Origin of the sequence: Streptomyces sp. NPDC093568 (assembly GCF_044764945.1) — a bacterium.
Lineage (GTDB): Bacteria > Actinomycetota > Actinomycetes > Streptomycetales > Streptomycetaceae > Streptomyces.
In genome coordinates this window covers 1-54513 of record NZ_JBIWJD010000013.1, presented here as the reverse complement: position 1 = coordinate 54513, position 54513 = coordinate 1, and the positions used below count along the sequence as shown (strand labels likewise).

Here is a 54513-nt window from a genome sequence, read left to right as displayed (position 1 = left end):
CACGAGTGCGCCGCCACCGAGCAGCGCCCCGGTCACCAGCAGCGCGCCGCCGCCCGTCACCACCGTGCCCGCCACGACCCCACCGGCGACCGGCACATCGCCCGCCGACGGGCCCGCCGCGAGCACGTCCGCCTAGGACCACGCACCCAGCGCACCCGCAGAGACCCGGGAGTCACCGGATGCCTTCAGGATCACCGACGTCGGGAGTGGGCCGGGTCATCGCCGGCCGTTACCTGCTGCTGAACCGCCTCGGCAGCGGCGGTATGGGCCATGTCTGGCTCGCCCACGACCGCAGACTCGCCTGCGAGGTCGCGCTGAAGGAGATCGTGTTCCGGGATCCGGCCGAGGCGGACGAGCGGGAGGCCCGGGTGGCCCGGGCCCGCGCCGAGGCCCGGCACGCGGCGGGGCTGCGCGGGCATCCGCATGTGGTGACCGTGCACGACGTGCTGGAGCACGACGGGCTGCCGTGGATCGTCATGGAGTACGTGGAGGGCGCCGTCAACCTGCGTGACCTGGTCGATCAGCACGGCCCGCCGTCCCCCGCCGAATGCGCCCGCATCGGGCTCGCCGTGCTCGACGCGCTGACTGGCGGGCACCGGCGGGGCGTCATGCACCGGGACGTGAAGCCGGCGAACATCCTGCTGGCGCCGGACCGCACGGGGGCGCCGTACGGGCGGGTGCTGCTCACCGACTACGGCATCTCGGTGCAGCCGGACGGCGGTGAGACGCGCTACACGCTGGCGTCGGTGCTGGTCGGTACGGCGGGCTATCTGGCGCCCGAGCGGGTCACGGGCGGGGCGCCCACGCCCGCCGCGGACCTCTTCTCACTGGGCTGCACGCTGTACTACGCCGTCGAGGGCCGGGGGCCCTTCGACCGGGAGTCCCATCTGGCGGAGCTCACCGCCGTGGTCATGGAGGAGCCGACGCCCGCCGGGCGGGCCGGGGCGCTGGGGCCCGTCCTGCGGGCTCTGCTGGAGAAGGATCCGGCGCTCCGGATGACGGCCGCGGAGGCGGAGGCGGCGCTCTCGCGGATCGTCACTCCGCAGGTCGACGCGTACGCGCGGACGCAGACCGACCTCGGTTCGCAGCCGCACTGGGGCGGCGCGCCTCCGGGGCCGGTGCCCGACGCGGGCGGGTTCGGCTCCCTGCCCGCGTACGGGCGGCCGGGCGGCACACCCGGCTTCGGTCCGCCGCCCCCGGACCCGTTCGGCACATCGGGCGCGGGCCCGGCGGGCGGCCGGCCCGGCGGTCTGCTCCCGGAGCCGCCCCTCGGGCCGCGGGACGGTGGGCGGCGCCCGGACCGTCCCCGCGTCCGCCACGCGGTCCTCGCCGGACTGCTCGGGCTGGCGCTGGCGGGGGCCGGTGTCTGGTACGCCGTGTCCCAGGAGAGGACGCGGGGCGGCGGGACGGAGCTGCCGTACGGCGAGGCCGTCGGGCTCGCCGCTCCGCTGAAGGGCGGCGACTGTGTGCTCGCCGACTGGCCCGGCGGGACCGCCTTCCAGGGCGTGCCCCGGCTGAGTCTGGATCCCAGTTGCGGGGAGAAGGCGCCCGACGGTCAGGTGATGGCGTTCGTCGCGGCCGCGTCCGTCGCGGAGGCGCAGGAGAAGGGGCCCGAGGCGTGCGAGGAGCGTACGGCGGGGCTCCGGGAGGGGCTGGCGGACGTGCGCGGCTTCGCCGTCGTGCCGAGCGAGGCGGGGTTCGAGGCGGCCGGGCGGCGCACCGCGTGTCTGGTGCTGGGCGCGCACGGGCCGGTGTACGGGCCGCTGGGCGGGCATCGCGAGACGGGGACACCCTTCGCGGACACGGCGACCATGCAGCGGCGGGACTGTCTGGACGTCCGCTCGCGCCGGGACGCCCGGCTCGTGTCCTGCTCGGGGCCGCACGACGAGCAGGTGCTCGGGTTCGCGCGGCTGGGCGCCGATGTCACGCTGAGTGAGGCGCGTACCGAGTCGGACACGGCGTGTGCCCGCGAGGTGCCGCCGCGCGACTACGGATTCGATCCTTCCGTCTACACGGCGGGCTCCTGGACGAGCGAAGGGGCCTGGAAGAGCGGCACTCATTTCGTCGTGTGCACCGTGCGGAAGCAGAACGGGGGCACCATGGAGGGAGACGAACCTTAGGAGGGTGTTGCGATGCCCGGATCCACGGACGGTTCTACGAAGGCGATGGGGGTGCTCACCGTTGGCGGCCTCGTCGTGGTGACGGCCTACACGGTGGCGCTCGGGAGCAATGGCTGGCTGTGGTTCGGGTGGGTGGTGCTGGGCCTGATCACGCTGGGGATGGTCGTCAGCCGCCCCACGTGAGTCTCACTCGCGGGTGAGCCGCCCGGCGGAGTGCACGCCCGGCTGGTACTTCGGCAGCCGGGCGGTCACCTTCATGCCCGCGCCCAGGGCGGTCTCGATGACGAGGCCGTAGTCGTCGCCGTACACCTGCCGCAGCCGGTCGTCGACGTTCGACAGTCCGATGCCTCCCGACGGGCTGACCTCGCCGGCGAGGATGCGGCGCAGCAGGACGGGGTCCATTCCGGCGCCGTCGTCCTCGATCACGACGAGGGCCTCGGCGCCGGCGTCCTGTGCGGTGATCTGGATACGGCAGGTGGCGGCCGCGCCCTCCAGGCCGTGCTTGACGGCGTTCTCGACGAGCGGCTGCAGGCACAGGAAGGGCAGGGCGACCGGCAGGACCTCCGGGGCGATCTGGAGGGTGACGGAGAGGCGGTCGCCGAAGCGTGCCCGCACCAGCGCCAGGTAGTGGTCGATGGCGTGGAGTTCGTCGGCGAGGGTGGTGAAGTCGCCGTGCCTGCGGAAGGAGTAGCGGGTGAAGTCGGCGAACTCCAGGAGCAGTTCGCGGGCACGCTCGGGGTCGGTGCGCACGAAGCTGGCGATCACCGCGAGCGAGTTGAAGATGAAGTGCGGGGATATCTGGGCCCTCAGCGCCTTGATCTCGGCCTCGATCAGGCGGGTGCGGGACTGGTCGAGGTCGGCCAGCTCCAGCTGTACGGAGACCCAGCGGGCGACCTCGCCTGCCGCGCGCACGAGCACCGCCGACTCGCGGGGCGCGCAGGCGACGAGGGCGCCGTGGACCCGGTCGTCGACGGTGAGCGGGGCGACCACCGCCCAGCGCACCGGGCAGTCGGGGGTGTCGCAGGTGAGCGGGAAGGCCTCGCCGCGGCCCGACTCCAGAGGGCCGGCGAGGAGTTCCATGATCTGCGTACGGTGATGGCCGCCGACCCCGTCCCACACCAGGACGTCCTTCTGGTCGGTCAGGCAGAGCGCGTCGGTGCCGAGGAGTGAACGGAGCCTGCGGGCCGACTTGCGGGCGGTCTCCTCGGTGAGGCCGGCGCGCAGCGGGGGCGCGGCGAGGGACGCCGTGTGCAGGGTCTCGAAGGTGGCGTGCTCGACGGGGGTGCCGAGGCCGCCCAGGTTCTCGGGGCGGGCGGTGCGCCGGCCGAGCCAGAAGCCCGCGGCGAGCAGCGGGAGGATCGCCACGCACAGCCCCGCGAGGAATCCGCTCATGCCTTCGCCTCCGTCCGCAGCTCCTCCGGCAGATGGAACCGTGCCAGGATCGCCGCCGTCCCGGGCGGCACCCGGCCCGGGGTGGCCAGGGACACCACGATCATGGTGAGGAAGGCCAGCGGCACCGACCAGAGCGCCGGCCAGGCGAGCAGCGCGTGCAGCGCGCCCGAGCCCGGGAAGCCCGCCATGGTCGCGGCGACGGCGAGCAGCGCGGAGCCGCCGCCCACCAGCATCCCGGCCGCCGCGCCGGGCGGGGTGAGCCGACGCCACCAGATGCCGAGCACGAGCAGCGGGCAGAACGACGACGCCGAGACGGCGAAGGCGAGGCCCACCGCGTCGGCCACCGGCAGCCCGCCGACCAGGACGCTCGCGGCGAGCGGTACGGCCATGGCGAGGACGGTGCCGAGCCGGAAGTGCCGTACGCCGCGGGCCGGGAGGACGTCCTGGGTGAGCACGCCGGCGACGGCCATGGTCAGGCCCGACGCCGTGGACAGGAACGCGGCGAACGCGCCGCCCGCGACGAGCGCGCCGAGCAGGTCGCCGCCGAGGCCGCCGATCATGCGGTCGGGCAGGAGGAGGGCGGCCGCGTCCGCGTCGCCGGTGAGGGTGAGTTCGGGGGCGTAGATGCGGCCGAGGGCGCCGTAGACCGGGGGCAGCAGGTAGAAGGCGCCGATCAGGCCGAGGACGGCGACGGTGGTGCGCCGGGCGGCGACACCGTGCGGGCTGGTGTAGAAGCGCACGACGACGTGCGGCAGGCCCATGGTGCCGAGGAAGGTGGCGAGGATCAGTCCGTACGTGGCGTACAGCGGGCGTTCGCCGCGGCTCTCGGCCTGCGACGGGGACAGGCCGCCGCCGGCGCTGCGGTCGCGTTCGGGGACCTCGGCGCCCTTGGCGAAGGTCAGGCTGGTGCCGGCCTCGATGCGGTGGGTGCCGGCGGGGAGCTCGAGCTTCTGCTCCTCGTGGTCGCGGCCGTCGATCGTGCCGCTGACGGTGACGGCGAGCGGGCGGTCGAGCTTCAGCTTGATGCTGTCGTCGACGCGGACGACGCTCTGTTCGCGAAAGGTCGCTGGTTCGTCGAAGGCGTGCCGGGGGGCGCCGTCGCCCTGCCAGGCGAGGATCAGGAAGAGGGCGGGGACGAGCAGCGCGGTCAGTTTCAGCCAGTACTGGAAGGCCTGCACGAAGGTGATGCTGCGCATGCCGCCGGCGGCGACGATGGCGACCACGACGACGGCGACGATCAGCCCGCCGAGCGAGTCGGGGGCACCCGTCAGCACGGTCAGTGTCAGTCCGGCGCCCTGGAGTTGGGGCAGCAGATACAGCCAGCCGGTGCCGACCACGAAGGCGCCCGCGAGCCGGCGTACGGCCTGGGAGGACAGCCGGGCCTCGGCGAAGTCGGGCAGGGTGTAGGCGCCCGAGCGGCGCAGCGGGGCGGCGACGAACAGCAGCAGGACCAGGTACCCGGCGGTGTAGCCGACCGGGTACCAGAGCATGTCGGGACCCTGGACGAGCAGGAGGCCCGCGATCCCGAGGAAGGAGGCGGCGGAGAGGTACTCGCCGCTGATCGCGGCCGCGTTGAGGCGGGGGCCGACGGTCCGGGAGGCGACGTAGAAGTCGGAGGTGGTGCGGGATATGCGCAGCCCGAAGGCGCCGACGAGGATCGTCGCGAGGACGACGAGGGCGACGGCGGGGACGGCGTAGCCGGAGTTCACGGCCGCACCTCGGGCTCAGCGGTCGGGCAGTCCGAGCACGTCGGGCAAGTTCGCGGCGGTCGGGCAGCGCCCGGAAGGGCGCGGGGCCGTGTTGACATGCGGCTCCGCCGCGTGGGTGGGACCAGCCACGACGGCGCGGCAGACGATCGGCGGGACATCGCGGCACCTCCGGCGGAGCGCTCAGCGGTCTTCGACGAGGCGCACGAAGTCGCGTTCGTTGCGTTCGGCGCGACGGACGTACCAGCGGGCGAGGAGGACCATGGGGGCGTACAGGCAGAAGCCGAGGACCAGCCACTCCGGGCCGCGGGCGTCCGGCATGGCCGCGAAGAGCAGCGGCAGGGGGCCGATGAGCAGGCCGAGGACCGCGAACACGGCGAGGCCCGCGCGCAGTTGGGTGCGCATCAGGGAGCGGACGTAGGTGTGGCCGAGGGTGGTCTGCTCGTCGATCTCGGTGCGGGGCCGGTAGTAGCCGGAGACCCGGCGGACCCGGCGGGGCGGGCCGGTGACGACCACGCGGCGTTCGGTGGGGCTCTGCGGCATCGTCACGGCCTCCTCATGAGCAGGTCACGCAGCTCGCGCGCGTGCCGGCGGCTGACCTGGAGTTCCTCGGCGCCGACCATGACGCTGACGGTGCCCGCGTCCAGGCGGAGTTCGCCGATGTGGCGCAGGGCGACGAGGTGGCGGCGGTGGATGCGGACGAAGCCGCGTGAGTGCCAGCGCTCCTCCAGTGTGGACAGGGGAATGCGTACGAGGTGGCTGCCCTTGTCGGTGTGCAGGCGGGCGTAGTCGCCCTGGGCCTCGACGTGGGTGATGTCCTCGACGGCGACGAAGCGGGTGACCCCGCCCAGCTCGACCGGGATGTGGTCGGGGTCGGGTTCGCTCACGGGTATTCGGGGGGCGGCGTCGCGGAGCTCGGCGGCGCGGCGGACGGCCTCCGCGAGGCGCTCCTTGCGCACCGGCTTGAGCACGTAGTCGACGGCCTTGAGGTCGAAGGCCTGGACGGCGAAGTCCTCGTGGGCGGTGACGAACACGACCAGGGGCGGCTTGGCGAGGCCGGTGAGCAGCCGGGCGAGGTCCAGGCCGTCGAGGCCGGGCATGTTGATGTCGAGGAAGACGACGTCGATCGCCTCGGGGCCGTGGGGTCCCGACTCCAGGGCGCGGTTGATCCGCCGCAGCGCCTCGGTCGCGTCGCCCGCGCCCTCCGCGCTGCCGACGCGCGGGTCCGCGTTCAGGAGGTAGAGCAGCTCCTCCAGCGAGGGGCGTTCGTCGTCGACAGCCAGGGCGCGCAGCATGAACGGGAGTGTAAGAGCAATGAGCGCCCCTGGACATGTGGTCCGCGTGGACGTCTGCGCTGGGTGTCGTGCCGCTTACAGTGCCCTCATGAACAGCGGCGCGACCCCTTTCGACGAACTCGACCGGAAGATCATCACGGCTCTGATGGCGAACGCGCGGACCAGTTTCGCCGAGATCGGCACGAGCGTCGGGCTGTCGGCGACGGCGGTGAAGCGGCGGGTGGACCGGCTGCGGGAGACAGGCGTGATCACCGGGTTCACCGCCACGGTCAAGCCGTCGGCGCTGGGCTGGCGCACGGAGGCGTACGTCGAGGTGTACTGCGAGGGCGCGGCCCCGCCGCGGCGGCTGGCGGAGGTGGTCCGCAACCACCCGGAGATCACCGCGGCGATGACGGTGACCGGGGGCGCGGACGCGCTGCTGCATGTGCGGGCGCGGGACGTGGAGCACTTCGAGGAGGTGCTGGAGCGCATTCGCGTCGAGCCGTTCATCAGGAAGACGATCAGCGTCATGGTGCTGTCCCATCTCATCCCGGAGAGTCCCGAGGCGGGCGCCAGCCAGCCCGCGCCGAGCGACGCAGCAGACGTGCGCTGAGCCGCCGAAAGACGCAGCATTCCTGCGTGGACACGCACTTCTCGTTGCTTGTCGCGCGTCGGCGTCCGTTTCTACCTTGGTGTCAATCCTCATCGACACCGCAGGAAGCGGAGGGACCCCTCTGTGCCCGAGACCCGTGTGCCGAGCCGGCGGCGCTTTCTCGTCTGCGAACCCAGACACTTCGCCGTGCAGTACGCGATCAACCCCTGGATGCAACCCGACGTCCGGGTCGACGTCGATCTGGCCCATGAGCAGTGGCGGTCGCTGATCAGCGCCTACCGCTCCCACGGCCACGCGGTCGACACGCTGGAGCCGGTCGCCGGGCTCCCCGACATGGTCTTCGCCGCGAACTCCGCGGTCGTGGTCGGCGGCCGTGTCTTCGGCTCGCTGTTCCACGCCCCCGAGCGGCGCCCCGAGTCCACGCACTACGACACGTGGTTCAAGACGGCGGGCTTCGACGTGTACCGGCCCGAGTCCGTGTGCGAGGGCGAGGGCGACCTGGTGTGGACGGGCCGCTATGTGCTGGCCGGCACCGGGTTCCGCACCACCCGTGAGGCCCACCGGGAGGTGCAGGAGTTCTTCGGCCACCCGGTGATCAGCCTGACGCTGGTGGACCCGTACTTCTACCACCTGGACACGGCGCTGTTCGTGCTCGACGACGACAACATCGCCTACTACCCGGAGGCCTTCTCGGCGGGCAGCCGCGAGGTGCTGGCCCGGCTGTACCCGGACGCGGTGCTCGCGACCCGCGACGACGCGGACGCCTTCGGCCTGAACTCCGTGTCCGACGGCCGCAATGTCTTCATCGCGCCGCAGGCCGAGACGCTCGCCGCCCGGCTGGACGAGCGCGGCTATGTCCCCGTCCCCGTCGACCTGTCGGAGTTCCGCAAGGCCGGCGGCGGCATCAAGTGCTGCACCCAGGAGATCCGCTCATGACCGCGCCCGCGCAGACCCGTTCGTCCGCCGATCTGATCCGCGCCGAGGAACCGGTTCTGGCGCACAACTACCATCCGCTGCCGGTGGTCGTCTCCCGTGCCGAGGGCACCTGGGTGGAGGACGTGGAGGGCCGCCGCTACCTCGACCTGCTGGCGGGCTACTCGGCGCTGAACTTCGGCCATCGCCATCCGGCGCTGATCGAGGCGGCGCACAGCCAGCTGGACCGTCTGACCCTGACGTCCCGGGCGTTCCACAACGACCGGCTCGCCGAGTTCGCCGAGCGGCTGGCGGCGCTGACCGGCCTGGACATGGTGCTGCCGATGAACACGGGCGCCGAGGCCGTGGAGAGCGGCATCAAGGTGGCCCGCAAGTGGGCGTACGAGGTGAAGGGCGTCCCGGCCGATCAGGCGACGATCGTGGTGGCGGCCGACAACTTCCACGGCCGTACGACGACGATCGTGTCGTTCTCCACGGACGAGACCGCGCGGCAGGGCTTCGGCCCGTTCACGCCGGGCTTCCGGATCGTGCCGTACAACGACCTGCCGGCGCTGGAGGCGGCGGTCGACGAGACGACGGCGGCGGTGCTGCTTGAGCCCATCCAGGGCGAGGCGGGCGTGCTCATCCCGGACCAGGGCTATCTGGCCGGCGTGCGCGAGCTGACCAGCCGCAAGGGGTGCCTCTTCATCGCGGACGAGATCCAGTCGGGCCTCGGCCGCACGGGCCGTACGCTCGCCGTCGAGCACGAGTCGGTCGTGCCGGACGTGCTGCTGCTCGGCAAGGCGCTGGGCGGCGGCATCGTGCCGGTGTCGGCGGTGGTGGCCCGCCGTGAGGTGCTCGGCGTGCTGCGGCCGGGCGAGCACGGCTCGACGTTCGGCGGCAACCCGCTGGCCGCCGCGGTCGGCACGGCGGTGGTCGAGCTGCTGGAGTCGGGCGACTTCCAGCGCCGGGCCGCCGAGCTGGGCGTGGTCCTGCGGGGCGGCCTGGCGGCCCTGCTCGGCAAGGGCGTGGTGAACTTCCGGGCGCGGGGCCTGTGGGCGGGCGTCGACATCGACCCGGCGTTCGGCACGGGCCGCGAGATCGGCGAACGCCTGCTGCGCGAGGGAGTCCTGGTCAAGGACACCCACGGCTCCACGATCCGCCTGGCCCCACCGCTGACGATCACCGCGGAGGAACTGACACAGGCGCTCGGGGCCCTGGAGAAGGTCCTGACATAGCCGAGCGCGGGTCGGCCTGACCGACAGCCCGGTTCCCGACGTAGGGGGCCGGGCTGTCGGCTCCGGCCGTCGCCGTCAGCCCCAGGACTCATGACGTGCCGCACACGCCTGGCCCTCGCCAGGGGGCAGTGGCGTGTCGACATCGCCCCGCCCTTCCGCACGACCCACGAGATCGACCATCCACCCCCCTCCTCGTTGGCCCCCGAAGCCCCGACAACCCGCACACGCCCGGCCCCCGCAAAGAGGCAGTGGTGAGCGGAAGGGTGAAGATGGGGACAAGAGGTGGTAGACCGCTCTCAGCGACAGAGAGGTCGGCCGTGGGCACATACGAGGAGCAGCAGGAGGGCGTCGCCCGCCAGTGGTTCGACGTGGCGGACGCCGCGGCTGTGCTGCTCGACGCGCGGGGGCGGGTCACGGGCTGGACCAGGGAGGCGCGGCGGCTGCTGGCGTACTCGCCGGAGGAGGTCGTCGGCGAGCCGGTGGGCACGCTGCTGACCGCCGAGGACGCCCTGCGGGTGCCCGACATCGGCCGCCGGTGCCGTAGGGACGGCGGCTGGTCGGGGCTGCTGACCGCGGTACGCAGGGGCGGGCGGCCGGTGAAGGTGATGGTGCGGGTCACCTCGGCCGAGGAGCCGCCCGGCCCGTCGTGCTGGCTGGCGCTGCTGTCGGACCTGGCGGGCGCCCCCGGCTGGGACATGAGCCGGCCCGTGCTGGAGCAGATGGTCGCCGGGTCCCCGGTCGGGATCGCGATCGTGGACAGCGACCTGCGGTACGTGTGGTCGAACGCGGCTCTGCAACAGTTCGGCGGCGGCCCGGCGCACAACCGGCTCGGACTGCGGCTCGCCGACATCCAGCCGGGTCTGGACGCGGAGGCGATCGAGGCGCAGATGCGGCACGTGCTGGAGACCGGCGAGCCGGTGGTGGGGTACGAGCACGTGGGTCTGCTGCGGTCCGCACCGCACCGGGAGACGGCACACATGATGTCGTTCACCCGGCTCGACGACGAGCAGGGCAACCCGATGGGCGTGTACTACACGGTCGTCGACATCAGCGAGCGGCACCGCGCCCGTCAGCGCCTCGCGCTGCTCGACCGGGCCGGCGAGCACATCGGCCGCAGCCTGGACATCATGCAGACCGCGCAGGAGCTGGCCGACGTGGCGGTTCCGGCGTTCGCCGACTTCGTCGCCGTGGACCTGCTGGAACCGGTCCTCGCGGGCGCCGAGCTCACCCCCGGGCCGGACGCCACGCCGGACGTGCCGCTGCGCCGCGCCGGGCACCAGTCGGTGAACCGGGACGTCCCGGAGGCCGTCGTCGCCCCGGGTGACGTGAGCACCTATCTCGCCGGTTCCCCGCCGATCCGTGTGCTGACGACGGGCCTGCCCTGGCGCCAGGACCGGCTCGACCCGCTCGCGCGGGAGTGGACCACGGACATACCCGGCGGCCGGGAGGCGACCTTCCTGGAGCTGGGTCTGCACAGCGTGATGATCGTGCCGATCCGCGCGCGGGGCGTCACCCTCGGCCTGACCACGTTCTTCCGGCGCCGCCGCCAGGAGCCCTTCGACGAGGACGACCTGGCCCTGGCCGAGGACCTCGTGTCCCGCGCGGCCGTCTGTGTGGACAACGCCCGCCGCTACACCCGCGAGCGCGACGCCGCGCTGGTCCTCCAGCGCAGTCTGCTCCCGCACCGGCTGCCCGACCAGGACGCCGTGGAGGTCGCCGCCTGCTACCGGCCGGCCGACGAGCTGACCGGCCTGGGCGGTGACTGGTACGACCTGATCACGCTGTCCGGCGGCCGGGTCGCCCTGGTGGTGGGCGAGGTGCCCGGCCACGGCATCGACGCCGCCGCGGCGATGGGGCGGCTGCGGGCGGCCGTACGGACCCTCGCGGCGTTGGATCTGCCGCCCGAGGAGGTGCTGGCGCACCTCGACGACCTGGTCGCGCGGTCGGCCCGCGAGGAGGGCCTGGAGGCCGGGACGGACGAGGCCGCCGCCGCCCAGTCCGTGGGCGCGGGGTGCCTGTACGTCGTCTACGACCCGGTCGACGGCCAGTGCACGATGGCCGCCGCGGGCCATCCGGCGCCAGCCGTGGTCCTGCCCGACGGCGAGGTCACCTTCGTCGACCTGCCGCAGGGAGCGTCGCTGGGCGTGGGCGGTCCCCCGTACGAGTCGGTGGAGCTGGCCCTGGCCGCGGGCAGCACGATCGCCCTGCACACCGACGGACTGCTGGCCCGCGAGGACGGCGTCTGGTGCGTGGACACCGACCGGGAGCGGCTGCGGCGGGCCCTGGAGGAGCGCGCGGGTTCGCTGGACGCCTGCTGCCGGACGGTGGTCGACGCGCTGGTTCCGGCCCGCCCGCACGACGATGTGGCCCTGCTGATGGCACGCACCCGGCTGCTGGGCGCCGAGCAGGTCGCCGACTGGGACCTGCCCGCCGACCCGGCGGCGGTCGCCGACGCCCGCAAGACGGCCTCCCGGCTGCTGGCGGAGTGGGGCCTTCAGGAGCTGTCCTTCACCACGGAGCTGGTGGTCAGCGAGCTGGTCACCAACGCGATCCGGTACGCCGAGGGCCCCATCCGGCTGCGCCTGATCAGGGATCGCGCGCTGGTCTGCGAGGTGTTCGACGGCGGCGCCACCGCCCCGCATCTACGGCATCCGCGGACCACGGACGAGGGGGGCCGCGGGCTGCTGCTGGTCTCCCAGTTCACCCAGCGCTGGGGCACGCGTTTCGTCCCCGAGGGGAAGATCATCTGGGCTGAGCAGCCGCTGACGGATCCCTCTCCCTGACCTGACGAATCGGAGTGGATGTAGTACATCGGTACATACAGCGCATGACATGGAAAACTGGTCAGATCCCGGTGGTGAGGCGGGAGCCATGAACGACAAGGCGATCGACTACGAGGCGGTCTTCCAGGCCCTGCCCGGCATGGTCGCGCTGCTGACCCCGGATCTGGTCTACGCCGACGCCAACGAGGACTTCCAGCACCTGTCCGGACGCAGCCGGGAAGAGTTGGTGGGCCGGTACATCTTCGACGTCTTCCCCGAGAACCCCAACGATCCGACGGCGACCGGCATGCGCGATGTCCGGGCGTCGATGCTGCGCGTGGCAGCGACCGGCGAGCGCGACACGATGGCGCTGCAACGCTACGACGTCGAGGACGCGAACCGCCCCGGTCACTGGGAGGAGCGCTACTGGAGCCCGATCAACGCGCCCGTCCCCGGCCCCGACGGACAGGTGGCCTTCGTCCTGCACCGGGTGGAGGAGGTCACCGAACTCATTCACCTGCGCGGCGGCGCGGGCAGTGACAGCCGGACCCGGGTCCTGGAGGCCGAGCTGTACACCCGGGCCCGCGAGCTCCAGGAGCTCAACGAGCGGCTGCGGCAGGCCCACGCCCGTGATCGCGAGGTGGCTCTCGCCCTGCAGGAGGCGATGCTGCCCGCCCGGCGGCAGGTGGGCAACCACCGGACCGCGGTGCGATACCGGCCCGCGGTCGGCGCGCTGAACGTGTGCGGCGACTGGTACGACCTGATCGACCTGGTGGGCGGCAACCGTATCGGCGTGTCCGTGGGCGACGTGGTCGGCCACGGCCTCGTGGCGGCCGGCGTCATGGGCCAGCTGCGCAGCGCGCTGAGCGCCACGTCCCGTGTGGCCGAGGGCCCGGCCCAGGCGCTCGACGTCCTGGGCCGCTACGCCCATGTCGTCGACGGCGCCGAATCGGCCACCGCGGTCACGACGTTCATCGACTTCGAGGCCCGCACCATCACCTACAGCAGCGCGGGCCATCCGCCGCCGGTGCTGGTCCACGCCGACGGCCGCGTGGAGTTCCTCGACCAGGCCACCGATCCGCCGCTGGACGCCCGGCCAGACCCGATGCCCAGACCGCAGGCCGTCGCCACGTACGCGGACGGCGCCACGCTCGCGCTGTACACCGACGGCCTGATCGAGCGCCGCCGCGAGGACATCGACACCGGGCTGGCCCGTCTCGCGGACGCCCTGGTGCGCCATCGCACGGCCGACCCCGAGCCCCTCGCCGACGCCGTCCTGCTGGAGCTGCTGCCGCAGGGCGGCGCGACGGACGACACGGCGCTGATCATCGTGCGGCTGTGATGGACGAGCAGCCGCTCCGGCTCCCCGCAAGGGCGGGCCGGCCGCCACCCGGCGATCACGATCACGCCAAACCGCGCCACCGGGTTGCCGCGCACCGGAGCCAAGGACCAGGCTGGTCCGGCGGTCCTCCCCACCCGCGAACGACGCCCGCCCACCCCTTTCCTGACACCCGGTCAGGCAAATCCGGATGGGTCGGTATCCGTCCGTCCCGACCCGGTTCCGGCCGCAGACCCCTGCGCCTACACTGGCAGCCCCACGGCACGCTGGTTGACCTGCCAGAACATGGCGGCCCGAGCTGATCCCCCCGAGTGAGGAGCGCCCCCCTTGTTCTACTACGTCCTGAAATACGTGTTGTTGGGACCTCTGCTGAGACTGGTGTTCCGCCCTCGAATAGAGGGCCTTGAGCACGTACCGGCCACGGGCGCGGCCATCGTCGCCGGCAACCACCTGTCGTTCTCGGACCACTTCCTGATGCCGGCGATCCTCAAGCGGCGGATCACCTTCCTCGCGAAGAAGGAGTACTTCACCGGCCCCGGCATCAAGGGCCGCCTGACCGCGGCGTTCTTCCGCAGCGCCGGTCAGATCCCGGTCGACCGCACCGGCAAGGAGGCGGGCCAGGCCGCGATCCGCGAGGGCCTGGGGGTGCTGAGGAAGGACGAGCTCCTCGGCATCTACCCCGAGGGCACCCGCTCGCACGACGGCCGCCTCTACAAGGGCAAGGTCGGCGTCGCCGTGATGGCCCTGAAGGCGCAGGTCCCGGTCATCCCGTGCGCGATGATCGGCACCTTCGAGGCGCAGCCGCCGGGCAAGGTCATCCCCAACATCCACCCCGTGAAGATCCGCTTCGGCGAGCCCCTCGACTTCTCCCGCTACGCCGGCATGGAGAACGAGAAGGCCATCCTGCGCGCCATCACCGACGAGATCATGTACGCGATCCTGTCCCTGTCCGAGCAGGAGTACGTCGACCAGTACGCGGCCGTCGTCAAGGCCGAGGAGGCCGCCGCCAAGGCCGAGGCGGACAAGGAGCGCAGGTTCCTGCGGCTGCCCATCCGCTGACGCGGGTGCCGTCGGCCGGGTCGGGCGGCGGCACTCAGCCCAAGGCCGCGAGGGCCTCGTCCAGCAGTCCGCGCAGCCGCAGCGCGTCGGACGCGACGGCGCTCACCAGGACGGCGGGCCCGGCGAGCGGCATGACGGCGGCCCCCTCCCCCACCACCCCGGCCGCCACCGGAGTGTGCGCGAACTCCGGTCGTACGACGACGAGTTGACCGACCGCACGGCATCCCCCGAGCCCGGCGGGACCGTCCCAGCCGCCCGGCGCGCCGGGCCCGCAGGCCAGCTCCTGGTCGAGGACCACCCGTCCGGCGACACTCACCCGGATCCGGCTGCCGAGTCGCCCGGGCTCCTCCCCCGCCCGGCCCAGCACCTGCTCCTCACGCAGGACGAGCCGCCCCGCCGCGCCGACGTCGGCCCGGGTGGTGACGTGCAGGTCACTGCCCCGGGCGGAGATCAACTGCTCGGGCAGCCAGTGCAGTTCGCCCCCGTCGGCCACGGACAGCCGTACGTCGTAGCGGGCCTCGTCCTTGCCCTGGCCCGGCAGTGCGATGGTGGCCGCCGCCGAGCCGACGCGCAGCCGGGCGCCCGCCTCCGCCTCGGCCTCGACGGTGAGGTGGTCTCCGCCGAGCGGCCCGCTCATCGCGCCGACGAGCACGACCCGCGCCTCGGCGCCGCTCCCCCGGGTCCGTCTGAGCGCCAGCGGCCCTTCGCCGTCGAGCACGGGCAGGGAGGTGCCGCCCCGCCCGTCGTCGCGGGCGACGATCCGCGCGAGCGCCCGTACGCCGCCGGCCACGGTTCTCATGCCGTCCACGCCAGGAGCTGCGCGCGCACCCACCCGGCGACCTCGCTCACGCCGGGCTCGCCGCGCAACGACTGGAAGACGACCGGCAGTTCGGCGCGCTGCGCCTTGGCGTCCGCCGCCATCCGCGCCAGGTCGGAGCCGACGTGCGGCGCGAGGTCGGTCTTGTTGACGACGAGCAGATCGGCCGTGGTGACGCCGGGCCCGCCCTTGCGCGGGATGTCGTCCCCGCCGGCCACGTCGATCACGAAGATCTGCGCGTCGACCAGGCCCTTGGAGAAGGTGGCGGTGAGGTTGTCCCCACCGGACTCGACGAGGATGAGATCGAGCGGGCCGACCTCGTCCTCCAGGTCCTCGACGGCTTCGAGGTTGGCGGAGATGTCGTCCCGGATCGCGGTGTGCGGGCAGGCGCCGGTCTCCACGGCCGTGATCCGCTCCGGCGGCAGCACCGCCTCCCGCAGCAGGAACTCGGCGTCCTCGCGCGTGTAGATGTCGTTGGTGACGACGGCCAGGGACAGCTCTTCGCGCAGCGCACGGCACAGGGCGGCGACCGTGGCGGTCTTGCCGGACCCGACGGGCCCCCCGAGACCGATGCGCAGGGCGCGGCGGGATCCGTCGGGGCGGTGGGCGTCGGCGCTGACGGCGGAGGTGCCGTCGTGGGAGTGGTCGAGGTGCATGGGCGGCTCCTTCGGTGGGGGGATGGTCGGGTGGTGGGCTAGGAGGCGAACAGCCGGACGGGCCAGGCGGCGTGGGCCTGCGCGCCGATCTCCAGCAACGGGGCGGAGGCGGCGGGGAGTTCGTCGAGGCCGGCGCCGGCCGCACGCCGTCCCGCGTCGACCGCCCGGTCGACGACCTGGTCCGTCTCCGGCGCCAGCCGGGCCAGCACGGCGGTCGCGTCGAACGGGTCGAGGCTCAGCAACCGCACGGTCGCGGTCGCCGGCCCGCTCACACTCTCGTAGGCGGCGCAGTACGCCGCCTCGACGGCCCCCAGCCCCGCCGCCCGAGCGGCGAGTCCGAGCACGACCGGCTGGTGGGCGCCCTTGGGAAACCGCCGGGCCAGCTCGTCGAGTTCGGCCGAAGGCCAGGTCCACCGGACGGCACGCATCAGCTGGCGGCCGAGCCTCCGCGCGGCCGTGCGCAGCGCGGGCGAGGGCGTACGGGCGTCGGCCGCCGCGTCCAGGGCCACCGCGTCGGCACCGAGGGCAGCCGCCGCGGCGAGGGATGCGGCGACCAGGCCCGCCGTGTGCAGCCGCCCCCGGCAGAAGTCCTCCAGGCTCGCGGCATCGGTGACGCGTCCCGCCTTGACGGCCTCCTCCGCCCCGCCGGAGTGGGCGTGCCCTCCGGCGGGGAAGCGGCCGTCGGCCAGGACAAGAAGTGCTGCTCGTGTCATCTCGGGCCGGCCGTCAGAACAGGAAGTAACGCTGGGCCATGGGCAGTTCGGCGGCGGGCGTGGCCTCCACCAGCTCCCCGTCGATGTGCACGGCGAAGCTGTCGGGGTCGATCCGCACGTCGGGGCGCGCGTCGTTCTCCCGCATGTCGGCCTTGGTGACCCCGCGCGTCGACTCGATGGCCACGAACCGCTTCCCGAGCTGGAGCCGCTCCGGCAGCCCGTCCTCGATGGCGAGCGGGGCCACGAAGTTGACCGAGTTCGAGGCCGGGGCCCGCCCGATCGCGCCGAACATCGGCCGGGGCAGGATCGGCTGCGGGGTGGGGATGGACGCGTTGGCGTCGCCCATCTGCGCGTAGGCGATCTGCCCGCCCTTGATGACGAGCTGCGGCTTGACGCCGAAGAACGCCGGTTCCCACAGCACCAGGTCGGCGAGCTTGCCGGTCTCCACGGAGCCGATCTCACGGGCGAGGCCCTGCGCGAGCGCGGGGTTGATCGTGTACTTGGCCACGTACCGCCGCACCCGGTGGTTGTCGGCCCGTCCGTCCCCGGGCAGCGCACCGCGCCGTCCCTTCATCACATGGGCGGTCTGCCAGGTCCGCATGACGACCTCGCCCACACGTCCCATGGCCTGCGAGTCCGAGGAGATGATCGAGATCGCGCCGAGGTCGTGCAGTATGTCCTCCGCCCCGATGGTCGAGGGCCGGATCCGGGACTCGGCGAAGGCGAGGTCCTCGGGCACGGCCGCGTTCAGGTGGTGGCACACCATCAGCATGTCGAGGTGTTCCTCGGCGGTGTTGACGGTGAACGGCCGGGTCGGGTTGGTGGAGCTGGGCAGCACGTGCGGCTCGGAGACGACGCTCATGATGTCCGGTGCGTGCCCGCCGCCCGCGCCCTCGGTGTGGTACGCGTGGATGCCCCGGCCGGCGATGGCGGCGAGCGTGTCGCCGACGAAGCCGGCCTCGTTCAGGGTGTCCGTGTGGATGGCGACCTGGATGCCGGTCTGGTCGGCGACGGTCAGCGAGGCGTCGATGACGGCCGGGGTGGAGCCCCAGTCCTCGTGCAGCTTGAGGCCGAGCGCGCCGCCGCGGATCTGGGACAGCATCGCCTCGTGCGAGACGGTGTTGCCCTTGCCCAGCAGGCCGAAGTTGACGGGGTGTTGCTCCATCGCCTCCAGCATCCGGGCCAGATGCCAGGGACCGGGCGTGACCGTGGTCGCCTTGGAGCCCTCGGCGGGTCCGGTGCCGCCGCCGACGAGCGTGGTGATGCCGGAGGCGAGGGCCTCGTCCGCGATCTGGGGGCAGATGAAGTGGACGTGGGCGTCGATGGCGCCGGCGGTGAGGATCCGTCCGTTGCCCGCGATGATCTCGGTCTCCGGGCCGATGACGAGGTCCGGGTGCACGCCGTCCATCGTGTCGGGGTTGCCCGCCTTGCCGATGCCGGTGATCCGGCCGTCACGGATGCCGACGTCGGCCTTGACGATGCCCCAGTGGTCGATGATCACGACGCCGGTGACGACCGTGTCCGGGGTGCCGTCGGCGCGGGTGGCGCGCGACTGGCCCATGGACTCGCGGATCACCTTGCCGCCGCCGAACACGGCCTCGTCACCGGCGAGTCCGGGGCCGCCGGAGCGGTCCTCCTCGATCTCGACCAGCAGGTCGGTGTCGGCGAGCCGGATGCGGTCACCGGTCGTCGGGCCGAACAGGTCGGCGTACGAGGCGCGGGAGATCTCAGGCATCGAGGGCACCTCCGGTCTCGCCGCGCAGGCCGGGCACCACGCGGGCGCCGGCGAGCGGGACGAGCTCGACGTCGACGGGGATTCCGGGCTCGAAGCGCACGGCGGTGCCGGCGGCGACGTTCAGCCGCTTGCCGCGGGCGGCGTCCCGGTCGAAGTCCAGACCGGGGTTCGCCTCGGCGAAGTGGTAGTGGGAGCCGACCTGGACGGGCCGGTCGGCGGCGTTGAGGACGGTGAGCCGGGTGACCTCACGGCCCTGGTTGTAGGCAATCGGTCCGTCGGCGAACAGGATCTCTCCGGGAATCATCGGGGCCCCCTTCAGACGATCGGGTCGTGGACGGTGACGAGCTTGGTGCCGTCCGGGAAGGTCGCCTCGACCTGGACGTCGTGGATCATCTCGGGGATGCCCTCCATGACGTCGTCGCGGGTGAGGATCTTGCGTCCGGAGGACATGAGCTCGGCGACCGTACGGCCGTCCCGGGCGCCCTCGAGGATGTGCGACGTGATGAGGGCGACCGCCTCGGGGTGGTTGAGCTTCAGCCCGCGGGCCCGGCGCTTCTCGGCGACGTCGGCCGCCACATGGATGAGCAGCCGCTCTTGCTCGTGCGGGGTCAGTTGCACGTCCCACCTCACAGTCCTCGCTCCGGACCGTGCGGGGTCCGGTTGCCGCCGTCGCCACGGGGCAAAGTGCCAGGTGGCGTGGATCGGCAGGCTAGTTGGACGGAGTTTCAGGCACGTTAACCAAGCTGTGATCCGCTAGGCGTCCCGCTGCGGGGCCCGCATGCCCGTCAGGGCCCGCAGACCGTCCTGCAGCACCTCGACCGGCGCCCCGCCGAAGAGGGCCTGCTGGGCGATGAACCCCTGCACCGTGGCGATCATGGTGCGCGCCACGTGGTCCGCGGGGATGTCCGAGGGCATCATCCCGGCGTCCTGGTACGCCTCGACGGCCCGGCCCCAGGCCTCCCGCAGGGTCGCGTACACATCCGCCAGAACGGCCGCCAGCTCCTTGTTGCGCACGGTCTCCGCCCAGACCTGCATGATCAGCAACGGGAAGACCGACTCCCCGTCCTCGGTGAGGGAGGAGTAGACGCGCAGGGTGCGACTCAGGACCGCTCCCACCAGGAGGTCCGGCGGCGGGGGCGGGCTCTGCCGGACGACCTCCTCGAACGAGGCGCGGATCTCGCCCAGGACGTCCTTGACGATCGCGGCGATCAGCTCGTCCTTGCCGCTGAAGTAGCGGTACACCGCTCCGGCCGAGAGGTCGACCTCCTTCAGCACGTCCTGCATGGACGTGGCGTGGAAGCCGTTGCGGGCGAAGAGACGGGCGGCGCCGTCGAGGATCTGCCGACGGCGGGCGTCGAGGTGTTCCTGGGATACGCGGGCCATGGCCACAAAGTAAAACGAACATTCCTTCTTGACAAGGAGCGGCATCAGCAGGACGGTGGGGGCGCCAACAAAAACGAACGATCCTTCTTTTTACCGGGAGACCCCCATGTCCACCCCGTCCGCTACACCGCGCGGGTCCGCCGCACGCCGGCACCTGATCGCGGTCGTCCTCCTCGTCCCCGCCCTCGCGGCGCTCGCCCTGTGGGCCTTCGCGTGGCCCGCCGCCCGCACCGCCCCGCGCGACCTGCCGCTCGGCGTCGCCGGACCGGCGTCGGCCGCGGCCCAGGTGGAGCGGCAGCTGGACCGGCACGAGGGCGCGTTCGAGATCCACCGCTACGCCGACGAGGCCGCCGCCCGGGAGGCCGTCGAGGACCGGACCGTGTACGGCGCCGTGGTCGTGACCCCCAAGGGCCCCGAACTGCTGACCGCCTCGGCCGCGAGTCCGATGGTGGCCCAGCTGCTTCAGCAGGCGGTGACCGAGCAGGCCGCAGCCGAAGGCACCCAGGTCAGGACCGTCGACGTCGTGTCCGCACCGGCGAGCGACCCGCGCGGCGCGGCCCTCGGCGCGAGCGTCCTGCCGCTCGCCCTGGCCGGCATGGCGGCCGGCGCCGCGGTGACCCTGCTCCGGCTGCGCGGCATCCGTGCCGTGAGCGCGCTGGCCGGGGCCGCGGCGGTGATCGGCGTGGTCGCCGCCGCGCTCGCGCACAGCTGGCTGGGGATCCTCACCGGCGACTGGTGGGCGGAGGCCGGGGTGTTCGCGCTGACGACTCTGGCCGTGAGCGCGGCGGTCGCCGGACTCGCCGCGCTGATCGGCCCGGCGGGCATCGGCATCGTGTCGTTCGTGGTGATGTTCCTCGGCAACCCGTTCTCCGGGGCCTCCTCGGCACCACAGATGCTGCCCGAGCCGGTCGGCACCACGGGCCAGTGGCTGCCGCCGGGCGCGGGCGCGAGCCTGCTGCGCTCGGTGTCGTACTTCGACGGCGCCGCGGCGACCGGCCCCGCTCTCACGCTCGCCTGGTGGGCCGCGCTGGGCCTGGGCGCCGTCCTGCTCGGCAGCGCCCTGAAGTCCCGCAGGCCGAGCACCGAGTCCGCGTCCGAGCGGGAGCTCGCCCCCGTCGGCTGACCTGCCGCCGGCCGCACCGAACCGACCGTGCGCCCCCGCTGTAGCGGACGGGGGTGCACGGTCCTTTCGTGCGTGAGGCGGCGCCGGCCGGCGCTAGGAGGGGCCGGACCCGCGGTGCTCGGCGGCGATGCCGAAGCGCTGCCGTTCGCGGGCAGCGGAAGCGACCTCGCGGACGCTGGAGACCGCGCTGATCACCTGGTCCTCGACGGGGGCGTCCAAGGCGTCGAGTCGCTCCAGGTCAGCGGCGGAGACAAGGGCGACCAAGGGCTTTCCGTGCCGCGTCACGACGACGCGCTCACCGCCGTACACCACGCGGTTGATGAGGTCGGCGAGCTCAGCCCTGGCTTGCGTCACCGGAATCTCGTAGGCCATGCTCCCCACATTACGTCATGTACGTCCTGTACATTTTTTACAGGCACCCCGGCAAGGGAGCGTGAGCCATGACCCGACCGTCCGCCCGCTACGTACTGCCCGAGTTCACCGAACGCACGAGTTCAGGCCTCAGGACGCAGGATCCGTACTCGAAGCTGCTGGAGGAGCGGATCGTCTTCCTCGGCACCCCGGTCGACGACACCTCGGCGAACGACGTGATGGCGCAGTTCATGTACCTGGAGCACAAGGACCCCGACCAGGACATCTCGCTGTACATCAACTCGCCCGGCGGATCGTTCAGCGCCATGTCGGCGATCTACGACACCCTGCGGTACGTCGCCTGTGACGTGGAGACGATCTGCCTCGGCCAGGCCGGTTCGGCCGCCGCCGTGCTGCTGGCCGCGGGCACGCCGGGCAAGCGCTTCGCGCTCCCGGGGGCCCGGGTGGTGATCCATCAGCCGGCGCTGCCCGAGCCGGTCGAGGGCCAGGCGAGCGATCTGGCGATCCAGGCCGAGGAACTGACGCGGGTTCGGGTGCGCCTGGAGGAGATGCTCGCCGAGCACACCGGGCGCAGCCGCGCCCAGGTGGCCGAGGACATCGAGCGGGACAAGATCCTCACCGCCGAAGAGGCGCTGGAGTACGGGCTGGTGGACCGCATCATCCCCAGCCGCCGGGCCACGCTCGCGCCGCCCACGGGGCGGTGATCGGCCGGTGCTGCCACCCGAGCTGCCGCCGCTGCCCGCGCTGACGCGCGCGGAGGGCGAGTTGATCGACCGTTACCTCGACGTGGTGGACCTGCTCGGCCGGATCAACCCGGCACAGCACGGCGACACCTACCGCGGACTGCGTGCCGCCCAGGCGCTCGTGAGCAAGGCGGCCGAGCTCCGGGACGCGCTGGCGCTGATGCACCAGCGGGGCGAGACGGAGCTGCACGCCCCCACGCTCGCGCGCGCGTTGCGCGTGCTGGACGGAGAGCGCCGCACGGCTCGCGTCACGGTTCCGCCGCGCTCCGACAGTTGACGACGCGACCAGCCGGATTCCGGACGCCCCGACCCACGGACGAGGTGTCCGGAGCCGAGCCGAAACGGACCAAATGACGTACCCCCGGTTGGCGTAGACGGCTCTCCTTTTGCGCGGCCGTCAGGGTTGCGCTCAGGACATGACCCCAAGGCGGAATGAGGCGTTCCCTCCCTGGTCCGGGACTCCTTGGGCATCTGGACACCCCCCGGACACCCGGCTACCCACCCGAACGGGTGAGTGGTGAGTAACCCCACAAATCCCCGATTCCGTTGGGTATTTCGTTCATTCGTGCGTCAAGATCCCTGACTGACGACAAGCCCCCGCCACAGCGGCGGGGCGATCCGGGCGGACGCCGAGTCCTGCCGCCGCCCGGATGACCGGTCGACAGGAGTGGATCGGCAGGAGTGGAGGACCCGAGCAAGACGGGTCGCCGGAGCGGACGTTCGTTCGAGCCGAGCAACCCTTGGGGTGAAGCCGTGGCAACGCGGCCGGGCAACTTCGCCAGCCCGAATCCGACAGGTCATCCTTCTCAGGCGGCTGACGAAGGGTTGCGCATGACTGCGCTCAATCGTGTCCCGTCGCTCATGGTCCGGGCCGGAACGGCCTCGGCACTCACCATCGCCGCCGTGGGCGGCTCGATCGTGGCGCCCGGCTTCACCTCCGAGGCTGCGGCCGCCACACCGGCGTCGAAGGCACTGCAGGTCGCGGCCTCCAAGAAGGGCTCCCCGTACAAGTGGGGCGCCACCGGACCGCACCGGTTCGACTGCTCGGGGCTCACGCTGTACTCGTACAAGAAGGCGGGCAAGAAACTGCCCCGTACGGCGGCCCAGCAGTACAACAAGACCCGCCACATCTCCGCCGGTAACCGCAAGGCCGGGGACCTGGTGTTCTTCCACTCGGGGTCGAACGTCTACCACGTCGGCATCTACGCCGGGAAGGGAAAGATCTGGCACTCCCCCAAGTCCGGGGACGTCGTGAAGCTGCAGAAGATCTGGACCAGGAGCGTCTGGTACGGCCGGGTCAAGTGACCCACCCGGTGGCGGTGGCGGCGGCCTGACACGCCGTCACCGCCCCCGGGGCCTCACAGGGCCGACAGCGGCGGGACGAGGAGCGCCACGCCGAAGGCGGTCAGCGCCACGCCGGTGACGAGCGTGACCGCCCGGGCGGCCCGCGGCCGGCGCAGCCACCTGCCGAGCCGGTCCACGAGCAGGGCGACCACCTGGAACCACACCAGCGCGATCGCGAGCACGATCAGCGCGAGCAGCAGCGTCCGGGGCAGCGCCGGGGAGCCGGCGGGCACGAACTGCGGCAGCACGCTGAGGAAGGTCAGCGACGCCTTCGGGTTGAGGGCGTTGGTGACGAAGCCCTGCCGGAGCGGGCGCGCCGTGGATTCCTCGCGCTCGTCCGCCACCTCGGTGTGCCGCTGCCGCAGGGTCTGGACGCCGAGATACAGCACATAGAGGCCGCCGACCACTTGGAGCGCCCGGAAGAGCGCCGGTACGGCGGCCAGGACCGCGGCGACGCCCACCACCGCCAGCGTCACATGGACCAGCAACCCGGCCCCGATCCCGAGCACGCAGGCGATGCCGGCCCGGCGGGAGACGAGGGCGTTGCGTACGACGACCGTGAAGTCGGCCCCGGGCATGGCGACCAGGCCGGCCGAGACCCCGGTGAAGGCGATGAGCTGAGCGTCCATGGACTCCAGGCTGCCGCGCGGGAGCCTTCAGCAGGTATTTCGAATATCCTGGGAGCACCTAAAGCATTGCTTAACGCGAGCATTGCTTAGTGCTGACCCGCCGTGCGAACGAGATCGGGGACCCTCATGTACGACCCGACGCGGCTCGCCGCCCTGGTGGCGGTCGCGGAGGCGGGTTCGATCACCCGGGCGGCAGAGCGGCTCGGCTACACCACGCCGGCGCTCTCCCAGCAGCTGGCCAAGCTGGAGCGCGAGGCGGGCACCGCCCTGCTGGTACGGCACCACCGGGGGGCGCGGCTGACGGGTGCGGGCGAGCTGCTGGTGGCGCGGGCGCGGCGCGTGCTGGACGAGCTGGAGCGGGCCCGGCACGAACTGGCCCGGCTGACCGGCCTGACGGGCGGCACGCTGCGGCTGGGCACCTTCCAGACCGCGGGCATCCATCTGCTGCCCCCGGCGCTCAGCGCCTTTCGCCGGGCGCATCCGGACGTGGAGCTGACGGTCGCCGACTACGAACCCTCGGCCGGTGTCGCCGCGGTGGCTTCGGGCGAGGTGGACCTGGCGCTCACCCACGCGTACGAACCGGGGGACGCGACGCCGCTGCCCGCGTCCGTCGGCATCGAGCCGATCCTGGTCGAGGAACTGGTCCTGGTGTCCGCTCCGGGCCATGTCCTCACCAGTGGCGCCGCACGCCTGCCCCTGGCCGAGCTGGCCGGGCAGCCCCTGATCAGCATGGCGCCGGACGCTCCGGCCCGGCGGGGTGTGGAGGCGGCGCTGGCCCGGGCCGGGGCGACGCCGTCGGTTCTGGTCCCGACGCCGGGATACCTGCTGGTGTGCGCGCTGGCGAGCGCGGGGCTGGGGGTGGCCGTGGTACCGGAGATGGTGGCGCGCACGTCGGTCACGCCGGTCGGGGTGCGCGCGTTGGAAGGCGGGGGGCTGCGCCGTACGGTCTCGGTCGCTTTCCGCGCCGAGGAGGCGACACCGGCCGCGACCGCGTTCCGGGCCCTGTTGCGCGGCACGTTCGGCCGGTCCTCCGGCCAGCCGCAGCAGAGCTGAGGGGCTACGGCTCCTGCGGTCCCGCGGCGCCGACCGGTGCGGCGGGCACCGTCCAGGGCAGTTCGATGGAGACCGTCTTGCCGCCCTCGCGGGTGGGGCGCACTCTCATCTTGCCGCCGCATTCCGCCGTGAGCCAGCGGATGATGACCATGCCGCGTCCGTTGTCCTGCTGGACGGCGGCCGGCAGTCGCTTGGGGAAGCGCGGATGGCTGTCGGTCACACCGATGCGCAGGTGTTCGTCACGGTCGAGCGCGAGGTCCACCGTGAAGGTGGGTGACTGGCCGAGGGTGTGCTGTACGGCGTTGGTGGTGAGTTCGGAGACGATCAGGCGGATGGTGTCGGCCACTTCCGTATCAGGTGGCAGCCCCCATTCCGCGAGGGTGGTGAGCACATAGCCCCGGGCCGCGGCGACCGAGGCGGGATCGCTCGGCAGAGTGACGGATGCTTCCAGGTGATCTGCCATGGCGACGTCGTCCCTTTCCCACGGGACCGCAGTCCGACACGGAGCGGATGGTTCGAGTACGGTCCCGGACTGGTGCTTCGTCGCCAGACTGCCATTACCGCGCCCGTCACGGGTGGCGATCCACCAAGATGTGCATATATCTGTCGCTCGAAGCGGTGAACTCTGCGACGGCAGACCGTATTTGGGCGGCTCGGTTGGAGTAAGGAGGAGCCCATGCAGCACGGTCCCGCGGTGCGCCGCCGAAAACTGGGCGCGGAATTGCGTGCGTTGCGCACCGGGGCGGGGCTCACCAGCGGTGAGGCGGCCCGGCTGGCGGGCTGGCACCAGTCCAAGGTGAGCCGGATCGAGACCGGCGCCAGCGGGGTGAAACCGGCCGATGTGCGGTTACTGCTCGACGTCTACGGCGTGGAGGACAGCCAACTGCGCGAGCTGCTGCTGGTGTTGGCGGGGTCCGACGAGGGAGGCGGCCGACATCACTGGTGGCACGCCTACCGCGGAGTGCTGCCGCCGACGTACCGGGATTTCATCAGCCTGGAGTCGCAGGCGCGTGCGATGCGCACGCTGGAGACGTCGGTGGTGCCGGGGCTGCTCCAGACGCCGGAGTACGCCCGTGCGGTGACCCGGGCCGCGGTGGGCGGGCTCGGCCCCGACGCCGAGGACCGCCTCGACGCGCTGGTCGCGGTGCGTCTGGCCAGGCAGGACGTGCTGCGGGCCGATCCGCCGCTGGAGCTGAGCGCGGTGCTGGACGAGGCGGTGCTGCGCCGGGAGATCGGCGGGCCGGAGGTGATGGCGCGGCAGCTGAGCCGGCTGATGGAGGCGGCGCGGCTGCCCCAAGTCAGGCTCCAGGTCCTGCCGTTCAGGGCCGGTGAGCATGTCGGCATCACCGGGCCTTTCGTTATCTTCTCATTTTCGAGCACTTCTGATCTGGATGTGGTTGTTCTCGACCACTTGACGAGTAGCCTCTATCTCGAACGGAAAGAAGACCTCCGGGCTTACACGGAGGCCTTCAACGCCCTTCGGATCCACGCCCTTTCGCCCGAGGAATCGCTGGATTACATCGCCGCGCTAGGTGGCGGCGCGTAAGGAGGCACCATGACCGCACTGCCTCGGAACATGCCCTCAAGTGCAGAACTGCCCGGTGTGCGATGGCTGCGCAGCAGCTACAGCACGGGCGCGAACAACTGTGTCGAGACAGCACGGCCGTACACCGGTCCCTGGACCGGACTGCTCGCCGTGCGTGACTCCAAGGACCCGGCCGGACCCGCGCTGCTCTTCTCCCCCGAGAGCTGGGCGGGCTTCACTGCCGCGTTCCAGTCCTGACCGATCAGCACTCCGATCACACCTGATCGATTCCGATCGGTTCCGCCAGGGGCGGGAACAGGGCCGTGTCACGCCGACTCATGGTCGTGTCTCGCCGATCACCCGTACAGCGCGTTCGATCTGCCCCTCGGAGAGGTCCGCGCGGGCGGTCAGCCTCAGCCGTGAGATGCCGTCGGGCACGGAGGGAGGACGGAAGCAGCCCACGGCGAGGCCGGCCGCCCGGCAGTCGGCCGCCCAGCGCACGGCCCCCTCCGGGGACGGCGCGCGAACGGAGACGACCGCCGCGTCGGGTCGTACCGCTTCCAGCCCCTCGGCGGTCAGCCGAGCGTGGAGTTCGCGCGCCACCGCGCGCGCCCGCGCCGCCCGCTCCGGCTCCCGGCGCAGCAGCCGCAGCGCCGCCAGCGCCGCACCCGCCGACGCCGGGGCGAGACCGGTGTCGAAGATGAACGTCCGGGCCGCGTTGACCAGGTGCTCGATCACCCGGGCGGGGCCGAGGACGGCGCCGCCCTGACTGCCGAGCGACTTGGACAGGGTGACCGTCACGACGACGTCGTCGGCGCCCGCGAGCCCGGCCGCGTGCGGGGCGCCGCGGCCGCCGTCGCCGAGTACGCCCAGACCGTGCGCGTCGTCGACCACCAGCCCGGCCCCGTGCTCGCGGCACACCTGCGCGAACCCGGCCAGCGGGGCTGCGTCGCCGTCGACCGAGAAGACCGTGTCGGAGACGACGACGGCGGATCCCTCGTGCGTCTGCAGGGCCTTGCGCACGGCGTCCGGGTCGGCGTGCGCGACGACCTGTGTCGTGCCGCGCGCCAGCCGGCAGCCGTCGATCAGGGAGGCATGGTTGCCCGCGTCCGACACGATCAGCGAGCCGTGCGGCGCCAGCGCGGTGACCGCGCCGAGGTTGGCCGCGTAGCCGGAGGAGAAGACGAGGGCCGCCTCGAAGCCGCAGAAGTCGGCCAGCTCGCGCTCCAGCTCGCCGTGCAGCTCGGTCGTACCGGTGACGAGCCGGGAGCCGGTGGAGCCGCCGCCCCACACTCGCGCGGCGCGCGCCGCGCCCTCGACGACCTCGGAGTGCCGGGCGAGGCCCAGGTAGTCGTTGCTGGCGAGATCCAGCAGGGGCGAGTCGGCGGGGCGGGGGCGCAGTGTCCGTACGAGTCCGGCGCGGCGGCGCGCCTGCGCCTGCTCGTCGATCCAGCCGAACGCCATGGCCCCTCCGGTGAATTTGTAGGCAGTGCACAGACACTAGTCGTAAGATCCGCGGCCCAGGATGTGGCAATACCCACACGTCGAATCGTCTCTGTTGTACGAACTCTCCTTGGCCCGGGGTGGCTCCGTAGGACAGGATCGGCTCTCATGGACCTGCTGAACACGCTGGTGGACAAGGGGCTTCGGCGCGAGCTGCCGACCCGCGAGGAAGCACTCGCCGTCCTCGCCACTTCCGACGACGACCTGCTCGATGTGGTGGCCGCGGCCGGCAAGGTACGCCGCCACTGGTTCGGCCGACGGGTGAAACTCAACTATCTCGTCAACCTCAAGTCGGGCCTGTGCCCGGAGGACTGCTCCTACTGTTCCCAGCGACTCGGCTCGAAGGCCGAGATCCTGAAGTACACGTGGCTCAAGCCGGACGAGGCCTCTCAGGCCGCCGCCGCCGGACTCGCCGGGGGCGCCAAGCGGGTCTGTCTGGTGGCCAGCGGACGCGGCCCGACGGACCGGGACGTGGACCGGGTCTCGGAGACCATCAAGGCGATCAAGGACGGGAACGAGGGCGTCGAGGTGTGCGCCTGCCTCGGTCTGCTCTCCGACGGTCAGGCCGAGCGGCTGCGTGCGGCCGGCGCGGATGCGTACAACCACAACCTCAACACCTCCGAGGGGACGTACGCGGACATCACGACCACGCACACCTACGCCGACCGCGTCGACACCGTGAACAAGGCGCACTCGGCGGGTCTGTCGGCCTGCTCGGGACTGATCGCGGGCATGGGCGAGAGCGACGAGGACCTGGTCGACGTCGTCTTCTCGCTGCGTGAGCTGGACCCGGACTCGGTGCCGGTGAACTTCCTGATCCCGTTCGAGGGCACCCCGCTGGCCAAGGAGTGGAACCTCACCCCGCAGCGCTGCCTGCGCATCCTGGCCATGGTCCGTTTCGTCTGCCCGGACGTGGAGGTGCGCATCGCCGGCGGCCGTGAGGTGCATCTGCGCACGATGCAGCCGCTGGCCCTGAACCTGGCCAACTCGATCTTCCTCGGCGACTACCTCACCAGTGAGGGCCAGGCGGGCAAGGCCGACCTGGAGATGATCGCGGACGCCGGGTTCGAGGTCGAGGGCGCGGGCGAGGTGACGCTTCCGGAGCACCGGGCGACGGCCGGCGGCGGTGGGTGCGGGTCGCAGGCCGAGGCGGGCTGCGGATCTCACGCGGACGCGGGCCGCGGATCTCACGCGGACGCGGGCTGCGGTTCGCATCAGGGCGGCGGTGTTTGCGGTTCGGCTGCCGCTCCGCAGGTGAACGAGCCCCGTCCGGACCTGGTCGCCGTACGCCGCCGGGGCGCCGGCACGGATCTCGCGCCCAATGCCTGAGCTGTCCGTGCCCGAGTTGCTCGAGCTCGACCGGCGGCATGTCTGGCATCCGTACGGACCGATGCCGGGCCGTGTCGACCCGCTCGTCGTCGAGTCGGCGAGCGGGGTGCGGCTGAAGCTCGCGGACGGTTCGGGCGAGCTGGTCGACGGCATGTCGTCCTGGTGGTCGGCCATCCACGGCTACAACCACCCGGTGCTCAACGAGGCGGCGCGGGAGCAGCTCGCGCGGATGAGCCACGTCATGTTCGGCGGGCTCACGCACGAGCCCGCCGTACGCCTGGCGAAGCTCCTTGTCGACATGTCGCCCGACGGTCTGGAGCACGTGTTCCTCGCCGACTCCGGGTCGGTGTCGGTCGAGGTCGCGGTCAAGATGTGCCTGCAGTACTGGCGTTCGCTGGGCCGCCCCGGCAAGCAGCGGCTGCTGACCTGGCGCGGCGGCTACCACGGCGACACCTGGCAGCCGATGTCCGTGTGCGACCCCGAGGGCGGGATGCACGAGCTGTGGACCGGCGTCCTCCAGCGACAGGTGTTCGCGGACCCGCCGCCGGCCGAGTACGACGAGTCGTACGCGGAGCAACTGCGCTCGCTCATCGAGCGGCACGCCGACGAACTGGCGGCGGTGATCGTCGAGCCGGTGGTGCAGGGCGCGGGCGGGATGCGGTTCCACTCCCCCGCGTATCTGCGGGTACTGCGGGAGGCGTGCGACGCGCACGACGTGCTGCTGGTGTTCGACGAGATCGCGACCGGGTTCGGGCGTACGGGCGCCATGTTCGCGGCGGAGCACGCGGCGGTGTCGCCGGACGTGATGTGTGTGGGCAAGGCGCTGACCGGCGGCTACATGACGATGGCCGCGACGCTGTGCACCGCGCGCGTGGCCGACGGCATCTCGCGGGGCGAGGTGCCGGTGCTGGCCCACGGGCCGACGTTCATGGGCAATCCGCTGGCCGCCGCGGTCGCCTGCGCCTCGATCGAGTTGCTGCGGGGCCAGGACTGGCTTGCCGAGGTCAAGCGGATCGAGGCGGGGCTGCGGGACGGCCTGGCCCCGGCGCTGGACCTTCCGGGCGTGCGGGACGTGCGCGTCCTGGGCGCGATCGGCGTGGTGCAGCTGGACCACGCCGTGGACATGCGGGCGGCGACCGAGGCCGCCGTGCGCGAGGGCGTGTGGCTGCGGCCGTTCCGCGACCTCGTCTACACGATGCCGCCGTACGTCACGGGCGACACGGACGTGGCAAGGATCGCCCGCGCGGTGTGCGCGGCCGCACGGGAGGGCTGACATGCCGGTACTGGTGATCACGGGCACGGGCACGGAGGTCGGCAAGACGGTCACGACCGCCGCGGTCGCCGCGGCGGCGCTGGGCGCGGGCCGGTCGGTGGCGGTGCTGAAGGCCGCGCAGACGGGCGTACGGCCGGACGAGAGCGGGGACGCCCAGGAGGTCGCGCGGCTCGCGGGCACGGTGACGACCGCCGAACTCGCCCGCTACCCGGACCCGTTGGCCCCGGCCACGGCGGCGCGACGGGCCGGCCGGCCGCCGGTCCGCCCGCACGAGATCGCCGACGCCGCCGCCAAGCTGGCCGCCGAACACGACCTCGTGCTGGTGGAGGGCGCGGGCGGCCTGCTCGTCCGCTTCGACGAGGCGGGCGCCACCCTGGCGGACGCGGCCGAGCTGATGGCGGCGCCGGTGCTGGTGGTGGCTTCGGCGGGTCTGGGCACCCTGAACACGACCGAGCTGACGGCACGCGAACTGCGCGGCCGCCGGCTGGACCTGCTCGGCGTGGTGATCGGCAGCTGGCCCGAGACACCGGACCTGGCGTCACGCTGCAACGTCGCGGACCTGCCGGAGGTGGCGGGGGCACCGCTCCTGGGCGCGGTACCGGCGGGAGCCGGGGCGCTGGCGCCCGCCGACTTCCGTGTCGCGGCGCCGGGCTGGCTGGCGCCGCGGTTGTTCGGGGCGTGGGACGCGGAGCGGTTCCGGGGGCGGGTGGCGGACTGAGGCGACGGGTCTTCGCTGTCCGAGGGCCGGCGGGTTCCCGTCAGCCTCGCTCTCCGAGTGCTAGCGGACACCGTTCGCGTCGCTCTCCGCGATGAGGCGCACCAGTTCGATGCGGGAGCGGATGCCGAGGCGGGTGAAGACTCCTCGCAGGTGGTGGTCGATCGTGCGCGGGCTGAGGGCCAGGCGGGTCGCGATCTCGCGGTTGGTGGCGCCGTCGGCGGCCATGCGGGCGACCAGGAGCTGCTGGGCCGTGAGGCGGGCGGTGGGGGTGTCCGGGCCGGCCGGTGCGGGGGCGGTCAGGGTGCCCAGGGCGCGGAGTTCGGTGCGTGCCTGGGCCGCGCAGTGCGGGGCGCCGAAGGAATCGAAGGCCTCCAAGGCGCTGTGCAGACGGTCGCGTGCCTCCGTACGGCGGCGCAGCCGGCGCAGGGCGCTGCCGAACAGCAGCTCCGTGCGGGCGCGTTCGAAGTCACGGGTGCCGTGGGAGTGCAGGTCGAGCGCCGCGCGGTAGTGGTCTACCGCCTCGGCACCGGGGGCGAGCAGGGCGCGGCAGCGGGCGCTGAGGGCCAGGTCGTCGGGGCTGCGCACGGTGCGGGCCCAGCGGTCGTAGTCGGCGTGTGCCACGCGCGCGACCCTGGTGTCGCCGGTGCGGACGGCGGCCTCCACGTAGTGCGGGGTGGCCAGGTGGCGGATGGCTCGATGGCCGTGGCCGGGGCCGAACCCGGCGAGGGCCCGCAGCCGGGCCGCCGCGGCGGCGAAACGGCCGCTGCTCAGGTCGAGGAACGCGAGCGCCCACTGGGCGAGTGCGGCGGGCAGGCCCAGGCCGTGGGTCAGGGCGTACGACCGTGCGGTCGCGGCCCGTTCCCGGCAGGCGTCGGTGTCTCCGGTGAGCGCCGCGAACATGGCGAGGGCCGCTCGCAGATGGCAGGCGCCGTTGTCCTGCCCGGTCGCGTGGGCCTGCCACAGCGCGTCCGTCGCGGCGGCCTCGCCAGCCCGGGGGCGCCCTGTCCAGAAGTCGGCGTAGGCCCGGAACTCCATCGCCTGCGGCACGGTCACCGGGGTGCCGCGCTCCCGTGCGGCGGCGACGGCGCGGACGGTCGCGGTGGCCGCGCGGGTGTGGTCGCCCAGGAGCAGGGCGGCGATGGCGGCGTGGATCAGGACGGTGGGGTCCCCGCCCGGACCGCACCGCCCGGCGGCGGCCTTCAGCAGTTCCCGCGCGTCCTCGTACCGCCCGTCGAACGCGGCCACGAGCCCGCTCAGCGTCCCGGGCTGCGCGACCCCGAGCCGGTCCGCTACCCGTGCCGCCTCACGCAGACGCCGCACGTCGCCGGTGTAGATGGCGGCTTCGGTGGCCCGGGCGAGGAGAGGGCCGGCGGGGTCCGAGGTCACGACCCCGGCTGACCCGCCGCCCGGTCGAACACGCCCTGCCATGCTCCGCACCTCTTCGGTGGCCGGGGCAAGGAGAGGGCCGGCGGGATCGGAGGTCACGACCCCGGCTGACCCGCTCCCCGGTCGAACACTCCCGGCCATGCTCCGCACCTCCTCGGTGGCCGGGGCAAGGAGAGGGCCGGCGGGGTCGGAGGTCACCACTCCGGCTGACCCGCCGCCCGGTCGAGCACTCCCGGCCATGCTCCGCACCACCCCCGTCACCAACGCGTCGAAAGCCTCCGAGGCGTTCCCCGCCCGCAGCGCCAGCACCCCGCTCAGCGCGTCGTCCGCCACGGCGGCCGCCAGCCTGCGCGCCCGGTCCCCGTCGCCCGAGCGCCAGGCGTACTCGGCGGCCCGGGACAGGAGGCGAGCCTGTCCGGGCCCGTCCGGGCACAGGGCGGCGGCCCGTTCCGCCAGGGCCCGTGCCGTCGACAGGCGTCCCGCGGCTCCCGCCCGGTCCGCCGCGGTGCCCAGTTCCGCGGCCAGCCGTGCGCTGGGGCCGATCGCGCCCGCACCCCGGTGCCAGGAGCGCGACGGCGACTCGCCCACCCCGCTCAGCACTCGGGCCAGCAGACGGTGCACGTCTCGGCGGTCGGCCGGGGAGCCGGTCTCGTAGGCGGCGATCCGCGTCCACGCGTCGCGGAACACCACCCCGCCCGCTCCGGCGTGCGCGATCCCGGCCGCCTCGGCGGCGTCCAGCGACCGGGTGTCGAGGCGGGCGGCCATGACCGCGCGCAGGAACGCGTCGGTCGCGACCGGGTACTGGTCGGCCGCCGCGAGGAGCAGCAGCAGGCGGGTGTCGTCCGGCAACGCCCTTGTCTCCGCCCGGATTTCACGCAGCAGGGACGGGGCCAGTTCGTCCGGTTCCGAGGGGAGGGGATCGATGCCCGCGGCCTGACGGTCGGTGAGGCGCGTGAGGAGTTCGGCGGCGGCGCGCGGATCGCCGTACACCGCACGCAGCACGCGGACCCGGACGCCCGCCGCGAGGGCGGAGGCCGGCGGTGACGAAGTGCGGTCGAGGGGTAGGGGGTTCACCGGAGTCACCACACAAATGACGTTACTGGCGGGTTACTTGAATCGTAAAGACCGGCGATTTCACCGATGCGGCGCGCGTAGACCCGGCTCGACACTCCTGACAACCCCACACGTTTCAGGAGGCATCATGCAGCGCACCACGCGTCGCATCACCACGGCCGTCCCGGCCCTGGCGACCTCGCTCCTTCTGTCACTGTCCCTCTCCCCCACACCCGCCCACGCCGCGACCCACGACCCGGTCGTCTTCGTGCACGGCCTCAGCAGCTCGGCGAGCAGCTGGGACGACTGGATCGGCTACTTCGAGGCCGACGGCTACAGCGCCTCCGAGCTGGACGCCTGGTCGTACGACTGGACCCAGTCGAACGCCACCACCGCCCAGCAACTGGCGACCGAGATCAGAAACGTGCTCGCCCGCACCGGCGCCTCGAAGGTCGACGTGGTCGTGCACTCCATGGGCGCGCTCAGCTCCCGCTATTACCTGAAGAACCTCGGCGGGACGTCGTACGTGGACGACTTCGTCTCCACGGCCGGCGTGAACCACGGCACCTCCACCGCCTCGTGGTGCGCGTGGCTGTACACCTCCTGCGCGCAGATGAACACCGGTAGTTCGTTCCTGACCTCCCTGAACTCCGGGGACGAGACCCCGGGCAGCGTGTCGTACGCCAGCTACTGGTCGAACTGCGACGACGCGCTCAACCCCGACACCACCGCGATCCTGAACGGCGCGACGAACGTCGAGGTCGGCTGTGTCTCGCACACCGACATGAACAACGACCACGGCGTGTACGAGCGGGTCCGCGACTTCATCGGCTGAGCGACCGCGACGGCGACAGCGGGGGTGCGCGGGGCATGCACGGGGGAGAATCAGGGTGAGTCCCGTCCTGCCCGGGAGGTTCCCATGGCCCTGCGTACCGCCGGCTCCGGCAAGGTGTCACGGGATGCCGTGCACCATCCGCTGTTCGCCCGGTTCTACGCCCGGATCAGTGTCAACGCCGAGACGAAGATGGGCATGGCCGGCGTCCGCGACCGGATGCTGGCCGGGCTCTCCGGCCGGGTGATCGAGATCGGCGCGGGCAACGGTCTGAACTTCGCCCACTATCCGAGCGCGGTCTCCGAGGTCGTCGCCATCGAACCGGAGCGCCTGCTGAGGACGTTGGCGGTGGAGTCCGCGCTGCGCGCCGAGGTGCCCGTCGACGTGGTGCCGGGTGCGGCGGAGGCCCTGCCGGTCAAGAGCGAGGCCTTCGACGCCGTGGTGCTGTCGCTGGTGCTGTGCAGCGTGCGGGACGTGCCGCGGGCGCTCGGCGAGGTACGGCGAGTGCTGCGGCCCGGCGGTGTCGTGCGGTTCTTCGAGCACGGCCGGGGCGGCGGGCGCGCGATGCTCCTCACCCAGCGCGCGCTGGACCGGACGGTGTGGCCGCTGGTGAGCGGCGGCTGCCATGTCGCGCGCGACCCGCTCGGCTCGCTGCGAACGGCCGGCTTCGAACTCGGCCCCGTACGACGGGTGATGATGCCGGAGAACGGTCCGGCGCTCCCGTCGTCGTACTGCGTCCTGGGCACGGCGTGGCGCCCGCAATAGAGTGAGACGGTGACCTCTTCGCAGAAGGATCCGTTGTCACGGCTCGGCGAGGACGACCGCGAGGGGGCGGTGCGGCGCCTGCAAGAGGCATACGCCGATCAGCGCATCTCGCACGAGGAGATGGACGAGCGGCTCGACCTGGCGCTCACCGCCACGACGTACGGCCGGCTCGCGTCGGCGCTGGACGCGCTTCCGGAGGAGCACCCGGGCACCCCGTCGACGATCGGCGCCGCCGGCGGACGGATCCATCGGCGAGGCCGCTGGCGGGTGCCTCGGATGCTCAAGGTGGAGTCCGCCTACGGAAGGGTGCGCCTGGATCTGTCCCGGGCGATCATCGAAGATCCGGTCGTCGACATAGAGCTGCGGCTCGGAACCGGCGGGGCCAGGATCACCGTGCCCCGCGACGCGGTCGTCGACGTCGAGGGGCTGCGCACCGGGTGGAAGGACCTGCGCTACAAGGCCCCGCGGCGATCGCGCCCCGGCGGGCCGACGGTGCGAATCTCCGGGAGCACGGGATTCGGCCGCTTGAGAATCCGCCACGCCCTGCGTTGAAGACCGCTCGAGAATCCGCCACACCTTGCGTTGAAGACCGCACGAGAATCCGCGCCCGGCAGTGAAGCCCGATCCGTTCCTCACAGGCTCCACTGCCGCAGTTCCCGCGCGATGTCGTGCACCGTGGCCTCGCCGCTCTTGACGAGCCGGGCCAGATCTCGCACCTGTTCCGGTGAGGTGACGACCTTCAGGCCGCTGGCGACCAGGTAGGCGTAGGCGACGGCGGAGGCGAACAGGGCGTTGGAGCGCTCCAGCGCGGGGACGTGGACGAGCAGTTGGAGCAGGGCGGCGGCTCGGGTCTGCGGGCTGTCGTAGACGGGGACGTCGAAAATCTCGGCCTCGTGGCGTGCGACGGCGGCGACGAGGGCTCCCCAGTCGGTGACCTGGGGGTCCCCCGGCGTCCTCTTCTCGGCGAGCATCAGCAGCCAGGAGAGGTCGATGTTCAGATGGCTCAACGGATCAGTGGCGACCTTCGCGCGTGCCTTCACGGTCTGCGCCGAACTCCTCGGCGAACACCGACTCGTACTGCTTCATGAAATCGGCGGCGGCCTCCACGAACGTATGGCCGACCTCCCCGGTGTCCTGCTTGACCAGTTCCTCGATGTAGCGGTTGACGCTCATCCCCCGGGCCAGGGCGCGCTCGCGGGCGGCGCGGGCCGTGCCCTCGTCCACTCTCACGTTCAGCTGGGTCTTCGCCATACTTCGAAGCTAGCGCGGGAGTGCTAGCACCGGCAAGGGCGCCGGCCGAAGTCGGCGGCTCTCCGGGGAAGTGATGGTGCCCCTTACACCGATATCAGGGGCCCGACCTGGGGTGGAGAGCGACCAGGACCTCGGGGGGATACATCTGTGCGATGGATCACATTACGCTCGGCGGGGACGAGAGTCGTGACGTCCCTGAGGAGGCGGTCTTGTCCACAGCAGCTGCCCAGTTCGTCCCGGGCCCCGCCTCGGCGGACGGGATCGCGGCCCGCGCCCGAGGGCTGACCAAGGCGTACGGCTCGGGCGAGACGACCGTGCTGGCCCTCGACGCGGTGGACGTGGACATCGCCCGCGGCCGCTTCACGGCGGTCATGGGGCCGTCGGGCTCGGGGAAGTCCACGCTGATGCACTGCCTCGCCGGCCTCGACAACGTATCGGCGGGGCAGGTCTGGCTGGGCGACACCGAGATCACCGGACTGAAGGACCGCGAGCTGACCCGGCTGCGGCGGGACCGGATCGGGTTCATGTTCCAGTCGTTCAACCTCATCCCGACCCTGAACGCGGCCGAGAACATCACCCTGCCCATGGACATCGCCGGCAAGAAGCCCGACGAGAAGTGGCTGGAGCAGGTCATCGACACCCTCGGGCTGCGGGACCGGCTGCGGCACCGCCCGTCACAGCTCTCCGGCGGCCAGCAGCAGCGCGTCGCCTGCGCCCGGGCCCTCGCCTCCCGGCCGGAGCTGATCTTCGCGGACGAACCGACCGGCAACCTCGACTCGCGGGCCGGCCTGGAGGTGCTCGGCTTCCTGCGCGAGGCCGTCGACCAGCTGGGGCAGACCGTCGTCATGGTCACCCACGACCCGGGCGCCGCCGCCCACTCCGACCTGGTGCTCTTCCTGGGCGACGGGCGGATCGTGGACGAGATGCAACGGCCGACCGCCGAGGCCGTGCTGGAGCGGATGCGCCTGTTCGCCGGGGGCGGCGGCTCGGCCGTGCCGTCCGAGGAGAGCTGACCCCGTGCTGAAGGCGACGCTCAGGAGCTTCCTCGCCCACAAGGGGCGGCTGCTGCTGTCCGCACTGGCGGTGATCCTGTCCGTGGCGTTCGTCGCGGGCAGCCTGATCTTCTCGGACACCGTCAGCCGCACCTTCGACCGGCTCTTCGCGTCGACCGCCGCCGACGTGACGGTGACCCCGAAGGAGACCTTCGACGAGACGATCCCCTCGGGACAGACACTGACCCTGCCGGCCTCGCTCGCCGACCGGCTGGCCCGCGTCGACGGAGTCGCGTCGGCCCGGCCGGACGTGGACGTCGAGGGCATCACCGTCGCGGACGAGGACCGCGAGTCGGTGGGCCCGACCACGGGCGCTCCCACGATCGGCACCGCCTGGAACCCGACCGAGCGCAGCCCCGTGGAGCTCACCTCCGGGCACGCCCCGAAGGGCGACGGCCAGGTCATGATCGACGCGGACACCGCCGACGACAAGGACGTAAGCATCGGCGACCGCCTCACGGTCATCGGACAGCAGGGCTCCTTCCGGGTCGAGGTCGTCGGCGTCGTCACCTTCACCACCACCAACCCCGGCGCCGCGCTGGTCTTCTTCGACACCCCGACCGCGCAGACGAAGCTGCTGGGCGACCCGAAGGGCGCGACCAGCATCTCCCTGGACGCGGCCGAGGGCGTCAGCGACCCGCAGCTCAAGCAGCGCGTTGCCGACGCGCTCGGCGACGACGGCGGCGCCTACGAGCTGCGCACCGCCGGCGAACAGGCCGAGTCGGACGTCGAGCAGCTCGGCGGATTCCTCGACATCATCAAGTACGTCATGCTCGGCTTCGCCGGGGTCGCGGTCCTCGTCGGCGTCTTCCTGATCGTCAACACCTTCTCCATGCTGATCGCCCAGCGCACCCGCGAGCTGGGCCTGCTGCGGGCGCTCGGCGCGGACCGGCGCCAGGTGCGGCGCTCGGTGCTCACCGAGGCGCTGCTGCTCGGCCTGGTCGGCTCGACGGCCGGCCTCGCGGCCGGGATCGGCCTGGCCGTCGGGCTCATCGAGCTGATGGGTCTGCTGGGCATGAACATCAGGGCGTCGGAAATGGTCGTCGGCTGGGGGACGCCGGTCGTGGCGTACGTAGTCGGCCTGGGCGTCACCTTCGTCGCGGCGTACCTCCCGGCTCGCCGGGCGGCCGGCGTCTCGCCGATGGCCGCCCTCGCGGACGCCGAGATCGCCGAGATCGGGCGGCCGCTGCGGCTGCGCGCGATCCTGGGCACGCTGGTCGGCGCGGCCGGCGCGGCGGCCCTCGTGGGCTGTGCCGTGGCGTCGAAGACCTCCTCGGCGGCGTCCCTGCTGGGCCTCGGCGTCCTGCTGACCCTCATCGCGACCGTGATCGCCGGACCGCTGCTCGTACGCCCCCTCATCCGGGTCCTCGGCGGCGGCTTCCCGGCGCTGTTCGGCTCGATCGGCCGGATGAGCCAGCGCAACGCCCTGCGCAACCCGCGCCGCACCGGTGCCACCGCGGCCGCCCTGATGGTGGGCCTCGCGCTGGTGGGCGGGATGTCGGTGGCGAGCGCCTCGATGACCAAGTCGTTCGACCAGCAGATCGACAAGACGCTGGGCGCCGACTTCGTGGTCCAGAACGGCAACTTCGTGCCCTTCCCACGGGAGATCACCGAACGCATCCGCGCCACCGAGGGCGTGGGGCTCGTCGTGCGCTCGCAGTTCACCACGATCGCGGTACGCCTCCCGGACGGCGACCGGGTGAAGACGACCGCCGCCGGCTACGAACCCGAGCTCGACAAGGTCGCCAACATCACCTACGCGCGGGGCGACTCGGCCGCCGCGCTCGCGGCCGGGCACCTGGCCATGGACAAGGACTTCGCCGAGGACCACGGCGTACGCGTCGGCGGCACCGTCCCCGTCGAGTTCCAGGGCGGCCGGCAGGCCGAGCTGACCGTGAGCGCCCTCACCGACCAGGAGTCCGCCGACGGGTTCGGCAGCCAGGGCGGGATCTACTTCGGCCTGGCCACGCTGGAGAAGTACGCGCCGGGCGGGCAGGACGCGGCCGTGTACGTCAACGCCGCCTCCGGCACGAGCGCGGACGACCTGCGGGCCGGACTGGAGAAGACCCTCGACCCCTACCCCCAGGTGCAGGTCCGCGACATCGCCGACTACAAGGACCTGGTGCACGACCAGATCGCCGTACTGCTCTATCTCGTGTACGCCCTGCTCGGCCTCGCGATCATCATCGCGGTGCTCGGCGTGGTCAACACCCTTGCCCTGTCGGTGGTGGAGCGCACCCGGGAGATCGGGCTGCTGCGGGCCATCGGGCTGGCCCGGCGGCAGTTGCGCCGGATGATCCGGCTGGAGTCGGTGGTGATCGCCGTGTTCGGCGCGGTGCTGGGCCTCGCGCTGGGGCTGGTGTGGGGCGTGTGCACCCAGCAGGTGCTGGCCCTCCAGGGCATGACCGCGCTGGCGATCCCCTGGGGCACGATCGTCGCGGTGGTCATCGGCTCGGCGGTCGTCGGCGTCGTGGCGGCGCTGCTGCCGGCGTTGCGTGCATCGCGCATGAATGTGCTGGCGGCGATCGCGCACGAGTGATGGAATCGCGGCGGATGCTCAAGTCCCGTGCAGGTGAGGAGAGTTCATGTCGCAGCCGGTGAGTCCGCGTCCGTTCCGCTTCGGCGTCAACCTCATGACCTCGGCCCCGGCCGACGAGTGGCGGGCCAAGTGCCGCCGTGCCGAGGAGCTCGGCTACGACGTGATCCTGGTCCCCGACCATCTGGGCATGCCCGCGCCCTTCCCGGCCCTGGTCGCGGCGGCCGAGGCGACCGAGCGGCCCCGGCTGGGCACGTTCGTGCTCAACGCGGGCCTGTGGAACCCGGCGCTGCTCGCCCGGGAGGTGGCGACGACCGACGCGCTGACGGGCGGGCGGCTCGAACTCGGGCTGGGGGCCGGCTACGTACAGGCGGAGCACGACGCGGCGGGGCTGCCGTTCGGCACTCCCCGCGAGCGCGTGGACCATCTGCGGCGCACGGTGGAGGAGCTCGACCGGCTGCTCGGGTCGGAGTCGTACCGGCCCGAGCCCGTCCAGAGGCCGCGTGTGCCGCTGCTGATCGGCGGCAACGGCGACCGCGTCCTGCGGCTGACCGCGCGGCACGCCGACATCGCGGCCTTCGGCGGCGCGTACCCGGATCCGGCGAGCACGACCGGCCGGCTCGTCCCCGTCACGGCCGACCGGCTCGACGAACGGGTCGCCCGCTACCGGAAGTTCGCGGCCGACCGCGCCGAGCCCGCCGAACTGAACCTGTTGCTGCAGATGGTGACCGTGACCGAGGACCGCGCGGCCGTGGTGCAGCCGCTCCTCGACCGGGTGCCGGAGCTGACCGCGGAGGAGGCCCTGGCCCTGCCCATCCTCCTGATCGGCACCCTGGAGCAGATCACCGCGCAGGTGCTGGCCCAGCGGGAACGGTACGGGTTCTCGTACCTGACCGTCCTGGAGCCGTACATGGAGGCGTTCGGTCCGGTGATCGAGGCGTTGCGCGGCAAGTAGCCGTCCGGATTGCGAAATTCCGCGTCCCGTCCGGATGGCGGAATTCCGCGTACCGACCGGCCGCAGGTGATGGGATCACGGCATGACTGATCTGCGGATACGGGCCGCGACGACCGCCGACCTCGACGCCGTCCTGGCCTTCTGGAAGACGGCCGCCGAGGGCACGAGCATCAGCGACGACCGCGACGGCGTGGAGCGGCTCGTCGCCCGCGACCCCGAGGCGCTCATCCTGGCGGACCTGGACGGCGAGCTGGTCGGCACGGTGATCGCCGGCTTCGACGGCTGGCGCTGCCATCTGTACCGACTGGCGGTGCACCCCGAGCGCCGCCGCCGGGGCATCGGCGCGGCACTGCTCGCCGCGGCCGAGGAGCGGTTCGTAGGGCTCGGCGGCCGGCGCGGCGACGCGATGGTGCTCCAGCGCAACGAGAACGCCCATCATGCCTGGCGCGCCGCTGGGTACACGCCCGAGGAACAGTGGCGGCGATGGGTGAAGCGCCTCACGGACTGAGCCCATCGAACCGCTTTGCCGATCCTTTACTATTGGGGAACCCGCTTCGGTTCTCCGGTGAAAGGTGTGAGCGTCCGCCCATGGGCGAGCCTCCCAGTAGCAGACATCGCGCGATCCTCCCCGCCCTGTCCGACCATGGGACGGAGGTGACCCGATGACCGAAGTGCTCCTCCTTCTGGTGGCGATCCTGCTGTCGCTCGCCTGCGGTGCCTTCGTCGCGGCCGAGTTCTCGCTGACCACGGTCGAGCGCGGCGAGCTCGAGCGGGCCGCGGAGCGCGGCGAGCGGGGTGCCGCCGGGGCCCTCAAGGCCGTCCGGAACCTGACCTTCCAGCTTTCCGGCGCCCAGCTCGGCATCACGGTCACCAACCTGGTCGTCGGCATGCTCGCCGAGCCCTCGATCGCCGCGCTCATCGCGGGCCCGCTGGAGTCGATCGGCATCTCCCGCTCCACGGCGAGCTCGATCGCGCTGGTGATCGGCACCGCGCTGTCGACGGTCGTGCTGATGGTCGTCGGCGAGCTGGTCCCCAAGAACTGGGCGATCTCCTCACCGCTGGCGGTGGCCAAGCGGGTCGGGAACGCCCAGCGCTGGTTCAGCGCCGTCTTCCGCCCCTTCATCACCCACCTGAACAACACGGCGAACCGCATCGTGCGCCGCTTCGGCGTGGAACCCACCGAGGAGCTCGCCGCCGCGCGCGGCCCCCAGGAGCTGGCCGCCCTCGCCCGGCACTCCGCCCGCGAGGGTGCCCTGGAGGCGGACACCGCCGAGCTCTTCGTACGGACGCTGAACCTGGCCGACCTCACCGCCGAGAACGTCATGACGCCGCGCGTCCAGGTCGTCGCCCTCGACGCCCAGGCGACCTGCGAGGACGTGGCCAACGCGACCCGGGCGACCGGGCTGTCCCGGTTCCCCGTCTACCGCGGCAGCCTCGACGCGGTCGTGGGCACCGCGCACATCAAGGACATCCTGGCGGTCCCCGCCGAGCGCAGGCCCCGTGTCTCCGTCGCCGAGCTGATGCGCGAGCCGCTCCTGGTCCCGGAGACGCTCACCGTCGACCGGCTCCTCGACCGGCTCTCCGGCAAGCGCACCATGGCCGTGGTCATCGACGAGTACGGCGGCACCGCGGGCGTGGCCACGCTGGAGGACATCGTCGAGGAGGTCGTCGGCGAGGTGCGCGACGAGCACGACCCGCACGAGACCCCCGACATCGCGCCCGCCGGCAGCGACGACGAGGGCCGGGCGCTGTACTCGGCCGACGGTTCGGCGCGGGTGGACCAGCTCGCGCGGGTCGGCCTGCGGGTGCCCGAGGGGCCGTACGAGACGCTGGCCGGTCTGGTCGCGGCCGAGCTCGGCCGCATCCCGGCCGTCGGTGACCGCGTCGAGGTCGCCGGCTGGCGGCTCGACGTGGTGGACGCCTCGGGGCGCCGGGCCGCGCGGGTGCTGCTGCACTCGCCGCTCGACGACGCGCCGGAGCAGGAGCAGGAGAAGGAGGACGGACGATGACCGCCGTACAGCTCTTCATCGGATTTCTGACGCTCGTCGTCAACGCCTTCTTCGTGGGTGCCGAATTCGCGCTGATCTCCGTGCGCCGCTCCCAGATCGAGCCGTACGCCGACCAGGGCGACCGGCGCGCCAAGAGCGTGCTGTGGGGTCTGCAGCACGTGTCCGCGCTGCTGGCCGCCGCGCAGCTCGGCATCACGCTGTGCACGCTGGTGCTCGGTGTGGTCGCCGAGCCGGCCATCGAGCACCTGCTGGAGCCGGTGTTCCACGCGGTGGGCGTGCCGGAGGGCGCCGGGCACGCGGTCTCCTTCGTGATCGCGCTGGCCCTGGCCACCTACCTGCACATGCTGCTCGGCGAGATGGTGCCGAAGAACATCGCGCTGGCCGAGCCGGTGCGCAGCGCCCTGATGCTCGGTCCGCCGCTGGTCACGCTGGCGCGGGCGCTGCGGCCGGTGATCTTCACGATCAACGCGTTCGCCAACGCGCTCCTGAAGCTGCTGCGCGTCGAGACGAAGGACGAGGTCACCGCGACCTTCTCGGATGCCGAACTGGCCCGGCTGGTGCGGGACTCCGGCGAGGCCGGCTTGATCGACGACCGCGCCCGGGAGCGGCTGCACGACGCCCTGGAGCTGGGCCGCCGGCCGGTGCGCGACGTGGTGCTGCCGCTGGAGCGGGTCGTCTACGCGCGCGTGGGCGTCACGCCCGAGGAGCTGGAGCGGCTGTCGGCCGAGTCGGGCTTCTCCCGCTTCCCGGTGGTCGACGAGGGCCGTCACATCGTCGGCTACCTGCATGTGAAGGACGCGCTGGACGCCTCCCCGCGGGACGTGCCGTTCCAAGTGGCGGACATGCGGCCCATCGCCCGCGTCCGGGAGACCACGCCGCTGGACGACGTGCTCACGGCGATGCGGGGCAGCCGTACGCATCTGGCGGCCGCGCTGGGCAGTGACGGCCGGCTGGCCGGGCTGGTGACCATGGAGGACGTGCTGCGAGAGCTGTTCGGGCAGCGCGCCTGACGGCCTCACGGAAGTGGTGCCCGACCCGACCGACCGACGGGTATGGAGATCGGGCTACCATTTCTGTCGCCATGCAGACGAATCCCACATACAGCAGCCTCGTCGCGGTCGGCGACTCCTTCACCGAGGGCATGTCGGACCTGCTCCCGGACGGCTCCTACCGGGGCTGGGCCGACCTGCTCGCCGGGCGGATGGCCGCCCGCACCCCCGGTTTCCGGTACGCCAACCTCGCGGTGCGCGGAAAGCTGATCCGGCAGATCGTCGACGAGCAGGTCGACGTGGCCGCCGCGATGAACGCCGACGTGATCACGCTCGTCGGCGGGCTCAACGACACACTGCGGCCCAAGTGCGACATGGGGCGGGTGCGCGGCCTGCTGGAGGAGGCGGTCGAGAAGCTCGCCCCGTCCTGCAGGCAGCTGGTGCTGATGCGCAGCCCGGGCCGCCAGGGGCCGGTCCTGGAGCGGTTCCGGCCGCGTATGGAGGAGCTGTTCGCCTGCGTCGACGAGCTGGCCGAGCGGCACGGCGCGATCGTCGTCGACCTGTACGGGGCGCCGTCGCTCTCCGACCCGCGTCTGTGGGACGTGGACCGGCTGCATCTGACGGCCGAGGGCCACCGCCGGGTCGCCGAGGCCGTGTGGCAGACGCTCGGCTACGACGGTGAGGACACCGAGTGGCGTACGCCGATGCCCGCCACGGTGCCGCCGGGGTGGGTGACGCGGCGGGTCGCCGACGCGCGGTTCGCGCGTCAGCATCTGCTGCCGTGGATCGGACGGCGGCTGACGGGCAGGTCGTCCGGGGACGGCATGCCGGCGAAGCGGCCGGATCTGCTGCCGTACGAGGGGCCGACGGGGCCGGCGGCGTAGGCCCGCTCGGACCCGGGCCTACGCCTGCCCGCCGCCGGACCGCCCCGGCGCCCTGCGCGCTACCGACGGGACGCGGCCCGGCTCCGCCGGTACATCACGGTTCCGGCGATCAGCAGCGCCCCGCTCGCGGCGATGCCGCCGATGATGCTCTCGGCGCCGGTCTCGGGCATGTGCGGCTTCCCGGGCGGCGTCTTGGTCGGAGCCGGGGTGGGCTCGTGGGTGGGCGGCTCGGTCCTGGTCGGGCCGGGAGTGGGCTCGCAGCCGTAGCCGCAGTCGTAACCGTTCTCTTCCTCGTGCCCGTAGCCGTAGCCGTAGCCGTGGGCGGTGGGCTCTTCGGGGCCGTAGCCATAGCCATAGCCATGCTCCGTCGGCTTCTCCGAGCCGTAGCCGTGGTCATCGGGCTCGTCCGAGCCGTAGCCGTAGCCGTGGTCGCGCGGCTTGTCCGAGCCGTAGCCGTCGTCGGCCGGCTTGTCCGAGCCGTAGCCCTCATCGGTCGGCTTCTCCGAGCCGTAACCGTGGCCTCGGTCGGTCGGCTTCTCCGAGCCATAGCCGTCTCCCCGGTCGGCCGGCTTCTCGGAACCGTAGCCCTGGCTGCTCGGCTCGTCGGTGCCGTAACCGGAGTCGCCATACCCCGAGGTGGTTTTTTCCGAAGGGCTCGGCGGATCCCACTTGCTGAGCTGGTCGTTCACCTCCTGGAATTTCTCGTGCGCCTCGCCGATCCTTTCGTGCATCTTGCCGAGCTTCTCGTCCAGCTCGGCCAGCCCGTCCGAGTCCCAGGGATCCGTACGGCCCGTCAGCGCGGCGGCGGAGTTCACCGTGGCCCCTTGCAGGCCAGGGGCCGCGGACGCGCAGGTGCCATAGAGGGACAGGGCGCTTGTCGCGGCGGCGGCCACGATCAATCCCCTGGTCAGAGCCTGTCGCATTCTTGTTGTCTCTCTCTCGGACGAAATGGGGAAGCCGACGTCGGTCATTGACGCGTTGTCGTCGATTGCCGGGATTCGCGAGGTCGTCGCAGGAGTCGGGATTCCGCTCGGCCAAACTCGCCACGACTTGCAGACTATGAACGAAATGTGGAGGCCCCGGGAAACGTGGACGCGTCGACGACCGGTGAATTCACCCGATCGCCCGCCGATATCGTCCGACTCAAGGACCGGCGACTTCACGGCCCGGCGAGCACCTCTGACCTGGGGTGCTCGCCCGGCGTCGGCGGCGGGCGCCCCGGGGACGGCGGGTAAACTCCCTACACGTGACTTCTGCGCCCGCCAAGCCCCGCATCCCGAACGTCCTCGCCGGACGCTACGCCTCCACCGAGCTCGCCACGCTCTGGTCCCCCGAGCAGAAGGTGAAGCTGGAGCGCCGGCTCTGGCTCGCCGTGCTGCGGGCCCAGAAGGACCTCGGCATCGAGGTGCCGGACGAGGCGATCTCCGACTACGAGCGCGTCCTGGACACCGTCGACCTGGCCTCCATCGCCGAGCGTGAGAAGGTCACGCGGCACGATGTGAAGGCGCGGATCGAGGAGTTCAACGACCTCGCCGGGCACGAGCACGTGCACAAGGGCATGACGTCCCGCGACCTGACGGAGAACGTCGAGCAGCTTCAGATCCGGCTCTCGCTGGAGCTGATGCGCGACCGCACGGTGGCCATCCTGGCGCGCCTGGGCAAGCTGGCCGGCGAGTACGGCGAGCTGGTCATGGCCGGCCGCTCGCACAACGTCGCCGCACAGGCCACGACCCTGGGGAAGCGGTTCGCGACCGGAGCCGACGAGTTGCTCGTCGCCTACGGCCGCCTCGAGGAGCTGCTGGGCCGCTACCCGCTGCGCGGCATCAAGGGCCCGGTGGGCACGGCGCAGGACATGCTGGACCTGCTCGGCGGGGACGCGTTGAAGCTGGCCGAGCTGGAGGACCGGATCGCCGCACACCTCGGCTTCTCGCAGGCGTTCACCTCGGTCGGCCAGGTCTACCCGCGCTCGCTGGACTACGAGGTCGTCACCGCGCTGGTGCAGCTGGCGGCGGCGCCGTCCTCGCTGGCCAAGACGATCCGGCTGATGGCCGGGCACGAGCTGGTGACGGAGGGCTTCAAGCCGGGCCAGGTCGGCTCCTCCGCGATGCCGCACAAGATGAACACCCGCTCCTGCGAGCGCGTGAACGGCCTGATGGTCATCCTGCGCGGCTACGCCTCGATGACCGGCGAGCTGGCGGGCGACCAGTGGAACGAGGGCGACGTGTCCTGCTCGGTGGTGCGCCGGGTCGCGCTGCCGGACGCGTTCTTCGCGCTCGACGGTCTGCTGGAGACCTTCCTGACGGTGCTCGACGAGTTCGGCGCGTTCCCGGCGGTCGTCGCCCGCGAGCTGGACCGCTACCTGCCCTTCCTCGCCACCACCAAGGTGCTGATGGGCGCGGTGCGCGCCGGTGTCGGCCGTGAGGTGGCGCACGAGGCGATCAAGGAGAACGCCGTCGCCTCCGCGCTGGCGATGCGCGAGCAGGGAGCCGAGCGCAACGAACTGCTCGACAAGCTGGCCGCCGACGAGCGCATCCCGCTCGACCGCGGCGCGCTGGACGCGCTGATGGCCGACAAGCTGTCCTTCACGGGCGCCGCGGCCGCCCAGGTCGGCGTCGTCGTCGGCCGGATCGAGGAGATCGTGAAGCAGCGCCCGGAGGCCGCCGGTTACACGCCCGGGGCGATCCTCTGAGGTCCCGCACGGGATGACGCGCTTCACCGCCGAGCAGTTGGAGGCCGCCCGCGACCGTCTGGTGCCGGACGTCGTCGCGGACGGTCTCCATGTGCTGTTCTGCGGCATCAACCCCGGGCTGATGACAGCCGCGACCGGCCATCACTTCGCCCGCCCCGGCAACCGTTTCTGGCCGGTCCTGCACCTGTCCGGGTTCACGCCGAGGCTCTTGAAGCCGTCGGAGCAGGGTGAGTTGCCGTCCTACGGGCTGGGCATCACGAACGTCGTCGCGCGGGCGACCGCGCGGGCCGACGAGCTGAGCGCCGAGGAGTACCGCGAGGGCGGGCGGCTGCTGACGGCCAAGGTGGCGCGGCTGCGGCCGCGCTGGCTGGCCGTCGTCGGGGTCACCGCCTATCGCGCGGCGTTCGACGACCGCAAGGCGCGGGTGGGTCCGCAGGAGCGGATGATCGGGGACACGCCGGTGTGGGTGCTGCCGAACCCGAGCGGGCTGAACGCGCATTGGACGGCGGCGACGATGGCGGAGGAGTTCGGACGGTTGCGCAGGGCGGCCGGCGAGGTCTGACGGGTCGGGATGCTTCGGGCCGTCCATGTGATCCAGTATTGCGGCCGCCTCTGACAATGGGTGTCGGCTGAGGCGTCGTCGCCCGGGGGTCAGGCATCCCGGCGTCGCACGCTCCACGCTCCCGCCAGCAGCGCCGCCGCCGTCCACAGCGCGGTGACCGCGAGGCCCGACCACGGCCCGAGCGTTCCGTCGTAGCTCTGGTGAAGGGCGATCTGTCCTGCCTTGTCGGGCATGAAGTCCGCCACGGTGCCGGCGGCGTCGCCGACGACGAAGGACACCACGAGGACGAACGGGATCAGGATGGACAGGGTGGCCACTCCGCTGCGGAGCAGGGCGGTGAGGCCGGCCGCGAACAGGGCGATGAGCATGAGGTAGATCCCGCAGCCCAGGACGCCACGGACCTGCTGGGTCGTCGTGAGTCCGCTCGCCGCCGAACCGAGTGCCGCGCGTCCCACGAGGAACGCCGTGACCGCGGTGACCAGTCCGACCAGCAGCGTAGGCACGGCGATGGCCGTCATCTTGGCCGCGAACCAACGCCCGCGCCGCGGCACCGAGGCGAGGGACAGCCTCAGCGCGCCGCCGTGGTACTCCGAGGACACGGCCAACGTGCCGAAGGTGATGGCGGCGATCTGGCCGGGCAGGACACCGGACAGCGCGGTGAAGAGCGGGTCGAACCCCGGGTCCGAGCTCCCGTCGGAGCCGGCCGGCGCGGAGAACGCCGTGGTCACGGCGAACAGCGCGAACAGCGCTCCGGGCAGCGAGCGCAGCGTACGGATCTTGAGCCATTCCGCGTGGAGTACGGGCGCGAATGCCATGGTCAGACCTCCTGGGGCTGGGCGGTGAACTCGGCCTCGGCCGCGGTCAGATCGAGGTAGGCCTGTTCCAAGGTTCCTTCCTCCGCGGCGAGTTCGAGGAGGGGGACGCCCGCTTCCGAGGCAAGCCGGCCGATCTCGTCCACGCGCGCGTGGCGCACGGTCCAGTGCCCGTCCTCGTGGTGGACGGCGTCGTGCCCGTGCCGGGCGAGCGCGCCCTCGAGTGCCGCGGCGTCCGTGGTGCGGACGCGGACGCGGGGTTCCACGCGCGCGTGGATGAACTCCCGCATCGGGGTGTCGGCCAGCAGTCGTCCCCGGCCGAGGACGACGAGGTGGTCGGCGAAGGACGCGGTCTCGGTCATGAGGTGACTGGAGACAAGGACCGTGCGCCCCTGCCCCGCGAGCCGGCGCAGCAGCTCGCGGATCCAGATGATGCCCTCCGGGTCGAGTCCGTTGGACGGCTCGTCGAGCAGGACGACCTCGGGGTCGCCGAGGAGGGCCGCCGCGATGCCGAGCCGCTGGCGCATGCCGAGGGAGTACGTCCGCACCCGGCGCCGCGCGACCGAGGCGAGCCCCGTCTCCTCCAGCACCTCCTCGACCCGCCGGCCCGCGATGCGGTTGCTCGCGGCCAGGACGCGCAGGTGGTCGCGGCCGGTGCGGGAGCCGTGCGCGGCCTGGGCGTCGAGCAACGCGCCCACGTGGCGCAGGGGTTCGCGCAGGTCGGCATAGGCGCGGCCGCCGATCGTGGCGGCTCCGGACGTCGGCCGGTCGAGGCCTAGGACGAGCCGCATGGTGGTGGACTTTCCGGCGCCGTTGGGGCCGAGGAAGCCGGTGACACGGCCCGGGAGGACAGAGAAGGTGAGGTCGTCCACGGCTCGTCGGGTGCCGTACTCCTTGATGAGGGCCTGGACTTCGATGCTGGTCATGGCAGCAGCCTGGCCGCACGGTGCGGCCCGGCTCCTCCCCCGCCGGTGGAGATCGTCTCCCCCGTGCGGGGGAGGTCCGTTGTCAGTGGCGGCTGGCACGATGACGAAATGGTCCGCTTGCTGCGCCCGTTCGGCCGGGCGGTGACGTACACACGACTGCTGCACCTGTTCATCGGCGTCGTGTGGCCGAGCATGTGGCTGTTCGTCCAGGAGGTGTGGTGGATCTGGCTGGTGGCCGCCGTGGCGCTCGCCCCCGCCGCGCTGGTGCCCGCGATGCGGACCGCGGAGGGCCTCCAGGCGAGACTGCTGCTGACCGGTCACCGGCACGACGAGGCGAGCACCGACATCGTCGTGGCGCCGTCGGCCTCCTGGGGCGACCGGGGACGGCTCGTCGTCTGGCTGGAGGCGCGGCTGCTGCTCGGCTACGTGACCACGACGGTCTGTGCCCGACTGGTCTTCGTCGTGGTGGACTTGCTGTCGGCGCCGTTCGAGCGTGACGTCGCGGAGGCCGGGCCGCTCCTCCTCGACGGCCACCATTGGTGGCACGTCCTGCTCGTGCCGCTGCCGCTGGCCCTCCTGGCGGCGACCGTGCTGGGCGCGGGCGGGCTCATCACCGCGCTCGCGCTCCGTCTGCTGGGCCCCTCCCCCGCCGAGCGCGTCGCCGCCCTGGAGGAGCGCACCGAGCAACTCCTGGAGCGCACCCGGATCGCCCGTGAGCTCCACGACTCCATCGGCCACGCCCTGACCGTGGCCGTCGTGCAGGCGGGCGCGGCCCGGGCGGCCGGTGATCCCGCCTTCACCGACCGGGCGTTGGCCGCCATCGAGGAGACCGGCCGGGCCGCCCTGGAGGACCTGGAGCGCGTCCTCGGCGTTCTGCGCGAGTCCGGGCGGCCGGTCGGCGGCCGGCCCACTCTCGCGGACGCGGACCGGCTGCTGGAGTCCGCGCGGGCGTCGGGCGCGAAGGTCGACGTCGAGACGACGGGACCACTGGACTCCGTGCCCGGCCCGGTCTCCCGGGAGGGCTACCGCATCCTGCAGGAGTCGCTGACCAATGTGCTGCGGCACGCGGGTTCGGTCCCGGCCCTGGTCCGCATCGCCGTGACGGGCGGCACGCTCACGCTGGAAGTCCGCAATCCGCTCACCGCCGGCATACCCGGGCCCGGCAGGGGCAGCGGGCTGCGCGGCATCCGCGAGCGCGCCGCCCTGCTGGGCGGACAGGCGCGCACCGGGCCCGACCGAGGTGACTGGCAGGTGCATGTGGAGCTGCCGGTGAGTTGATCTAGGCTGGCCGGATGCCGGTGACCGTTCTCCTCGTCGACGACGAACCCCTCGTACGGGCGGGTCTGCGAGCCGTGCTGGAGGCGCAGCCCGACATCGAGGTCGTCGGGGAGGCGGCCGACGGGGCCGCCGTGATTCCGCTGGTGCGGCAGCTGCGGCCGGACGTGGTCGCCATGGACGTACGGATGCCGCTGCTGGACGGGATCGAGGCCACGCGCGCGGTGCTGCGCACCGTCGACGAGCCGCCGAAGATCCTCGTCGTCACGACCTTCGAGAACGACGAGTACGTGTACGAGGCGCTGCGGGCCGGTGCCGACGGCTTCCTGCTGAAGCGGGCGCGGCCGGCCGAGATCGTGCACGCGGTGCGGCTGGTCGCCGAGGGCGAGTCGCTGCTGTTCCCCGCGTCGGTGCGGCAGCTGGCCGCGCAGTACGGCGACGACGGCGGGAACCGGGCGGCGCGCGCGGTCCTGGAGCGGGCCCGGCTGACCGAGCGGGAGGCCGAGGTGCTGCGGCTGATGGCGCGCGGGCTGTCGAACGCGGAGATCGCCGTCCGGCTGGTGGTCGGGACGGAGACGGTGAAGTCCCATGTGAGTTCCGTGCTGGCGAAGTTGGGGGCGCGGGACCGTACTCAGGCGGTGATCACGGCGTACGAGTCGGGGTTCGTGGCGCCGGGGTGAGTGCTGTCGGGGGCGGACCGCTGCCGGGCGGCGGGGAGGTCCGCGACGCCCACCACTCGCCGGGGTCGGTCCCGGCGAGTAGCATCCGCCCAACATGCGCACGAGCTGGGAGGACGGACGTTGGGGCAGCTGACCGGCGGGGATCCCTCGCTGCTGCGAAGGATCAACTCCGCGGTGGTGCTGCACGCGCTGCGTGCCACGGACGCCGCCACGCTGACGGAGATCACCCGCGTGACCGGACTGTCCCGGCCGACCGTCGAGGGCGTCGTCGAGGGGCTCATCGAGGTGGGGTACGTCGTCGAGAAGGCGGCGGACGAGAGTGTCGTGCGGCGCCAGGGCCGGCCCGCGCGCCGGTTCCGGTTCCGGGCCGAGGCGGGGCATCTGCTGGGCGTGGACGTGGGCGCGCATCGCATCGCCGCGCTCCTGGCGGACCTGGACGGCCGGATCCTCGGTGCGATCAGCAAGGACGTCGACGAGGCGGCTCCGGCCGACGAACGACTGGAGCGGGTGCGTACGGCGGTGGCGGAGCTGCTGCGCCGGGCCGGCGTGGCACGCGGCTCGCTGCGGGCCGTGGGGGTGGCGACGCCGGGCATCGTGGAGGCGGACGGCACGGTGCGGCTGGGCGCCGCGCTGCCGGAGTGGACGGGGCTGCGGCTCGGCGAGCGGCTGAGCCGGTCCTTCAAGTGCCCGGTCCTGGTGGAGAACGACGCCAACGCGGCGGCGGTCGCCGAGCACTGGAAGGGTTCGGCCCGGGAGACCGACGACGTGGTGTTCGTGCTGGCCGGGCTGAGTCCGGGCGCGGGTTCGCTGATCGGCGGGCGGTTGCACCGGGGGTTCGGCGGGGCGGCCGGCGAGATCGGCGCCCTGCATCTGCTGGGCCGCGAGGCGACTCCGGAGACCCTGCTGTCCACCACCGACGAGCCGCTGCGTCCCCTCGACGAGCACGCCGTCGCCGAGGTGTTCGCCAAGGCCCGCGAGGGCGACCAGCGGGCCCGTGAGGCCGTCGACCGCTTCATCCAGCGCCTGGTCCACGACGTGGCCGCGCTCGTCCTGGCCCTCGACCCCGAGCTGGTGGTGATCGGCGGCTGGGCGGCCGGCCTGGACGGCGTGCTGGAGCCGCTGCGCCGCGAACTGGCCCGCTACTGCCTGCGCCCGCCGAACGTCGCCCTGTCCCTGCTCGGCGAGGCGGCTGTCGCGACGGGTGCGCTGCGGCTGGCCCTCGACCATGTCGAAGAGCAGTTGTTCGCGGTGGAGGGGACGGTCACGGCGCGCCGCTGACGGGCACCTGACCGGCCGACGGCGTGCCGGCCCCGGGGCCGCGCACTCCCGGCACTCGCGCTCCTGGCACTTGTACTCCCGGCACGAGATGCCTCGCGCCCCGGGCGGATGGCCCAGGGCGCGAGGCGTGTCCGGTACGGCGGTCAGGACGCTCGGCGTTCGGGGTCCTCGTGGATCTCCACGCGGCCCGAGTCGCCGAAGGTCAGCCGGCAGGTGTCGGCACGGTAGGTGGCGACGGAGAGCGCGGCGATGCGGCCCTCGGCGAGGTAGCGGGTGGTCACGACGAGGACGGGCGCCCCGGGGAGGCGGTCAAGCTCCTTGGCGTCGTCCGCGCGGGCCGAGCCCAGCTCCACGGCGCTCTCCTGCCCCTCCAGCCCCAGGCGGTGCAGCTCGCGCAGCACGGCACGCGCGCGTGCCGGTCCGGAGGGGGCGTCTATGCCGGAGAGGTCGGGCACCGACAACTGCGGGATGTAGAGCAGTTCGGCGGCGACGGGCTGGCCGTGCGTCACGCGCGAGCGGCGCACGATGTGCACGGCCTCGTCCCGGTCGCGCTCGAGGATGTCGGCGACGGACGCGGGAGCGGCCGCCAGGGTGCAGTCGGCGGCCTGCCAGACGTCGTCGGCGGCACCCGGCCAGGCGTGCTGCTCGGTGCCGACGGCCACGCCCACGCGCGGCGGGGCGACGGTCGTACCGACACCGCGGCGGCGCTGCAGCCTGCCTTCCAGTTCGAGCTGTTCGAGGGCCTGGCGGAGGGTGGCCCGGGCGACGCCGAAGCGGGCGGCCAGGTCACGTTCGTTGGGCAGGATCTCGCCCACGGAGAACTCCGAGTCCAGTGCCTCACTGAGCACGGTCCTCAAATGCCAGTACTTCGGTTCCGGCACCGATTCCAGTTGCGTGGTCCCCACCCTGTCCTCCGCAATCGCCGTGTCCCGGCGGCGTTTTAGCGCCCTTGTTTATTAAAGGTTGTTGCACTTATCAGCGACGATAGGGCGGCCCTCACCCTTGGTCAATACCAATCCTCCATCCCTTGGCCACGCGCGGGCGCGCCGCCCGGGAACGTTCACGGCACGTTCGTACAGAACGGTCTTTGTTACGTGACGGCAAAGCCCCCGTCGCATCGAGGGGGCTTTCCGGGCGGACCGCGCGGCGGGCCCTAGGTGTATTGACCCGCAGCGTTGTTCACGCGGCTGATGGGTGGCTGGCCTGCGAGTGCGGTGTGGCAGCGGTGGTGGTTGTAGGTGTGCAGGA

Annotated in this window: 56 protein-coding genes and 1 riboswitch (1 of these 57 only partly in view); of the genes, 34 read left to right on the top strand and 22 right to left on the bottom strand. The window is 72.5% G+C overall.

Annotated features, from left to right (window positions below):
• The 3 genes in view from ACIRD7_RS36580 to ACIRD7_RS36570 are tightly spaced (at most 43 nt apart) and all read left to right on the top strand, a layout consistent with a single transcriptional unit that may run on beyond the window.
• Positions 1-136, top strand: partial view of a DUF6777 domain-containing protein gene (locus tag ACIRD7_RS36580; protein WP_403460187.1) — the 3' end only. The gene continues 1283 nt to the left of window position 1, outside the view; only the last 136 of its 1419 coding nucleotides appear in the window; the start codon falls outside the window, past its left edge; the stop codon is at positions 134-136.
• A gap of 43 nt (positions 137-179) precedes the next feature.
• Complete coding sequence (locus ACIRD7_RS36575) at positions 180-2120, top strand: protein kinase (RefSeq protein WP_403460186.1); 1941 nt, start codon at positions 180-182, stop codon at positions 2118-2120.
• 12 nt (positions 2121-2132) lie between these two features.
• Positions 2133-2303 carry a hypothetical protein gene (locus ACIRD7_RS36570; RefSeq protein WP_190072240.1) on the top strand — a complete coding sequence of 57 codons (171 nt, stop codon included), beginning with the start codon at positions 2133-2135 and terminating at the stop codon, positions 2301-2303.
• Between the two features lie 3 nt (positions 2304-2306).
• Here the strand turns inward: ACIRD7_RS36570 and ACIRD7_RS36565 are convergent, their stop codons facing one another.
• From ACIRD7_RS36565 to ACIRD7_RS36550, 4 genes are all read right to left on the bottom strand, one after another.
• On the bottom strand, positions 2307-3512 hold the full coding sequence (locus ACIRD7_RS36565) for a sensor histidine kinase (RefSeq protein ID WP_403460185.1): 1206 nt from the start codon (positions 3510-3512) through the stop codon (positions 2307-2309).
• Positions 3509-5221 (bottom strand): cation acetate symporter, encoded by a 1713-nt coding sequence (locus tag ACIRD7_RS36560; RefSeq protein WP_403460184.1) that lies wholly within the window; start codon positions 5219-5221, stop codon positions 3509-3511. The genes ACIRD7_RS36565 and ACIRD7_RS36560 overlap by 4 nt, the downstream gene beginning before the upstream one ends.
• A 180-nt stretch (positions 5222-5401) precedes the next feature.
• A complete protein-coding gene (locus ACIRD7_RS36555; RefSeq protein WP_403460183.1) occupies positions 5402-5761 on the bottom strand; it encodes a hypothetical protein in 360 nt (119 codons plus the stop codon).
• Between the two features lie 2 nt (positions 5762-5763).
• Positions 5764-6513, bottom strand: coding sequence for a LytR/AlgR family response regulator transcription factor (locus tag ACIRD7_RS36550; protein WP_403460181.1), 750 nt, complete (start codon positions 6511-6513; stop codon positions 5764-5766).
• A gap of 88 nt (positions 6514-6601) precedes the next feature.
• Here ACIRD7_RS36550 and ACIRD7_RS36545 point away from each other — a divergent pair, with 88 nt between their 5' ends.
• The 6 genes from ACIRD7_RS36545 (at position 6602) to ACIRD7_RS36520 (ending at position 14415) form a co-directional block, all read left to right on the top strand.
• The gene (locus tag ACIRD7_RS36545; RefSeq protein ID WP_403460180.1) at positions 6602-7105 is read left to right on the top strand and encodes an Lrp/AsnC family transcriptional regulator; all 504 of its coding nucleotides are present in this window, start codon (positions 6602-6604) and stop codon (positions 7103-7105) included.
• Between the two features lie 123 nt (positions 7106-7228).
• The gene (gene ddaH, locus ACIRD7_RS36540; protein WP_403460179.1) at positions 7229-8041 is read left to right on the top strand and encodes a dimethylargininase; all 813 of its coding nucleotides are present in this window, start codon (positions 7229-7231) and stop codon (positions 8039-8041) included.
• Positions 8038-9255: an ornithine--oxo-acid transaminase gene (gene rocD / locus ACIRD7_RS36535; RefSeq protein ID WP_403460178.1), complete on the top strand. Its 1218-nt coding sequence runs from the start codon at positions 8038-8040 to the stop codon at positions 9253-9255. The genes ddaH and rocD overlap by 4 nt, the downstream gene beginning before the upstream one ends.
• Positions 9256-9572: 317 nt before the next feature.
• The gene (locus ACIRD7_RS36530) at positions 9573-12038 is read left to right on the top strand and encodes a SpoIIE family protein phosphatase (protein WP_403460177.1); all 2466 of its coding nucleotides are present in this window, start codon (positions 9573-9575) and stop codon (positions 12036-12038) included.
• A gap of 88 nt (positions 12039-12126) precedes the next feature.
• Positions 12127-13359: a PP2C family protein-serine/threonine phosphatase gene (locus ACIRD7_RS36525; RefSeq protein WP_403460176.1), complete on the top strand. Its 1233-nt coding sequence runs from the start codon at positions 12127-12129 to the stop codon at positions 13357-13359.
• 324 nt (positions 13360-13683) lie between these two features.
• A complete protein-coding gene (locus ACIRD7_RS36520; protein WP_403460175.1) occupies positions 13684-14415 on the top strand; it encodes a lysophospholipid acyltransferase family protein in 732 nt (243 codons plus the stop codon).
• Between the two features lie 34 nt (positions 14416-14449).
• On the opposite strand, the gene ACIRD7_RS36515 is transcribed toward ACIRD7_RS36520, so the two are convergent.
• From ACIRD7_RS36515 to ACIRD7_RS36485, 7 genes are all read right to left on the bottom strand, one after another.
• Positions 14450-15214, bottom strand: coding sequence for an urease accessory protein UreD (locus tag ACIRD7_RS36515; protein WP_403460173.1), 765 nt, complete (start codon positions 15212-15214; stop codon positions 14450-14452).
• Positions 15211-15888 (bottom strand): urease accessory protein UreG, encoded by a 678-nt coding sequence (gene ureG / locus ACIRD7_RS36510; protein ID WP_403460172.1) that lies wholly within the window; start codon positions 15886-15888, stop codon positions 15211-15213. The genes ACIRD7_RS36515 and ureG overlap by 4 nt, the downstream gene beginning before the upstream one ends.
• 38 nt (positions 15889-15926) lie before the next feature.
• Positions 15927-16601, bottom strand: a complete 675-nt coding sequence (locus tag ACIRD7_RS36505; RefSeq protein ID WP_403460171.1) for an urease accessory protein UreF — start codon at positions 16599-16601, stop codon at positions 15927-15929.
• 13 nt (positions 16602-16614) lie between these two features.
• Positions 16615-18336 carry an urease subunit alpha gene (locus ACIRD7_RS36500; RefSeq protein WP_403460170.1) on the bottom strand — a complete coding sequence of 574 codons (1722 nt, stop codon included), beginning with the start codon at positions 18334-18336 and terminating at the stop codon, positions 16615-16617.
• Positions 18329-18640: an urease subunit beta gene (locus ACIRD7_RS36495; protein ID WP_403460169.1), complete on the bottom strand. Its 312-nt coding sequence runs from the start codon at positions 18638-18640 to the stop codon at positions 18329-18331. Before ACIRD7_RS36495 ends, ACIRD7_RS36500 begins: the two co-directional genes overlap by 8 nt.
• A gap of 11 nt (positions 18641-18651) precedes the next feature.
• Positions 18652-18954 carry an urease subunit gamma gene (locus ACIRD7_RS36490; protein ID WP_054229180.1) on the bottom strand — a complete coding sequence of 101 codons (303 nt, stop codon included), beginning with the start codon at positions 18952-18954 and terminating at the stop codon, positions 18652-18654.
• 135 nt (positions 18955-19089) lie between these two features.
• Complete coding sequence (locus tag ACIRD7_RS36485) at positions 19090-19719, bottom strand: TetR/AcrR family transcriptional regulator (protein ID WP_403460168.1); 630 nt, start codon at positions 19717-19719, stop codon at positions 19090-19092.
• Positions 19720-19825: 106 nt separating this feature from the next.
• Here ACIRD7_RS36485 and ACIRD7_RS36480 point away from each other — a divergent pair, with 106 nt between their 5' ends.
• On the top strand, positions 19826-20842 hold the full coding sequence (locus ACIRD7_RS36480) for an ABC transporter permease (protein ID WP_403460166.1): 1017 nt from the start codon (positions 19826-19828) through the stop codon (positions 20840-20842).
• Positions 20843-20935: 93 nt separating this feature from the next.
• Here ACIRD7_RS36480 and ACIRD7_RS36475 read toward each other — a convergent pair whose 3' ends face one another.
• Positions 20936-21214 carry a type II toxin-antitoxin system Phd/YefM family antitoxin gene (locus ACIRD7_RS36475; protein ID WP_403460165.1) on the bottom strand — a complete coding sequence of 93 codons (279 nt, stop codon included), beginning with the start codon at positions 21212-21214 and terminating at the stop codon, positions 20936-20938.
• 68 nt (positions 21215-21282) lie between these two features.
• Between ACIRD7_RS36475 and ACIRD7_RS36470 the strand changes: the two genes are divergently transcribed.
• The 3 genes from ACIRD7_RS36470 to ACIRD7_RS36460 all read left to right on the top strand — a co-directional run bounded on the left by ACIRD7_RS36470 (position 21283) and on the right by ACIRD7_RS36460 (position 23262).
• Positions 21283-21918: an ATP-dependent Clp protease proteolytic subunit gene (locus ACIRD7_RS36470; RefSeq protein ID WP_403460163.1), complete on the top strand. Its 636-nt coding sequence runs from the start codon at positions 21283-21285 to the stop codon at positions 21916-21918.
• A 7-nt stretch (positions 21919-21925) separates the two neighbouring features.
• Complete coding sequence (locus ACIRD7_RS36465) at positions 21926-22234, top strand: hypothetical protein (protein WP_250080946.1); 309 nt, start codon at positions 21926-21928, stop codon at positions 22232-22234.
• A gap of 340 nt (positions 22235-22574) precedes the next feature.
• Positions 22575-22785: riboswitch (cyclic di-AMP (ydaO/yuaA leader) on the top strand.
• 3 nt (positions 22786-22788) lie between these two features.
• Positions 22789-23262, top strand: a complete 474-nt coding sequence (locus ACIRD7_RS36460) for a C40 family peptidase (RefSeq protein WP_403460162.1) — start codon at positions 22789-22791, stop codon at positions 23260-23262.
• 53 nt (positions 23263-23315) lie between these two features.
• Here the strand turns inward: ACIRD7_RS36460 and ACIRD7_RS36455 are convergent, their stop codons facing one another.
• A complete protein-coding gene (locus ACIRD7_RS36455) occupies positions 23316-23930 on the bottom strand; it encodes a LysE family translocator (protein ID WP_403460161.1) in 615 nt (204 codons plus the stop codon).
• 126 nt (positions 23931-24056) lie between these two features.
• On the opposite strand from ACIRD7_RS36455, the gene ACIRD7_RS36450 reads away from it, so the two are divergent.
• Positions 24057-24983 (top strand): LysR family transcriptional regulator, encoded by a 927-nt coding sequence (locus tag ACIRD7_RS36450; protein ID WP_403460160.1) that lies wholly within the window; start codon positions 24057-24059, stop codon positions 24981-24983.
• 4 nt (positions 24984-24987) lie between these two features.
• On the opposite strand, the gene ACIRD7_RS36445 is transcribed toward ACIRD7_RS36450, so the two are convergent.
• A complete protein-coding gene (locus tag ACIRD7_RS36445; RefSeq protein WP_403460159.1) occupies positions 24988-25446 on the bottom strand; it encodes an ATP-binding protein in 459 nt (152 codons plus the stop codon).
• Between the two features lie 213 nt (positions 25447-25659).
• On the opposite strand from ACIRD7_RS36445, the gene ACIRD7_RS36440 reads away from it, so the two are divergent.
• Both ACIRD7_RS36440 and ACIRD7_RS36435 read left to right on the top strand, forming a co-directional pair.
• Entirely contained in the window at positions 25660-26529 is an 870-nt protein-coding gene (locus tag ACIRD7_RS36440) for a helix-turn-helix domain-containing protein (RefSeq protein ID WP_403460158.1), read from the top strand.
• Positions 26530-26538: 9 nt separating this feature from the next.
• On the top strand, positions 26539-26766 hold the full coding sequence (locus ACIRD7_RS36435) for a DUF397 domain-containing protein (RefSeq protein ID WP_403460157.1): 228 nt from the start codon (positions 26539-26541) through the stop codon (positions 26764-26766).
• A gap of 78 nt (positions 26767-26844) precedes the next feature.
• Here the strand turns inward: ACIRD7_RS36435 and ACIRD7_RS36430 are convergent, their stop codons facing one another.
• The gene (locus ACIRD7_RS36430) at positions 26845-27972 is read right to left on the bottom strand and encodes an 8-amino-7-oxononanoate synthase (protein WP_403460156.1); all 1128 of its coding nucleotides are present in this window, start codon (positions 27970-27972) and stop codon (positions 26845-26847) included.
• Positions 27973-28119: 147 nt separating this feature from the next.
• On the opposite strand from ACIRD7_RS36430, the gene bioB reads away from it, so the two are divergent.
• From bioB to bioD, 3 genes are read left to right on the top strand one after another with little or no spacing between them, the layout of a single operon-like run.
• Entirely contained in the window at positions 28120-29340 is a 1221-nt protein-coding gene (gene bioB / locus ACIRD7_RS36425; RefSeq protein ID WP_403460155.1) for a biotin synthase BioB, read from the top strand.
• Complete coding sequence (locus tag ACIRD7_RS36420) at positions 29333-30613, top strand: adenosylmethionine--8-amino-7-oxononanoate transaminase (RefSeq protein ID WP_403460154.1); 1281 nt, start codon at positions 29333-29335, stop codon at positions 30611-30613. Before bioB ends, ACIRD7_RS36420 begins: the two co-directional genes overlap by 8 nt.
• Position 30614: 1 nt before the next feature.
• The gene (gene bioD / locus ACIRD7_RS36415; RefSeq protein WP_403460153.1) at positions 30615-31331 is read left to right on the top strand and encodes a dethiobiotin synthase; all 717 of its coding nucleotides are present in this window, start codon (positions 30615-30617) and stop codon (positions 31329-31331) included.
• Between the two features lie 60 nt (positions 31332-31391).
• Here the strand turns inward: bioD and ACIRD7_RS36410 are convergent, their stop codons facing one another.
• The gene (locus tag ACIRD7_RS36410; protein WP_403460295.1) at positions 31392-33800 is read right to left on the bottom strand and encodes a LuxR C-terminal-related transcriptional regulator; all 2409 of its coding nucleotides are present in this window, start codon (positions 33798-33800) and stop codon (positions 31392-31394) included.
• Positions 33801-33918: 118 nt separating this feature from the next.
• Here ACIRD7_RS36410 and ACIRD7_RS36405 point away from each other — a divergent pair, with 118 nt between their 5' ends.
• The 3 genes from ACIRD7_RS36405 to ACIRD7_RS36395 all read left to right on the top strand — a co-directional run bounded on the left by ACIRD7_RS36405 (position 33919) and on the right by ACIRD7_RS36395 (position 35919).
• Entirely contained in the window at positions 33919-34605 is a 687-nt protein-coding gene (locus tag ACIRD7_RS36405; RefSeq protein ID WP_403460151.1) for an esterase/lipase family protein, read from the top strand.
• An 84-nt stretch (positions 34606-34689) separates the two neighbouring features.
• Positions 34690-35367, top strand: a complete 678-nt coding sequence (locus tag ACIRD7_RS36400; protein WP_403460150.1) for a class I SAM-dependent methyltransferase — start codon at positions 34690-34692, stop codon at positions 35365-35367.
• Between the two features lie 9 nt (positions 35368-35376).
• Entirely contained in the window at positions 35377-35919 is a 543-nt protein-coding gene (locus ACIRD7_RS36395; RefSeq protein ID WP_403460149.1) for a DUF1707 domain-containing protein, read from the top strand.
• 80 nt (positions 35920-35999) lie between these two features.
• Here ACIRD7_RS36395 and ACIRD7_RS36390 read toward each other — a convergent pair whose 3' ends face one another.
• On the bottom strand, positions 36000-36374 hold the full coding sequence (locus tag ACIRD7_RS36390; protein ID WP_403460294.1) for a fic family toxin-antitoxin system, toxin component: 375 nt from the start codon (positions 36372-36374) through the stop codon (positions 36000-36002).
• A 4-nt stretch (positions 36375-36378) separates the two neighbouring features.
• Entirely contained in the window at positions 36379-36618 is a 240-nt protein-coding gene (locus ACIRD7_RS36385) for a toxin-antitoxin system HicB family antitoxin (protein ID WP_184843152.1), read from the bottom strand.
• A gap of 209 nt (positions 36619-36827) precedes the next feature.
• Between ACIRD7_RS36385 and ACIRD7_RS36380 the strand changes: the two genes are divergently transcribed.
• The 7 genes from ACIRD7_RS36380 (at position 36828) to ACIRD7_RS36350 (ending at position 45043) form a co-directional block, all read left to right on the top strand.
• On the top strand, positions 36828-37631 hold the full coding sequence (locus ACIRD7_RS36380) for an ABC transporter ATP-binding protein (RefSeq protein WP_403460148.1): 804 nt from the start codon (positions 36828-36830) through the stop codon (positions 37629-37631).
• A gap of 4 nt (positions 37632-37635) precedes the next feature.
• Positions 37636-40209, top strand: a complete 2574-nt coding sequence (locus ACIRD7_RS36375; protein WP_403460147.1) for an ABC transporter permease — start codon at positions 37636-37638, stop codon at positions 40207-40209.
• 46 nt (positions 40210-40255) lie between these two features.
• Entirely contained in the window at positions 40256-41161 is a 906-nt protein-coding gene (locus ACIRD7_RS36370; RefSeq protein ID WP_403460146.1) for an LLM class F420-dependent oxidoreductase, read from the top strand.
• A gap of 82 nt (positions 41162-41243) precedes the next feature.
• Positions 41244-41669 (top strand): GNAT family N-acetyltransferase, encoded by a 426-nt coding sequence (locus ACIRD7_RS36365; RefSeq protein ID WP_403460145.1) that lies wholly within the window; start codon positions 41244-41246, stop codon positions 41667-41669.
• A gap of 154 nt (positions 41670-41823) precedes the next feature.
• A complete protein-coding gene (locus tag ACIRD7_RS36360) occupies positions 41824-43170 on the top strand; it encodes a hemolysin family protein (RefSeq protein ID WP_403460144.1) in 1347 nt (448 codons plus the stop codon).
• Positions 43167-44180 (top strand): hemolysin family protein, encoded by a 1014-nt coding sequence (locus tag ACIRD7_RS36355; RefSeq protein ID WP_403460143.1) that lies wholly within the window; start codon positions 43167-43169, stop codon positions 44178-44180. Before ACIRD7_RS36360 ends, ACIRD7_RS36355 begins: the two co-directional genes overlap by 4 nt.
• A 71-nt stretch (positions 44181-44251) precedes the next feature.
• The gene (locus tag ACIRD7_RS36350) at positions 44252-45043 is read left to right on the top strand and encodes an SGNH/GDSL hydrolase family protein (protein ID WP_403460142.1); all 792 of its coding nucleotides are present in this window, start codon (positions 44252-44254) and stop codon (positions 45041-45043) included.
• Positions 45044-45102: 59 nt separating this feature from the next.
• Here ACIRD7_RS36350 and ACIRD7_RS36345 read toward each other — a convergent pair whose 3' ends face one another.
• Positions 45103-45858 carry a hypothetical protein gene (locus ACIRD7_RS36345; protein ID WP_403460141.1) on the bottom strand — a complete coding sequence of 252 codons (756 nt, stop codon included), beginning with the start codon at positions 45856-45858 and terminating at the stop codon, positions 45103-45105.
• Between the two features lie 431 nt (positions 45859-46289).
• Between ACIRD7_RS36345 and purB the strand changes: the two genes are divergently transcribed.
• Positions 46290-47732, top strand: coding sequence for an adenylosuccinate lyase (gene purB, locus ACIRD7_RS36340; protein WP_403460140.1), 1443 nt, complete (start codon positions 46290-46292; stop codon positions 47730-47732).
• A gap of 13 nt (positions 47733-47745) precedes the next feature.
• Positions 47746-48294, top strand: a complete 549-nt coding sequence (gene mug / locus ACIRD7_RS36335) for a G/U mismatch-specific DNA glycosylase (RefSeq protein WP_403460138.1) — start codon at positions 47746-47748, stop codon at positions 48292-48294.
• An 89-nt stretch (positions 48295-48383) separates the two neighbouring features.
• Here mug and ACIRD7_RS36330 read toward each other — a convergent pair whose 3' ends face one another.
• Positions 48384-49109 carry an ABC transporter permease gene (locus tag ACIRD7_RS36330; protein ID WP_403460137.1) on the bottom strand — a complete coding sequence of 242 codons (726 nt, stop codon included), beginning with the start codon at positions 49107-49109 and terminating at the stop codon, positions 48384-48386.
• A gap of 2 nt (positions 49110-49111) precedes the next feature.
• On the bottom strand, positions 49112-50032 hold the full coding sequence (locus ACIRD7_RS36325; RefSeq protein ID WP_403460136.1) for an ATP-binding cassette domain-containing protein: 921 nt from the start codon (positions 50030-50032) through the stop codon (positions 49112-49114).
• 108 nt (positions 50033-50140) lie between these two features.
• On the opposite strand from ACIRD7_RS36325, the gene ACIRD7_RS36320 reads away from it, so the two are divergent.
• The 3 genes from ACIRD7_RS36320 (at position 50141) to ACIRD7_RS36310 (ending at position 53265) form a co-directional block, all read left to right on the top strand.
• Positions 50141-51310 (top strand): sensor histidine kinase, encoded by a 1170-nt coding sequence (locus tag ACIRD7_RS36320; RefSeq protein ID WP_403460134.1) that lies wholly within the window; start codon positions 50141-50143, stop codon positions 51308-51310.
• Between the two features lie 14 nt (positions 51311-51324).
• Positions 51325-51987: a response regulator gene (locus ACIRD7_RS36315; RefSeq protein ID WP_403460133.1), complete on the top strand. Its 663-nt coding sequence runs from the start codon at positions 51325-51327 to the stop codon at positions 51985-51987.
• 120 nt (positions 51988-52107) lie between these two features.
• Positions 52108-53265 (top strand): ROK family protein, encoded by a 1158-nt coding sequence (locus tag ACIRD7_RS36310; protein ID WP_403460132.1) that lies wholly within the window; start codon positions 52108-52110, stop codon positions 53263-53265.
• A 143-nt stretch (positions 53266-53408) separates the two neighbouring features.
• Here the strand turns inward: ACIRD7_RS36310 and ACIRD7_RS36305 are convergent, their stop codons facing one another.
• Positions 53409-54170 carry a GntR family transcriptional regulator gene (locus ACIRD7_RS36305; protein ID WP_403460131.1) on the bottom strand — a complete coding sequence of 254 codons (762 nt, stop codon included), beginning with the start codon at positions 54168-54170 and terminating at the stop codon, positions 53409-53411.
• Positions 54171-54513 lie beyond the last annotated feature (343 nt).

What these genes read in the sequence shown, in the direction of transcription:
- ACIRD7_RS36470 (WP_403460163.1), top strand. Translation starts at nt 21,283, where the DNA reads ATGACCCGACCGTCCGCCCGCTACGTACTGCCCGAGTTCACCGAACGC.
- ACIRD7_RS36455 (WP_403460161.1), bottom strand. Translation starts at nt 23,930, where the DNA reads ATGGACGCTCAGCTCATCGCCTTCACCGGGGTCTCGGCCGGCCTGGTC.
- ACIRD7_RS36505 (WP_403460171.1), bottom strand. Translation starts at nt 16,601, where the DNA reads ATGACACGAGCAGCACTTCTTGTCCTGGCCGACGGCCGCTTCCCCGCC.
- ACIRD7_RS36575 (WP_403460186.1), top strand. Translation starts at nt 180, where the DNA reads ATGCCTTCAGGATCACCGACGTCGGGAGTGGGCCGGGTCATCGCCGGC.
- ACIRD7_RS36570 (WP_190072240.1), top strand. Translation starts at nt 2,133, where the DNA reads ATGCCCGGATCCACGGACGGTTCTACGAAGGCGATGGGGGTGCTCACC.
- ACIRD7_RS36435 (WP_403460157.1), top strand. Translation starts at nt 26,539, where the DNA reads ATGACCGCACTGCCTCGGAACATGCCCTCAAGTGCAGAACTGCCCGGT.
- ACIRD7_RS36315 (WP_403460133.1), top strand. Translation starts at nt 51,325, where the DNA reads ATGCCGGTGACCGTTCTCCTCGTCGACGACGAACCCCTCGTACGGGCG.
- mug (WP_403460138.1), top strand. Translation starts at nt 47,746, where the DNA reads ATGACGCGCTTCACCGCCGAGCAGTTGGAGGCCGCCCGCGACCGTCTG.
- ACIRD7_RS36365 (WP_403460145.1), top strand. Translation starts at nt 41,244, where the DNA reads ATGACTGATCTGCGGATACGGGCCGCGACGACCGCCGACCTCGACGCC.
- ACIRD7_RS36325 (WP_403460136.1), bottom strand. Translation starts at nt 50,032, where the DNA reads ATGACCAGCATCGAAGTCCAGGCCCTCATCAAGGAGTACGGCACCCGA.
- ACIRD7_RS36485 (WP_403460168.1), bottom strand. Translation starts at nt 19,719, where the DNA reads ATGGCCCGCGTATCCCAGGAACACCTCGACGCCCGCCGTCGGCAGATC.
- ACIRD7_RS36440 (WP_403460158.1), top strand. Translation starts at nt 25,660, where the DNA reads ATGCAGCACGGTCCCGCGGTGCGCCGCCGAAAACTGGGCGCGGAATTG.
- ACIRD7_RS36355 (WP_403460143.1), top strand. Translation starts at nt 43,167, where the DNA reads ATGACCGCCGTACAGCTCTTCATCGGATTTCTGACGCTCGTCGTCAAC.
- ACIRD7_RS36400 (WP_403460150.1), top strand. Translation starts at nt 34,690, where the DNA reads ATGGCCCTGCGTACCGCCGGCTCCGGCAAGGTGTCACGGGATGCCGTG.
- ACIRD7_RS36545 (WP_403460180.1), top strand. Translation starts at nt 6,602, where the DNA reads ATGAACAGCGGCGCGACCCCTTTCGACGAACTCGACCGGAAGATCATC.
- ACIRD7_RS36550 (WP_403460181.1), bottom strand. Translation starts at nt 6,513, where the DNA reads ATGCTGCGCGCCCTGGCTGTCGACGACGAACGCCCCTCGCTGGAGGAG.
- ACIRD7_RS36500 (WP_403460170.1), bottom strand. Translation starts at nt 18,336, where the DNA reads ATGCCTGAGATCTCCCGCGCCTCGTACGCCGACCTGTTCGGCCCGACG.
- ACIRD7_RS36515 (WP_403460173.1), bottom strand. Translation starts at nt 15,214, where the DNA reads ATGAGAACCGTGGCCGGCGGCGTACGGGCGCTCGCGCGGATCGTCGCC.
- ACIRD7_RS36475 (WP_403460165.1), bottom strand. Translation starts at nt 21,214, where the DNA reads ATGGCCTACGAGATTCCGGTGACGCAAGCCAGGGCTGAGCTCGCCGAC.
- ACIRD7_RS36450 (WP_403460160.1), top strand. Translation starts at nt 24,057, where the DNA reads ATGTACGACCCGACGCGGCTCGCCGCCCTGGTGGCGGTCGCGGAGGCG.
- ACIRD7_RS36445 (WP_403460159.1), bottom strand. Translation starts at nt 25,446, where the DNA reads ATGGCAGATCACCTGGAAGCATCCGTCACTCTGCCGAGCGATCCCGCC.
- ACIRD7_RS36330 (WP_403460137.1), bottom strand. Translation starts at nt 49,109, where the DNA reads ATGGCATTCGCGCCCGTACTCCACGCGGAATGGCTCAAGATCCGTACG.
- ACIRD7_RS36555 (WP_403460183.1), bottom strand. Translation starts at nt 5,761, where the DNA reads ATGCCGCAGAGCCCCACCGAACGCCGCGTGGTCGTCACCGGCCCGCCC.
- ACIRD7_RS36495 (WP_403460169.1), bottom strand. Translation starts at nt 18,640, where the DNA reads ATGATTCCCGGAGAGATCCTGTTCGCCGACGGACCGATTGCCTACAAC.
- bioD (WP_403460153.1), top strand. Translation starts at nt 30,615, where the DNA reads ATGCCGGTACTGGTGATCACGGGCACGGGCACGGAGGTCGGCAAGACG.
- bioB (WP_403460155.1), top strand. Translation starts at nt 28,120, where the DNA reads ATGGACCTGCTGAACACGCTGGTGGACAAGGGGCTTCGGCGCGAGCTG.
- ACIRD7_RS36565 (WP_403460185.1), bottom strand. Translation starts at nt 3,512, where the DNA reads ATGAGCGGATTCCTCGCGGGGCTGTGCGTGGCGATCCTCCCGCTGCTC.
- ACIRD7_RS36385 (WP_184843152.1), bottom strand. Translation starts at nt 36,618, where the DNA reads ATGGCGAAGACCCAGCTGAACGTGAGAGTGGACGAGGGCACGGCCCGC.
- ACIRD7_RS36405 (WP_403460151.1), top strand. Translation starts at nt 33,919, where the DNA reads ATGCAGCGCACCACGCGTCGCATCACCACGGCCGTCCCGGCCCTGGCG.
- ACIRD7_RS36320 (WP_403460134.1), top strand. Translation starts at nt 50,141, where the DNA reads ATGGTCCGCTTGCTGCGCCCGTTCGGCCGGGCGGTGACGTACACACGA.
- ACIRD7_RS36460 (WP_403460162.1), top strand. Translation starts at nt 22,789, where the DNA reads ATGACTGCGCTCAATCGTGTCCCGTCGCTCATGGTCCGGGCCGGAACG.
- ureG (WP_403460172.1), bottom strand. Translation starts at nt 15,888, where the DNA reads ATGCACCTCGACCACTCCCACGACGGCACCTCCGCCGTCAGCGCCGAC.
- ACIRD7_RS36360 (WP_403460144.1), top strand. Translation starts at nt 41,824, where the DNA reads ATGACCGAAGTGCTCCTCCTTCTGGTGGCGATCCTGCTGTCGCTCGCC.
- rocD (WP_403460178.1), top strand. Translation starts at nt 8,038, where the DNA reads ATGACCGCGCCCGCGCAGACCCGTTCGTCCGCCGATCTGATCCGCGCC.
- ACIRD7_RS36370 (WP_403460146.1), top strand. Translation starts at nt 40,256, where the DNA reads ATGTCGCAGCCGGTGAGTCCGCGTCCGTTCCGCTTCGGCGTCAACCTC.
- ACIRD7_RS36480 (WP_403460166.1), top strand. Translation starts at nt 19,826, where the DNA reads ATGTCCACCCCGTCCGCTACACCGCGCGGGTCCGCCGCACGCCGGCAC.
- ACIRD7_RS36420 (WP_403460154.1), top strand. Translation starts at nt 29,333, where the DNA reads ATGCCTGAGCTGTCCGTGCCCGAGTTGCTCGAGCTCGACCGGCGGCAT.
- ACIRD7_RS36525 (WP_403460176.1), top strand. Translation starts at nt 12,127, where the DNA reads ATGAACGACAAGGCGATCGACTACGAGGCGGTCTTCCAGGCCCTGCCC.
- ACIRD7_RS36430 (WP_403460156.1), bottom strand. Translation starts at nt 27,972, where the DNA reads ATGGCGTTCGGCTGGATCGACGAGCAGGCGCAGGCGCGCCGCCGCGCC.
- ACIRD7_RS36350 (WP_403460142.1), top strand. Translation starts at nt 44,252, where the DNA reads ATGCAGACGAATCCCACATACAGCAGCCTCGTCGCGGTCGGCGACTCC.